The sequence below is a fragment of the Cellulomonas cellasea genome, from assembly GCF_006538745.1.
GTDB classification, from domain to species: Bacteria; Actinomycetota; Actinomycetes; order Actinomycetales; family Cellulomonadaceae; genus Cellulomonas_A; species Cellulomonas_A cellasea.
Map to the genome: position 1 here is coordinate 1 of NZ_BJLR01000032.1, position 40,566 is coordinate 40,566.

General features: G+C 74.6%; 27 protein-coding genes. 15 read left to right on the forward strand and 12 right to left on the reverse strand.

Going from position 1 to position 40,566, the window contains the following annotated elements:
• Positions 1-435 precede the first annotated feature (435 nt).
• The 6 genes from CCE01nite_RS16985 to CCE01nite_RS17010 all read right to left on the reverse strand — a co-directional run bounded on the left by CCE01nite_RS16985 (position 436) and on the right by CCE01nite_RS17010 (position 8,153).
• Positions 436-1,824 (reverse strand): GNAT family N-acetyltransferase, encoded by a 1,389-nt coding sequence (locus CCE01nite_RS16985; protein ID WP_034629024.1) that lies wholly within the window; start codon positions 1,822-1,824, stop codon positions 436-438.
• Entirely contained in the window at positions 1,817-4,261 is a 2,445-nt protein-coding gene (gene ligA / locus CCE01nite_RS16990) for an NAD-dependent DNA ligase LigA (protein ID WP_169744014.1), read from the reverse strand. The genes CCE01nite_RS16985 and ligA overlap by 8 nt, the downstream gene beginning before the upstream one ends.
• 73 nt (positions 4,262-4,334) lie before the next feature.
• Positions 4,335-4,709: a hypothetical protein gene (locus CCE01nite_RS16995; protein WP_141372731.1), complete on the reverse strand. Its 375-nt coding sequence runs from the start codon at positions 4,707-4,709 to the stop codon at positions 4,335-4,337.
• A gap of 8 nt (positions 4,710-4,717) precedes the next feature.
• Positions 4,718-5,746 carry a uroporphyrinogen decarboxylase/cobalamine-independent methonine synthase family protein gene (locus CCE01nite_RS17000; protein WP_034629013.1) on the reverse strand — a complete coding sequence of 343 codons (1,029 nt, stop codon included), beginning with the start codon at positions 5,744-5,746 and terminating at the stop codon, positions 4,718-4,720.
• The gene (gene mnmA, locus CCE01nite_RS17005; protein WP_141372732.1) at positions 5,743-6,930 is read right to left on the reverse strand and encodes a tRNA 2-thiouridine(34) synthase MnmA; all 1,188 of its coding nucleotides are present in this window, start codon (positions 6,928-6,930) and stop codon (positions 5,743-5,745) included. The genes CCE01nite_RS17000 and mnmA overlap by 4 nt, the downstream gene beginning before the upstream one ends.
• Positions 6,930-8,153 carry a cysteine desulfurase family protein gene (locus CCE01nite_RS17010; RefSeq protein WP_084142640.1) on the reverse strand — a complete coding sequence of 408 codons (1,224 nt, stop codon included), beginning with the start codon at positions 8,151-8,153 and terminating at the stop codon, positions 6,930-6,932. The genes mnmA and CCE01nite_RS17010 overlap by 1 nt, the downstream gene beginning before the upstream one ends.
• 38 nt (positions 8,154-8,191) lie before the next feature.
• On the opposite strand from CCE01nite_RS17010, the gene CCE01nite_RS17015 reads away from it, so the two are divergent.
• Both CCE01nite_RS17015 and CCE01nite_RS21860 read left to right on the forward strand, forming a co-directional pair.
• Positions 8,192-9,181: a phosphotransferase family protein gene (locus tag CCE01nite_RS17015; protein WP_034629035.1), complete on the forward strand. Its 990-nt coding sequence runs from the start codon at positions 8,192-8,194 to the stop codon at positions 9,179-9,181.
• A 301-nt stretch (positions 9,182-9,482) separates the two neighbouring features.
• A complete protein-coding gene (locus CCE01nite_RS21860; protein ID WP_211254546.1) occupies positions 9,483-11,144 on the forward strand; it encodes a glucuronyl esterase domain-containing protein in 1,662 nt (553 codons plus the stop codon).
• Between the two features lie 73 nt (positions 11,145-11,217).
• Here CCE01nite_RS21860 and CCE01nite_RS17025 read toward each other — a convergent pair whose 3' ends face one another.
• Positions 11,218-12,225: an electron transfer flavoprotein subunit alpha/FixB family protein gene (locus CCE01nite_RS17025; protein WP_034629039.1), complete on the reverse strand. Its 1,008-nt coding sequence runs from the start codon at positions 12,223-12,225 to the stop codon at positions 11,218-11,220.
• Positions 12,226-12,253: 28 nt separating this feature from the next.
• Positions 12,254-13,042 carry an electron transfer flavoprotein subunit beta/FixA family protein gene (locus CCE01nite_RS17030; protein ID WP_034629041.1) on the reverse strand — a complete coding sequence of 263 codons (789 nt, stop codon included), beginning with the start codon at positions 13,040-13,042 and terminating at the stop codon, positions 12,254-12,256.
• Positions 13,043-13,114: 72 nt separating this feature from the next.
• Here CCE01nite_RS17030 and glgX point away from each other — a divergent pair, with 72 nt between their 5' ends.
• The gene (gene glgX / locus CCE01nite_RS17035; protein WP_052104040.1) at positions 13,115-15,370 is read left to right on the forward strand and encodes a glycogen debranching protein GlgX; all 2,256 of its coding nucleotides are present in this window, start codon (positions 13,115-13,117) and stop codon (positions 15,368-15,370) included.
• Positions 15,371-15,503: 133 nt separating this feature from the next.
• Complete coding sequence (locus CCE01nite_RS17040; RefSeq protein WP_052104043.1) at positions 15,504-16,313, forward strand: metal-dependent hydrolase; 810 nt, start codon at positions 15,504-15,506, stop codon at positions 16,311-16,313.
• A gap of 67 nt (positions 16,314-16,380) precedes the next feature.
• Here the strand turns inward: CCE01nite_RS17040 and CCE01nite_RS17045 are convergent, their stop codons facing one another.
• Positions 16,381-17,019, reverse strand: a complete 639-nt coding sequence (locus tag CCE01nite_RS17045; RefSeq protein WP_141372733.1) for a hypothetical protein — start codon at positions 17,017-17,019, stop codon at positions 16,381-16,383.
• A 110-nt stretch (positions 17,020-17,129) separates the two neighbouring features.
• On the opposite strand from CCE01nite_RS17045, the gene CCE01nite_RS17050 reads away from it, so the two are divergent.
• Positions 17,130-18,803 carry an FAD-binding dehydrogenase gene (locus CCE01nite_RS17050; protein WP_141372734.1) on the forward strand — a complete coding sequence of 558 codons (1,674 nt, stop codon included), beginning with the start codon at positions 17,130-17,132 and terminating at the stop codon, positions 18,801-18,803.
• A gap of 120 nt (positions 18,804-18,923) precedes the next feature.
• Here the strand turns inward: CCE01nite_RS17050 and glgP are convergent, their stop codons facing one another.
• Positions 18,924-21,512, reverse strand: a complete 2,589-nt coding sequence (gene glgP / locus CCE01nite_RS17055) for an alpha-glucan family phosphorylase (protein WP_141372735.1) — start codon at positions 21,510-21,512, stop codon at positions 18,924-18,926.
• A gap of 503 nt (positions 21,513-22,015) precedes the next feature.
• Between glgP and CCE01nite_RS17060 the strand changes: the two genes are divergently transcribed.
• The 4 genes from CCE01nite_RS17060 to CCE01nite_RS22230 are packed head-to-tail and all read left to right on the forward strand — an operon-like array spanning position 22,016 to position 27,253.
• Complete coding sequence (locus CCE01nite_RS17060; protein WP_084142794.1) at positions 22,016-24,013, forward strand: alpha-1,4-glucan--maltose-1-phosphate maltosyltransferase; 1,998 nt, start codon at positions 22,016-22,018, stop codon at positions 24,011-24,013.
• Positions 24,010-25,809 carry a maltose alpha-D-glucosyltransferase gene (gene treS / locus CCE01nite_RS17065; protein WP_034631867.1) on the forward strand — a complete coding sequence of 600 codons (1,800 nt, stop codon included), beginning with the start codon at positions 24,010-24,012 and terminating at the stop codon, positions 25,807-25,809. Before CCE01nite_RS17060 ends, treS begins: the two co-directional genes overlap by 4 nt.
• 2 nt (positions 25,810-25,811) lie before the next feature.
• Complete coding sequence (locus tag CCE01nite_RS17070; RefSeq protein WP_246056661.1) at positions 25,812-26,816, forward strand: maltokinase N-terminal cap-like domain-containing protein; 1,005 nt, start codon at positions 25,812-25,814, stop codon at positions 26,814-26,816.
• Complete coding sequence (locus tag CCE01nite_RS22230; protein WP_246056662.1) at positions 26,744-27,253, forward strand: hypothetical protein; 510 nt, start codon at positions 26,744-26,746, stop codon at positions 27,251-27,253. Before CCE01nite_RS17070 ends, CCE01nite_RS22230 begins: the two co-directional genes overlap by 73 nt.
• 28 nt (positions 27,254-27,281) lie before the next feature.
• Here the strand turns inward: CCE01nite_RS22230 and CCE01nite_RS17075 are convergent, their stop codons facing one another.
• Positions 27,282-28,538 carry an ROK family transcriptional regulator gene (locus CCE01nite_RS17075; RefSeq protein ID WP_246056664.1) on the reverse strand — a complete coding sequence of 419 codons (1,257 nt, stop codon included), beginning with the start codon at positions 28,536-28,538 and terminating at the stop codon, positions 27,282-27,284.
• A gap of 234 nt (positions 28,539-28,772) precedes the next feature.
• Here CCE01nite_RS17075 and CCE01nite_RS17080 point away from each other — a divergent pair, with 234 nt between their 5' ends.
• The 3 genes from CCE01nite_RS17080 to CCE01nite_RS17090 all read left to right on the forward strand — a co-directional run bounded on the left by CCE01nite_RS17080 (position 28,773) and on the right by CCE01nite_RS17090 (position 31,943).
• Positions 28,773-30,101: an ABC transporter substrate-binding protein gene (locus CCE01nite_RS17080; protein ID WP_034631859.1), complete on the forward strand. Its 1,329-nt coding sequence runs from the start codon at positions 28,773-28,775 to the stop codon at positions 30,099-30,101.
• Between the two features lie 64 nt (positions 30,102-30,165).
• Positions 30,166-31,125 (forward strand): carbohydrate ABC transporter permease, encoded by a 960-nt coding sequence (locus CCE01nite_RS17085; RefSeq protein ID WP_141372737.1) that lies wholly within the window; start codon positions 30,166-30,168, stop codon positions 31,123-31,125.
• Entirely contained in the window at positions 31,122-31,943 is an 822-nt protein-coding gene (locus CCE01nite_RS17090; RefSeq protein WP_034631839.1) for a carbohydrate ABC transporter permease, read from the forward strand. Before CCE01nite_RS17085 ends, CCE01nite_RS17090 begins: the two co-directional genes overlap by 4 nt.
• A gap of 105 nt (positions 31,944-32,048) precedes the next feature.
• Here the strand turns inward: CCE01nite_RS17090 and CCE01nite_RS17095 are convergent, their stop codons facing one another.
• Positions 32,049-34,247, reverse strand: a complete 2,199-nt coding sequence (locus CCE01nite_RS17095; protein ID WP_052104259.1) for an alpha-galactosidase — start codon at positions 34,245-34,247, stop codon at positions 32,049-32,051.
• 286 nt (positions 34,248-34,533) lie between these two features.
• On the opposite strand from CCE01nite_RS17095, the gene CCE01nite_RS17100 reads away from it, so the two are divergent.
• From CCE01nite_RS17100 to glgB, 3 genes are all read left to right on the forward strand, one after another.
• Positions 34,534-37,056, forward strand: coding sequence for a glycoside hydrolase family 2 protein (locus CCE01nite_RS17100; protein WP_034631836.1), 2,523 nt, complete (start codon positions 34,534-34,536; stop codon positions 37,054-37,056).
• A 60-nt stretch (positions 37,057-37,116) separates the two neighbouring features.
• Positions 37,117-37,977, forward strand: a complete 861-nt coding sequence (locus CCE01nite_RS17105) for a LacI family DNA-binding transcriptional regulator (RefSeq protein ID WP_034631832.1) — start codon at positions 37,117-37,119, stop codon at positions 37,975-37,977.
• Positions 37,978-38,113: 136 nt separating this feature from the next.
• On the forward strand, positions 38,114-40,297 hold the full coding sequence (glgB, locus tag CCE01nite_RS17110; RefSeq protein ID WP_034631828.1) for a 1,4-alpha-glucan branching protein GlgB: 2,184 nt from the start codon (positions 38,114-38,116) through the stop codon (positions 40,295-40,297).
• Positions 40,298-40,566 lie beyond the last annotated feature (269 nt).

The following is a 40,566-nucleotide window of genomic DNA, read 5'->3' on the forward strand; positions in this document are numbered from 1 at the left end:
CGGCGAGCCGGCGGGAGCCCGGGGGCGCGACCGGCACCGGCACGTGCTCGGCGGCACCGGTCGGCGTGGCGTCCGTCATCGCTGCTGCTCCCGTGTCTCGGTGGGGCCGGTCCGTCCCGTCGGGCCGGTCGACCCGGAGGGCTGGTCCGGCCGGTCGGGCCGGTCGGGCCGGTCGGGCCGGTCGGGCCGCTCGGGCTGGTCGGGCCGGTCGGGCCGGTCGGGCTGGTCGGGCTCGTCGGGCTGGTCGGCGGAGTCCGGCTGGTGGGCCGGCCGGACTCCGCGCAGCGGGTCCGGGTGGTCGGCCGGGTGGTCGGCCGGGTCCCGCTGGTCGGCGCACAGCCTAGGGGCACCGCGACGGGGAACCGGGCGCGCCGGACGTGCAGGCCCGGGTTCCGGTGGTCCGGCGTGCCTGCGGCCGTGCGACGACCGGGCGGTTCAGCAGCCGCCCGTGGGCGTGGCGGGGGCTGCGCCGGTCGACGGTCGTTCGCAGTACTCGTAGACCTCCGCGGCCTGGAACCCGGCACCGAGGTAGAGCGCGCGGGCGCCGACGTTGTGCTCCTCGACCTGCAGGAACGCTCGCGTCGCCCCCCGGTCGGCCGCGTCGCGCAGCGCGAGCTCGGTGAGCCGGCGGCCGAGACCGCGGCGGCGACCGCGCTCGGCGACCATGAGGCACGACAGCCCGACCCACTCCCCGGCCGGTGCCGCGCGGATCACGCCGACCACCCCGTGCTCGTCAGACGCCGTGGCGTAGCGCGCAGCGGCGCCGCCGACGACCCGGCGGGCGAGGTCGAGGTCGACTCCGCCGCCCGCCTTGACCGCGAGCCAGCCCCGCAGCCAGTCGTCGTCGGGTGCGTCGGCGAAGGTGACGACGGGCTCGCCCGGCCGACGAGCCGCCGGTCCCGGCCGCGCGGCAGCGGTGCCGTCGTCGGTCCGCGCCGCCGCACCGTCGTCCTCCCGCGGGGGCGCCGCCACGGGCCGCACCAGCACGGACGTGCGGGAGACGGTCGTGTACCCGCGGGCCGCGAGCCTGCTCGCGAGGTCGGCCGGACGGCTCGCGGGGCACACCCGGAACACCGAGGGCAGCCCCGCCGTCGCGTACCGCTCCTCGACCGCGGCGATCGCGGCGTCGACGTCCGCCGGCTCCCCCCGCGCGACGACGCTGTTGGCCCGGCGCGTGAACCCGCCGGACAGCCCGAGCCGCCACGGTCCGACGTCGGCCGCCTCGACCGGGCGCCACGTCGACGTCTCGACCTCGGCGCCGGGCGCCTGCGGTGCGTCCCACACGTGCACGCGGACGTGCACGCCCTCGTGCTGCCAGTCGCGCGCGGGCACCGGGACGAAGCCGAGGCGCCGGTAGAGCCGCTGGGCCGACCGCATGGCGTCGAACGTCGAGAGGACGACGCGGCGGTGCCCGGACGTGACGGCGTGGTCGAGCGCCGCGCGCATGAGCGCCTCGGCGACCCCGCGCCGGCGCGCCTCCGGGGCGACGGCGAGCATCCGGATCTCGGCCTCGCCCGGCTCTGCGACCTCCGCGTAGGACGTGCCGGCCGGGGCGAGCGTCACGGTGCCGACGACGACTCCGTCGGTGTCGGTGCCCGCATCGGTGTCCTCGTCCCCGTCGGCCGGCTCGACGCCGGGCGCCGCCGGCACGAGGGCCACGAGCAGCACCGCCTCGCCAGCCCGGCGCTCCGCGTCCCGGAGCTCGACGGTGTAGTCGTCGTCCGGGCTCAGCAGGCGGTCCGCGTGGTAAGCCTCGGCCGTGAGCGCGCCCACGTCGCGCAGCTCGTGCACGCCGGTCGCGACGCGGACCCGCACGTCACCCACGCGGCAGCTCCTCGGCGTCGTCCGGCTCGTCGCCCGCGCCGTCGTGCGTGGCGCCCGCACCGTCGGCAGCGTGAGCGTCACCGCCCGCCACTGCAGCACCCGACCCGCCGTCGTCGGACCGGGCGTCGTCCGCCCCGGCGCCGTCCTCCGCCGTGTCGATCGCAGCAGCGTCCCCCGCCACGGCGGAGCCGTCGGCCCCGTCCTCGGATGCGTCCTCCGCCGGCGTGTCCCCCACCCCCGCGGGCCCGTGCTCGAGCAGCGCCACGAAGCCCGCCTCGTCCAGGATCCGCAGCCCGAGCTCGCGCGCCTTGGCCTCCTTCGACCCGGCGTTCTCCCCCACCACGACGTAGTCGGTCTTCTTCGACACGCTGCCCGACGCCTTCCCGCCGCGCGCGATGATCGCCTCCTTCGCGCCGTCCCGGCTCAGCCCCTCGAGGCTTCCGGTCACGACGACCGTGAGGCCGGTCAGCGTGCGCGGCACGGACGCGTCGCGCTCGTCGGCGAGCCGGACGCCGGCGTCGCGCCACTTCCGGACGATCTCGCGATGCCAGCGCTCGTCGTCGGACGCCGCGTCGGGCTGGTCGAACCACGCCCGGACCGCGGCGGCGATCGTCGGCCCGACCCCCTCGGTCGAGGCCAGCTCCTCCTCGCTCGCCGCCTCGATCGCGTCGAGCGAGCCGAACTCGGTCGCGAGCGCCCGGGCGGCGGTCGGCCCGACGTGGCGGATCGACAGCGCGACGAGCACGCGCCACAGCGCGGTGTCCTTCGCCTTCTCGAGGTTCGCGAGCAGGTTCTCCCCGACGGCGTTGAGGTCGCCTGCCTCGCGCTGGCGGCCCTTGACCTTGGACCTCGTCGAGAGCACGAACTGCGGGACGCGGCGCAGCGCGTCGGCGTCGAGCGCGAACAGGTCGCCCTCGTCGGTCAGGACGCCCGCGTCGAGCAGGCTCGCGGCGGCCTCCCAGCCGAGCGCCTCGATGTCGAAGGCCCCGCGCGAGGCGACGTGGAACACGCGCTCGCGCAGCTGCGACGGGCACGAGCGGCTGTTGGGGCAGCGCAGGTCGACGTCGCCCTCCTTGGCCGGCGCGAGCGCGGTGCCGCATGAGGGGCAGTGCGTCGGCATCTCGAACGCGCGCTCGGTGCCGTCGCGCAGGTCGACGACGGGTCCGACGATCTCCGGGATGACGTCCCCGGCCTTGCGGAGCACGACCGTGTCGCCGATGAGCACGCCCTTGCGCGCGACCTCGCTCGCGTTATGGAGCGTGGCCATCGCGACGGTCGAGCCGGAGACGAGCACGGGCTCCATGACGCCGTACGGGGTGACGCGCCCGGTGCGGCCGACGTTGACCCGGATGTCGAGGAGCTTCGTGTTGACCTCCTCGGGCGGGTACTTGTACGCGATGGCCCAGCGCGGGGCGCGACTCGTCGACCCGAGCCGGCGCTGCAGGGCGATCTCGTCGACCTTGAGCACGATGCCGTCGATCTCGTGCTCGACGTCGTGCCGGTGCTCGCCGTAGTGGTCGATCATCTGCTGCGCCTCGGGCAGCCCCGGGACCACGCGCGTGTGCCCGGACACGGGGACGCCCCATCCCGCGAGCAGGTCGTACACCTGCGACTGGCGTTCGAGGCCCACGCCGCCGGAGCCGGGGCCCCACCGCAGCGCCCCGATGCCGTGCGCGTACACCCGCAGGTCGCGGGACGCGGTCACGCGCGGGTCCTTCTGCCGCAGCGAGCCTGCGGCGGCGTTGCGGGGGTTGGCGAACGGCGCCTTGCCCGCGGCGACCTGTGCGGCGTTGAGGTCCGCGAACGCCTCGACGGGGAAGAACACCTCGCCGCGCACCTCGATGAGCTCGGGGTGCGTCGCCGGGTCCCCCGCGAGGACCTGCGGGACGGTGCTGATGGTCCGGACGTTGAGCGTGACGTCCTCGCCGGTCCGTCCGTCGCCGCGCGTGGCCGCGCGCACGAGCCGGCCGTTCTCGTAGAGCAGGGCGATCGCGAGCCCGTCGATCTTGAGCTCGCACAGGTAGTGCAGGCCGCCGTCGGGGACCGTCTCGAGGTCGCGGTGCACGCGCTCGGCCCACGCCGCGACGTCCTCGGCGGAGAACGCGTTGTCGAGCGAGAGCATGCGCTCGACGTGGTCGACCGCGGTGAACTCGGTCGAGAAGGTGCCGCCGACCTTCTGGGTGGGCGAGTCGGGCGTGCGCAGGTCCGGGTGGGCGTCCTCGAGCGCTTCGAGCCGGCGGAGCGTCTCGTCGTACTCGGCGTCGCTGATCGTCGGCGCGTCGCGCACGTAGTAGGCGAACTGTGCGTCGCGCACCCGGTCGGCGAGCTCGGTCCACTCGCGCTGCACCTCGGGCGGCGCGGCGTCGCGGGCCGCGCCCGGGGCTGCGGCGTCCTGCGACGCGGGGAGGTCGGCGGCGGGCGGGGTCGCGGTGCTCACCGGCACATCATCGCAACGCCCACCCACGCACCGCGCTCCCGGCGCGCGCGTCCGCAGACGCGCGCGAGCGGGCTCAGCCCCGCCGGCCCGCCACGAGCACCGCCGCGACGAGCCCGATGCCCCCGAGCGCCGCGACCGCCGCCCCGCCGAACACCGCGGTCGACGAGCGCTGCACGACGACCTCGCGCGCCTGGCCGTCGACGGTCCACGTGCAGATCGCCTGCGGCGGGAACGCGGTGTACCGGATGTCGGTGCCGTCGGCGGCAGCGTCGTACGCGGCGAGGCACGGCTCGTCGAGCACGGCCCCGGCGCGCAGCGTCCCGACCCCGAGCGAGATCCACAGCACGGCGAGCGTGAGGATCCCCACGAGCGCGACGCCCGAGCCGACGAGCAGCAGCAGCGCGCGACGGCGTGGCTCGAGGCGGGGGCTCGCGCCGGGTGCGCTCATGTCGGGGGTCATCCTTCGGCTCGCTCGGCGACGATCAGGGCGGCACGCACCGTACCGGCGAGCGCACCGCGGGCGTCGTCGGGGGTCGCGCCGGCACCGGCGGGCGGCGCGAGCACGACGACGTCGCGCAGCCGCTCGGCGGGCAGCCCGATGCGCCGCCACGGCTCGAGCAGCACGGCGGCCTGACCGGCGACGTCGGGTCCCGCGCACTGCGAGGACGCCTGCGGCGGGAGCTCGGCCCACAGCGCGGTGCCGCGCTCGACGAACTCGGCGACCCGCTCCCAGGCCCGCTCGTCGAAGCCGCCGACCGCGAGCGCGACGGCGTCGGCCCCGGAGTCGGCGACCGAGGCGATCGAGGACCAGGCCGACCCGCCGTGCACGACGACGCGCTCCGCCCCCGCGGCGCCGGCCCCGCGCAGCGCTCCGGTCACCGCGCGCAGCCGCTCGGCCGCGACCGGGGCGCGCACGGGCCGCAGCGCGGAGTAGCCGGAGAAGCTGGGCAGCACGCCCGCGACGACCTGCGCGAGCAGCGGCTCGTGCAGCACGACGGAGAGCGCCGCCCCGGGCACCGCGCGCCGGACCGCGGCCAGGTGCTCGACGAGCCCGGCCCCGAGCGACTCCGCGAGCTCGCTCACCGCGCCGGCGTCCGCCAGCACGCGGTCGCCGCGCGCGAGGTAGAGCGACGCCGCGAGCGTGAGCGGCCCGACGACGGGCACCACGAGCGGCCCGGTGTACCCGTGCGCGGCGACGGCGAGCACGTCGAGGCCCTCGCGCACGAGCGCCCGCGCCCGCGACTCGTCGTGGCCCGGTCGATCGGCGAGCTTCCAGCCGTGCACGCCGAGCTCGACGGGCATGTCGACGAGCAGCGCCGCGGCCTGCGCGGTGGCGTCCGCCCACGGACCGCGCGCCGGCAGTCGCACGAGGAACGGCAGCCCGTCGAGCCCCTCGGGGGTGTCCGCGAGGTCGCCGACGACGACGCTCTGCGCGTCGAGCAGGTCCTCGCCGGGCCAGACCGGGTGCCCGCTGACGCCCGTCACGCGCGGTGCGCCGGGGTCGTCGCCGCGTCGGGCGTCGGCGCCTCGGGAACCGTGACCGCGGGAACCGGCACCGCGGACGTCCGCACCGCGGGCGTGGTGGACGCCACCGTGGCCTGGCCGAGCACGCGCGTGCCGTCGTACAGCACGAGCGACTGGCCGGGCGCGACGCCGTGCAGCGAGCGCTGCGGGCCGTCGACGGTCACGTCGACCTCGACCGCCCCGCCGTCGAGCACCCGGGCGCGCGCCGCGACGGGCACGCCGTGCGCGCGCACCTGCACGGCGCACCCGAACCACCCGGGGCCGGGCTCGGTGAACCAGACGGCCTGCTCCCCCGCGATGCCCGCGACCTCGAGCGCCTCGACGGGCCCGACGACGACGCGCCGGTTCACCGGCTCGACCGCGAGCACGTACCGGGGCCGCCCGTCGGGCGCGGGCCGTCCGATCGCGAGGCCCTTGCGCTGCCCGACGGTGTACGCGTACGCCCCGTCGTGCGCGCCCAGGACCGTGCCGTCGGCGTCGACGATGTCGCCGGGCTGCGAGCCGAGCCGGTCGCGCAGGAACCCCTGCGTGTCCCCGTCGGCGACGAAGCAGATGTCGTACGAGTCGGGCTTGGCCGAGACCGAGAGCCCACGCGCGGCGGCCTCGGCCCGCACCTCGTCCTTGGACGTGACCTCGCCGAGCGGGAACATCGCGCGGGCGAGCCGGTCGGGGCCCATCACGGCGAGCACGTACGACTGGTCCTTGGCGGCGTCGCGGGAGCGGTGCAGCTCGCGCGTGCCGTCGGGGCGGGTCACGACGCTCGCGTAGTGGCCCGTGCAGACCGCGTCGAAGCCGAGCGCGAGCGCCTTGTCGAGCAGCGCCTCGAACTTGATGTGCTCGTTGCAGCGCACGCACGGGTTGGGCGTGCGGCCCGCGGCGTACTCGCTGAGGAAGTCGGCGACGACGGTGTCCTCGAACCGCTCGGACAGGTCCCACACGTAGTACGGGATGCCGAGCACGTCGGCGGCGCGCCGCGCGTCGCCGGCGTCCTCGATCGAGCAGCAGCCGCGCGAGCCGGTGCGGAACTGGTCGCGCGTGCGCGAGAGCGCCATGTGGACGGCGACGACGTCGTGCCCGGCGTCGACCGCGCGTGCCGCGGCGACGGCCGAGTCGACGCCCCCGGACAGGGCCGCGAGGACGCGCATCAGCGGGCCCCGCTCGGCTGGCGGTGCCCACGGTCGGCGCGGTCGGACCGGCCCGCGAGGCCCGCGGCTCGCGCCCGGTCGACGACCCCGGGCAGCGCGGTCAGCAGCGCGTCGACGTCGGCCCGCCTCGAGGTGTGGCCGAGCGAGAACCGCAGCGCGCCGCGCGCGTCGTCCTCGTCGACCCCCATCGCGAGCAGCACGTGGCTCGGTCGCGGGACGCCCGCCTGGCACGCCGACCCCGTCGAGCACGCGACGCCGGCCGAGTCGAGCAGGTACAGCAGCGAGTCGCCCTCGCAGCCGGGGAAGGTGAAATGTGCGTTGGCGGGCAGCCGCCGGGCGGCGTCCTCGGGGCCGCGCAGCACCGCGCCCGGGACGGCCGCGCGCACGCCCGCGACGAGCGCGTCCCGCAGCTCGGTGAGCCGCTGCGCGGTGGCCTCGCGGGCCGCGACCGCGGAGTCGACGGCGACCGCGAACGACGCGATCGCGGGCGCGTCCAGCGTCCCCGAGCGGACCCCGCGCTCCTGCCCGCCGCCGTGCAGGACGGGCGTGAGCTCGAGCCCGCGGCGGGCGAGCAGCGCCCCGACGCCGCCGGGGCCGCCGACCTTGTGCCCGCTGACGGTGAGCGCGTCGAGCCCCGACGCCGCGAAGTCGACCGGCACCTGGCCCACGGCCTGGACCGCGTCGGCGTGCACCGGGATGCCGTGGCGGCGCGCGAGCGAGACGACGTCGTGCAACGGCTGCAGCGCTCCCACCTCGTTGTTCGCCCACATCACGGAGATCAGCGCGACCTGCTCGGCGTGCTCGTCGAGCTCGGCCCGCAGCGCGTCGAGGTCGAGCACCCCGTCCGCGTCGACCGGCAGGAGCACGATCTCGGCACCCGCGTGCTCGGCCATCCAGAAGGCGGGGTCGAGCACCGCGTGGTGCTCGACCGCGGAAACGAGGATGCGCCGGCGCGAGGGGTCGTGCGTGCGCCGCCCCCAGAACAGCCCCTTGACCGCGAGGTTGTCCGCCTCGGTGCCCCCACCGGTCACGACGACCTCGCTCGGGCGCGCGCCGAGGGCGGCCGCGAGGCGCTCGCGCCCCTCCTCGACGGTGCGCCGCGCCGCCCGTCCGGCGGCGTGCAGCGACGACGGGTTGCCGGTCCGGACCAGGTGCTCGGTGAGGACGGCGACCGCCTCGGGGAGCATCGGCGTGGTCGCCGCATGGTCCAGATAGACACTCACCTGCACGAGTGTACGAACCGCGCTGGCAGGATGTGTGCGTGAGTCCCGACGCCGTCTACCCCTCGCCGCTCGCCTTCAGCGGTCAGCGCCTCGACTGGCGCGACCTGCCGCGGGCCGTGCGCGCGCGCATCGCGGAGCTCGCGGGGTCCCAGGTGAGCGCCGAGACGAGCGCGACGACGGGGTTCAGCCCGGGTTTCGCGGCGGTCCTCGAGCTCGCGGACGGGCGCGGGGTGTTCGTCAAGGCGGTCTCCCCGGAGCAGAACCCGACGTCGCCCGAGTTCGCCCGCGCCGAGATCCGTGCGGCGGCGGCGCTCCCGCCCGAGGTCCCCGCGCCGCGGCTGCTGTGGTTCGACGAGGACGGCGACTGGGTCCTGCTGGGCTTCGAGGTCTCGCACGGGCGCCCGCCGCTGCTGCCGTGGGACCCGGAGGAGCTCGCGCTCGTGCTCGACGCGCTCGTGCCGCTGGCCCACGCCCAGCCGCTGCCCGGCCACCGGCTGCCGCGCACGGACGACCTGCTCGCGCCCGACTTCACCGGCTGGCGCTCGCTCGCCCGGTGGCCGCAGGACGAGCTCGAGGGCGCGGCACGCCTGGCCGGCGACCTCGGCCGGTGGGCGCACGAGCACCTCGACGACCTGGTGCGGTGGGAGCAGGACGCGCTGCGGGTGTGCGCGGGCGACGCGCTCGTGCACGGGGACCTGCGGGCCGACAACATCATGATCGACCGGGACCGGAACCGGGTCGCGCTCATCGACTGGCCGCACGCGAGCGTCGGGGCCCCGTGGCTGGACCTGGCCTTCATGCTCCCGAGCATCGCGATGCAGGGCGGCGGAGACCCGCAGGAGATCTTCTGGTCGCACCCGGTCTCCGAGGGCGTCAGCCCCGCGGACCTGCGCGCCGGTCTGGCCGGGCTCGCGGGCTTCTTCGCGTACGGGTCGCTGCAGCCGGCGCCCCTGGGGATCCCGAACCTGCGCCGGTTCCAGCGGGCGCAGGGCGCGCAGGCGCTCGCGTGGCTGCGGGACCTCGCCTGACCTGCTCGGCGCGAAACTTTCGCATGTGAGCGCGCTCATCGCCGCCCCAGCTCGACACGCCAGGACCGCCGGGTAGCCGACGCCGCGTCCGCCCGGGACTGACGAGATCACCCGATGCCGCGCGATGGCCCCTCGTCCGATCTCCACCGGTGAAGATCGCACCAAAGGGTTTCAGCACCTCGACACGCCTCCGCGGCGCCCGGACGCTCGGGTCGACCGGGAAGGATCCCGGGAAGAAGGGCGATAGTTTCGCGGTCTCCTCGATGGCGAGGCGTCGCCTCCACCTGGAGGGAGAGCCCTGGTGACCAGATCGGGCCGCTCGAAGAACCGCTCGACGGTCGTCGTCCTGGCGGTGGTCGCGCTCGCGGCCGCCGCGGCGGTCGCCGACATCCCCCGCGCCGGGACCGCCCACGCGGCGCCGTTCGCGTCCGCCGTCGAGAACGAGGGCGCCGGCTGCGCGGTGCCGGCCCTCCCCGACGCCGGCTCGCTGCCGACGAACGCGAGGCTCCCCGACCCCTTCCAGCGGCTCGACGGCACCCGCATCGCCTCGCGCGCCGACTGGCGGTGCCAGCGCGAGCTGACCCGGCGGCTCGCCGAGAGGTTCGTCTACGGCGAGAAGCCCGCGAAGCCGACCGTCTCCGGGACCGTCTCGCGGACCGGCATCACCGTGAACACGTCTCACCAGGGCCGCAGCTCGAGCTTCTCCGCGAAGGTCGACCTCCCGAGCGGCACCGGCCCGTTCCCCGCCGTGATCGTCTACGGCAGCTTCGGCGGCGACACCGCCACGATCAAGGCCTCCGGCGCCGCCGTGATCAGCTACGACCCCTACGCCGTCGGCAAGGAGGGCACCGGGCGCGCGAACAAGCAGGGAGCGTTCTACACGCTCTACGGCTCGTCGAGCAGCACGGGCCTCCTGATGTCCTGGGCGTGGGGCGTGAGCCGGATCATCGACGTGATCGAGCAGTCGGGCGGCACGATCCTGAAGGCCGACGCGACCGGCGTCACCGGCTGCTCGCGGTTCGGCAAGGGTGCCTTCGTCGCGGGAGCGTTCGATCAGCGCATCGCGCTCACGATGCCCATCGAGTCGGGCAGCGCAGGCGTGCCGATCTTCCGCGGCATCCCCGGCGAGGGCGCCCAGAGCCTGAGCAGCGCCTACGGCGAGCAGCCCTGGCTCGGCGACGCGTTCGGCACGTTCACGGGCGGCCCGGCCCGGCTGCCGATCGACACCCACCAGGTCGTCGGGCTCGTCGCCCCGCGCGGGCTGCTGATCATGGACAACCCGCACATCGCCAACCTGGGCCCGCGGTCCGCGAGCGTCGCTGCGCTCGGCGGCGCGGAGGTCTACCGGGCGCTCGGCGCGGGCGAGAACATCACCTACTGGTCCGACGTGCAGGACGGCAGCCACTGCGCCAACCGCGCCGAGTGGCGCACGCCGCTGCAGCAGAGCATCCAGAAGTTCCTGCTCGGCACGGGCAGCGCACCGGGCGCGATGCGCATCTCGAGCCGCGCGCAGGGCAACCTCGCGGAGTGGCGCACCTGGCAGACGCCGACCCTCCCCGCGGGCCCCGAGCCGACGCCCACGGTGACCGCGACGCCGACCCCCACGGTCACCCCAGAGCCGACGCCCACCCCGACGCCCACCTCCGAGCCGACCCCGACCACGGACCCGGGGGCCGTCTGCACCGCGACCACGTCCGTCCAGCAGTGGAACGGCGGGTTCGTGGTGAGCGTGCGCGTGACCGCCGGCTCGGCGGCCATCCGCGGCTGGGACGTCGGCCTGACGCTCCCGGGCGGCGCGGCGATCACGAACGTCTGGAACGCCGAGCGCAGCGCGGCCTCGGGGGCGGTCCGGCTGAGCAACGTCGCGTGGAACGGCGCCCTCGCCGCCGGGCAGGCGACCGAGCTCGGCTTCCAGGCCACGGGCACCGGGAGCGGGATCAGCGCGACCTGCACGGCCCGCTGACCGACGACGACGGGCCGGTGCGACGGGGTCACCCCCACCGCACCGGCCCGTGCGTGCGTCGCGCGCCGGGCGGTCAGCCCTGGAGCCGCCGCAGCTCGGCCGCGGTCTGCGGCAGCACGGTGAAGAGGTCGCCCACGATGCCGTAGTCCGCGATCTCGAAGATCGGCGACTCGGGGTCGGAGTTCACGGCGACGATCGTGCCCGACGACTGCATCCCGCCGCGGTGGTGCACCGCGCCCGAGACGCCCGCGCCGATGTAGAGCTTGGGGGCGATCGTGACGCCGGTCTGGCCGATCTGGGCGTCGTGCCCGATCCAGCCCTCGTCGGTCGCGACGCGCGTGGCGCCGACCGCTCCGCCGAGCACGTCGGCGAGCTCCTCGACCGCGGAGAAGTCGCCGTTGGTGCCGCGGCCGCCGACCACGACGACCTGCGCCTCGCCGAGCGCCGGGCGGTCGGACGCGACGCGCTCCGTGTGCTCGACGACGCTCGCCCGGCCGGCCGCCTCGCTCACGGCGACGATCAGCCGCTCGATCGCGGGGACCGTCGCGGCGTCCGCGGGGACGGGCTGCACCGAGTTGGCCTTGAGCGCGACGACCGCGAGCGCGGTGCGGATCGCGCAGCGCGTGGTCCACGTGCCCGCGAACACCGTCTTGGCGGCCACGACGCGGCCCTGGTCGTCGACCTCGGCGCCCGAGGCGTCGACGACGACCCCGGCGCGCGCCGCGACACCGACGCGCGCGGCGACCTCCTTGTTCTCGAACGACGAGGTCAGCAGCAGCGCCGCGGCGCCGGTGCCGGCCGCGAGCGCCGTGAGGCCCTCCGCGACGACCGGGCTGAGCCGCGCGTCGGCGGACCCGAGGTCGAGCACGTGCACGGCCTCGACGCCGTGCTCGCCGAGCTGGGCGAGCGTGGCGTCGTCGGGCCCGGCGGCCGCGGGGGTGCCGGCCGCGGCGACCCACGCGCCGTGCACCGGGCCGAGGCTGCGGGCGATGGTCAGGAGCTCCAGGACGGTCGTGCGCAGGGCGCCGGTCGACGCGTGGTCGAGCAGCACGAGCACGGGGCCGGTCAGGGTCGTCGTCATGATGGTGCGGTCCTCCGGGACTCGGTGCTCAGACCAGCTTGTTCTCGACGAGCCACGCGGCGAGCCGCAGGCCCGCCTCGCCGTCGTCGTTGACGAGCACGCGGTTCTCGCGCGGCGGGCGCGGCGCGGCCTCGACGACCTCGGTCCACGCGGCGTCGCCGCCGACCGACGCGGGGTCGACGCCCAGGTCGGCGAGCGTCAGGACGTCGACGGGCTTCTTGCGGGCGGCCATGATGCCCTTGAAGTTCGGATAGCGCGGGTCGTTCGCCTGGTCGGTGACCGAGACGAGCGCCGGGAGCGGCGCGGTGAGCACCTCGCTCGCGTGGTCGAGCTCGCGGCGCACCGTGACGGCGCCGTCGGCGACGGTGAGCTCGGCGGCGAGCGTGAGCTGCGGCAGGTCGAGCTCCGCGGCGAGTGCGCTCGGCAGCAGCGACGTCAGGCCGTCGAGCCCCGCCATGCCCGTGACCACGAGGTCGACGGGCGCGTCCGCGCCGATTCGGCGGATCGCGGCCGCGAGCACCGTCGCGGTCCCGAAGACGTCCGACCCGGCGACCGCGTCGTCGAGCACGTGAACGGCCTGCTCGGCACCCATCTGCAGGCCCTTGCGGACCGCGTCGACCGCGTCGTCCGGTCCGACCGTGAGCGCGACCACCTCCCCGCCGTGCTCCTCGACGAGCGCGAGCGCCGCCTCGAGGGCGTTCTCGTCGAGCTCGTTCAGCGTCCCGTCCCCCTGGTCACGGACGACGCGACCGTCGGGTCCGAGCGCCCGCTCCGACTGGATGTCCGGCACGTGCTTGACGCACACCACGATTCTCACGCGCGGAACGTTACCCGCACCGGCCGAGGTCACCCACCGGGTGTCCAGTGCCGGAAACGTCGGGGGTTCACAATGGGCGCCGTGCACCACGCCGAACCGCCCCTGGACCCCGCCGCCCGCCGCCGCCGGCCCGTGCCCCCGCTCGGCGTCCACGTCGTCGACGGGGGCGTGAGCGTCGCCGTGCGCGCGCCGCACGCGCACGCCGTCGACCTGTGCCTGCTCGACCCGGCGCCGGGCGGCGCCGACACCCCGTGGGCGGAGCGCCGGGTCCGCCTCGACGGGCCCGAGCACGGCGTGTTCTGGGCCTACGTCGACGGCGTCGCGCCCGGTCAGCGGTACGGGTTCCGGGCGCACGGCGCGTGGGACCCCGTCGGCGGCCACCGCTACAACCCCGCGAAGCTGCTCGTCGACCCGTACGCGCGCGGGCTCGTCGGCGACGTCGCGCACCGGCCCGAGACGTACGGGCACGTGGTCGGCGACGACCTGGTGGGCGACCCCTACGGTCCGGCGGACCCGCGCGACTCCGCGGCGCACGTGCCGCACGCGGTCGTCGTCGACACCGGCGCGGTGCGCGCGCTGTCCCCCGACCCCGCGGCCAACCGCCCGCACGTGCCGTGGCCCGAGACGGTCGTCTACGAGGCGCACGTGCGCGGGCTCACGCAGCGGCTGCCCACGGTGCCGCCCGAGCTGCGCGGCACGTACGCGGGCCTCGCGCACCCCGCGACGCTCGACCACCTGCTCTCGCTCGGCGTCACGGCGGTCGAGCTGCTCCCGGTGCACGCGTCCGCGTCGGAACCGCACCTGCTCGACAAGGGGCTGACCAACTACTGGGGCTACAACACCCTCGGGTTCTTCGCGCCGCACGCCGCGTACGCGACGCAGGCCGCGCGCGACGCCGGCCCGGCCGCGGTGCTCGCCGAGGTCCGCTCCGCCGTGCACGCGCTGCACGAGGCCGGGCTCGAGGTCCTGCTCGACGTGGTGTACAACCACACGTGCGAGGGCGGGCTGCCCGGGCAGCACCTGAGCTGGCGCGGGCTCGACAACGCGCGCTGCTACCTGCACGACGGCGGCTCCCCCGCGGCGCTCGCGGACATGACCGGGACCGGGAACTCGCTCGACTTCCGCCGCCCCGAGGTCGTCCAGCTCGCGCTCGACTCGCTGCGGTACTGGGCCGACGAGATCGGTGTCGACGGCTACCGGTTCGACCTCGCGGTGACACTCGGGCGCGGTCGCGACGGCTTCGACCCCGACCACCCGTTCCTCGTCGCGCTCACGACGGACCCGAGCCTGCGCGGGCTCAAGCTCGTCGCGGAGCCGTGGGACGTCGGCCCCGGCGGCTGGCGCACCGGGCACTTCCCCGCGCCCATGGCCGAGTGGAACGACCGGTTCCGCGACGCGGTGCGCTCCTTCTGGCTCGCCGACCCGGCCCGCGCGGCGCACGGCCTGCCCGGGCACCGGGTCCGTGCGCTCGCGACGCGCCTCGCCGGCTCGGTGGACCTGTTCGGGCACGGCGACCCGCCGCTCGCACGCGGGCCGGTCGCGTCCGTCAACTACGTCACGGCGCACGACGGCTTCACGATGGCCGACCTCGTCGCCTACGAGCACAAGCACAACGCCGCGAACGGCGAGAACAACCGGGACGGGTCGAACGACAACCGCTCGTGGAACCACGGCATCGAGGGCCCGCTGCGCGCGGACTCGGTCGGCGCCGACATCCTGCCGCTGCGCCGCCGCTCGATCCGCAACCTGTTCGCGACCCTCGTGCTCGCCGCGGGGACGCCCATGATCACCGCGGGCGACGAGCTCGGGCGCACGCAGCTGGGCAACAACAACGCGTACTGCCAGGACGGCGAGCTGTCCTGGGTCTCGTGGGACCTCGCCCCCTGGCGGCAGGACCTGCTCGCGACCGCGCGACACCTGCTGCGCCTGCGCCGGGAGAACGCGGCGCTGCGCACGACGCGGTTCTACACGGGCGCACCCGTCACCGACGGCGGCCCGCCGGACCTCGCCTGGTACGGGCCCGACGGCGTCGAGCTCGACCACGCGCGGTGGCACGACCCGTCGATCCGCACGCTCCAGATGGTCCGGGCCGCGGCCGACGGGGGCCGCAGCGTCCTGCTCGCGGTCAACGGCGCGCTCGACGCGGTCGAGGTCGCGCTCGCCGCCGCGCCGGGCACCGGCTGGGAGCTCGCGTGGGACTCGACGTGGGAGCGACCCGACGAGCTGAGCGCCGCCGCGATCAATGGTGGCCTGCACCCGGCGCACGGCGAGCGCGTGCTCCTCGAGGCGCTCAGCATGCGGGTGTACCTCGCGCGCAGCCCGCACTGACGGGGGCTCCCGCACACCGCTGACCAGCGCCTTTTATCACGATTCGCCTGGTCCCGCGCCGTAGTAGGTTCCGGCGCCGGACGGGCCGTGGTGCCCGTCCCGCGACGACGGCACGACGGGAGACCACCGCACGATGATGGGCGCGAACCACGCGGCGACCGGGGCCGCGGCCTGGTTCGCGGTCGCCGGGTCCGGGCCGTTGATGCTCGGCTGGTACCCCGTGCACTCGAGCGGGCTGCTGATCGGCGCGGCCGTGTGCGCCGGGGCGGCGATGCTGCCCGACGCCGACCACCACGCGGGGACGATCAGCCACTCGCTGCCCCCGCTCTCGCGCCTCGTGACGCGCGGGGTCGCGCACGTCTCGGGCGGGCACCGGCACGGCACGCACTCGCTGCTCGGGATCCTGGTGTTCGCGGCCCTCGGCGCGCTGCTCGGCGCCGTGCGGGTACCGAGCGCGATCGGGCACCTCGCGGTCGGCGCGGGCGTGATCTCGCTGCTGCTGGTCGCCTACGCCGCGAAGGCGCTGCGCATGACGAGCGACGCCACGTGGCTGCGCTCGTGGCTGCTCGCCACCGGGGTCGCCGCCGCGATCACGGTCTTCGCCCCCGAGGACCCGACGTGGCTCGCGGTGTGCGTCGGGCTCGGCGCCGCGGTGCACGTGCTCGGCGACGCGCTCACGACCGGCGGCGTCCCGCTGCTCTGGCCGTGGACCCCCGACCCGCCGCGGTGGTGGGCCCGCAACCGGGTGCTGCGGCGCGTGTGGCAGAGCAACGGCTGGGGCGGGGTGCCCGTGCTCGGCCGGACCGGCTCGGTGCGCGAGTGGCTGCTCGCGGTGCCGGTGAGCCTGTACGCGTCCTACGGGCTCGTCGTGGCGTTCGTCGGGATGCTCGAGTCGGCGTCGCGGTGGCTGCCCGCGCGCGTGCTCGCGGAGCTCACGGGCTGACCGGGGCGCGGTCGCGTCGTGACCGAGGGGCCTGCGCCCCCTCCACCCGGCCGCCCCGGCGCCCGGGTCAGGCCGTCGGGACGCCTGCGCCGCGGGCCTCCTCGGCGCCGCCGTCCTCGTCGTCGGAGAGGGGGACCAGCGAGAGCGCGACCGTGAGCGCACCGAGGACCGCAGCGGCACGGGTGTGGGCGAACCGCACCCCCGCGGCGGCGCGCGCCTCACCGCGCCGGAAGAGCCAGCGCTCGGCGGCGACCGTCCCGACGACGGAGGCGGCGCCGGCGACGGCGAGAACGCCGAGTGCGACGAGGCGGCGGCGGGACGCGCCGGACAGCGACGGGTCCGCACCGGCGGCGTCGTCGGCACCGGGGCCGTCCGCACCCGGGAGGCCGTCCGCGCCGGGGGCGCCGTCCGCGCCGGGGAGGCCCTCCCCGCCCAGGCCGTCCCCGCCGGGCAGGCCGTCCGTGCTCACGGACCGCTCGGACGACGCGGCGGCGTCGTCGGCGTCGGCCGCGGCAGCCCGGCGCGCCGCGCGCTCGGCGAGCAGCTGCGGGACCTCGACGGCGAAGGACGCCGCGGCGATGCCGGCCTTCGCCCAGCCGCGCGCGGTGCGGGAGGAGATGACGTCGGGGGTCGCGTAGTAGGCGGTGGTGGCCAGGCCGGAGGCGAGGGCGGTCAGGACGCGGGACGCTGTGCGGGTCGTCGTCATGGCTCCCATCGTCGGGGGCCGTCGCGCCGCGCACATCCACCGCGCGCCCGACCCGGTGCCGCGCAGGCATACGCCTCAGGAGCGACCTGCGCCGCGGGTAGGGTGCCCGCATGACGGACAACGCCGACGTCGTGGTCATCGGTGCGGGCCTCGCCGGGCTCGTGGCCACCGCCGAGCTCACGCGCGCCGGGCGCCGGGTGCTCCTGCTCGACACGGAGCCGTCGTCGGGCATCGGCGGGCAGGCGTGGTGGTCGTTCGGCGGGCTGTTCCTCGTCGGTTCCCCCGAGCAGCGCCGCCTCGGCGTGCACGACTCCGCGGAGCTCGCGCTCGCCGACTGGCTCGGCTCCGCGGGGTTCGCGGCCGACACCGGCCCGGGCGGCCCCGACCACCACGGCCGCGCGTGGGCTGAGCGCTTCGTCGACTTCGCGGCCGGCGAGATGCGGCCCTGGCTGCACGGGCTCGGGGTCCGGTGGTTCCCCCTCGTGCAGTGGGCCGAGCGCGGCGGCGGCCTCGCGGGCGGCCACGGCAACTCCGTCCCGCGCTTCCACGTCACGTGGGGCACCGGGCCGGGGATCGTCGAGCCGTTCGCCCGGGCGCTCCTCGACGCGCACCGCGCCGGCCTCGTCGACGTGCGCACGCGCCACCGCGCGACGGGTCTCGTGGAGCGCGACGGGCGCGTCGTCGGCGTGCGCGGCGACGTCCTCGCACGGCACGCGGTCGAGCGGGCGGTGCCGAGCTCGCGCGAGGTCGTCGGCGGCTTCGAGGTGTCCGCGAGCGCGGTCGTCGTCGCGACGGGCGGCATCGGCGCGAACCACGACCTCGTCCGCGCGACGTGGCCGGCGACCGCGGGCCGGCTCCCGGAGCGGATGCTCTCGGGCGTCCCGGACTCGGTCGACGGCTCGGGGATCGTCGCCGCACGGGACGCGGGCGCCGCCGTCGTGCACACCGGCCGCATGTGGCACTACCCCGAGGGCATCACCAACCACTCCCCGGTGTGGGGACGGCACGGCATCCGCATCCTCGCGGGCCCGAGCTCGCTGTGGCTCGACGCCGACGGTCACCGGCTGCCCGCCCCGCTGTTCCCGGGCTTCGACTCCCTCGGGGCGCTCCAGCACATCGCCGGCCGCGGCGACGACCACTCGTGGTTCGTCCTCGACAAGACGATCCTGGGCTCCGAGTTCGCGCTGTCCGGCTCGGAGCAGAACCCCGACCTGACCGGTAAGGACGTGCGCCTGCTGCTCCAGCGGGTGCTCCCGGGCGCGGTCGGGCCGGTCGAGGCGTTCGCCGAGGAGTCCCCCGAGTTCCTGTGGGCCGAGACCCCCACCGCGCTCGCGGCCCGCATGAACGCCCTGACCGGCACGCGCCGCATCGACCCCGACGCGCTCGAGCGCACGATCCGCGAGCGTGACCAGCAAGTCGCGACCGGGCTCGGCAAGGACCACCAGGTCGTCGCGACCGCGATGGCGCGCCGGTACGTCGTCGACCGCGTGATCCGCGTCGCGAAGCCCCACGCGATGCTCGACCCGGCGCACGGGCCGCTGCTCGCGGTGCGCCTCTCGGTGCTCACCCGCAAGACCCTCGGCGGGGTGCTCACGGACGCCTCGGCGCGCGCCCTGCGCCCCGACGGCACCGTGCTGCCCGGGCTGTGGGCGGTCGGCGAGGCGGCGGGCTTCGGCGGCGGCGGCGTGCACGGCCACCGCGCGCTCGAGGGCACGTTCCTCGGCGGCTGCCTGCACACGGGCCGGGTCGCCGGGCGCGCGCTGGCCGCCGAGCTCGGGGACTGACCCTTCGCCCGAGCAGTCAGCCCGTCCGGCCACGCCTACGCACGTCACCCGGCCGCCGCGGACAGCCGTAGGGCCCGCCGCCGGGATGCGGCAACGGGCCCTACGGGACGAGCGGTGCGGTCAGGACGCGGCGTTGGCGACGAGCCCCACGTCGGCGATCGAGCTCAGGCCCTTGTGCTTCGGGACGACCCGCACGGTGTACCCGAACGGCCCCGACGCGTCGAGGCGGACGTCGCCCGAGAACGCGTGGCGCCCGGCCTCGAACGTCTCCGACGGCTCGAGCGCGGCGACGGTGAACGAGCCGAGCTCGTCGGCCTCGGACACCTTGCCGTGCACGACCTGCACCTCGACGTCCTGCGGGCTCAGCTCGCCGAGCGAGATGTACGCCTTGACGTGCAGCGTGTCGCCGACCTTCGCGACCTCGCCAACGCCCCCGGACTCGACGTGGTCGACGCGGACCTGCGCCCAGCCCGTGCGGACCTTGCTCTTCCACGCGGCGAGCTCGCGTGCGCCGTCGAAGTCGGCCGAGCCGTTGAGCGAGCGGCCGCCGGCCGCGGCGGGGACGTACAGGTGCTGCACGTAGTCGGCGACCATGCGCGTGGCCTGGACTTTCGGGCCGAGCGTCGCGAGCGTGTGGCGCACCATGCTCAGCCAGTGCACCGGCAGGCCCGAGTCGTCACGGTCGTAGAAGCGCGCGGCGACCTGGTTCTCGATGAGGTCGTAGAGCGCGGACGCCTCGAGGTCGTCACGGCGGTCGGGGTCCTCGACGCCGTCGGCCGTCGGGATCGCCCAGCCGTTCTCGCCGTCGAACCACTCGTCCCACCAGCCGTCGAGGATCGAGAGGTTGAGGCCGCCGTTGAGCGCGGCCTTCATGCCCGACGTCCCGCACGCCTCGAGCGGGCGCAGCGGGTTGTTGAGCCACACGTCGCAGCCGGGGTAGAGCGTCTTGGCCATCGCGATGTCGTAGTTCGGCAGGAACACGATGCGGTGCCGGACGTCGGCCTCGTCGGTGAACCGGACGAGCTGCTGGATGAGCCGCTTGCCCTGGTCGTCGGCCGGGTGCGACTTGCCCGCGATGACGAGCTGCACGGGCTTGTCGGGGTCGAGCAGCAGCGAGCGCAGGCGCTCGGGGTCGCGCAGCATGAGCGTCAGGCGCTTGTACGTCGGGACGCGGCGCGCGAACCCGATCGTCAGCACGTCGGGCGACAGCACGTCGTCGACCCAGCCGAGCTCGGCGGGGCTGGCCCCGCGCTGCTTCCACGACGCCCGCAGGCGCGAGCGCGCGTCCTCGACGAGCTGGGCGCGCAGCGTGCGGCGCAGCTCCCACAGGTCCCGGTCGCTCACGCCGTCCTCGCGCAGCCAGCCGTTGCCGGTCGCGATCTCGTCGGCGCTGAGGGCCCGTGCGGCCACGTCGACGAGCCGGCGGTCGACCCACGTCGGGGCGTGCACGCCGTTCGTGATCGAGCTGATCGGCACCTCGGCGTCGTCGAAGCCCGGCCACAGCCCGCTGAACATCCCGCGGGAGACGGCGCCGTGCAGCAGCGAGACGCCGTTCGCGCGCCCGCCGAGCCGCAGGCCCATGAGCGCCATGTTGAACAGCAGCGGGTCGCCGCCCTCGTGGTCCTCGGCGCCGAGCGCGAGCACGCGCTCGACCGGGAGCCCCTCGACCGCCCGGTCGCCGCCGAAGTACTGCGCGACGAGCTTGGCCTCGAACCGGTCGATGCCGGCGGGCACGGGCGTGTGCGTCGTGAAGACGGTCGCGGCGCGCACGGCCTCGAGCGCCTCGTCGAAGCCGAGGCCCTTCTCGGTCACGAGCTCGCGGATCCGCTCGACGCCGAGGAAGCCGGCGTGGCCCTCGTTCATGTGGAAGACCTCGGGCTCCGGCGCGCCGGTCAGGCGCGACCACAGCCGCAGGGCCCGCACGCCGCCGACGCCGAGCAGGAGCTCCTGCTGGAGGCGGTACTCGCCGCCGCCGCCGTACAGGCGGTCGGTCACGCGGCGCGCGGCGTCGTCGTTCTCGGGGACGTTCGAGTCGAGCATGAGCAGCGGGACGCGGCCGACGGCGGCGCTCCACACGTGCGCGTGCAGCACGCGCCCGCCGGGCAGGTCGACCGTCACGACGGCGGGCGTGCCGTCCTCCTCGCGCACGAGCGTGAGCGGGAGACCGTCGGGGTCGAGCACCGGGTAGGTCTCGACCTGCCAGCCGTCGCGCGTGAGCGACTGCTTGAAGTACCCGGCGCCGTACAGGAGCCCGACGCCGACGATCGGCACCCCGAGGTCCGAGGCGCTCTTGAGGTGGTCGCCCGCGAGGATCCCGAGGCCGCCGGAGTACTGCGGGAGGACCGACGTGATGCCGAACTCGGGAGAGAAGTAGGCGATCGACGTGGGCAGGCTGCCGCGCGCGTCGTCGCTCTGCTGCTGGTACCAGCGCGGGGCGCTGAGGTAGTGGTGCAGGTCCTCGACGGTCTCGCGCACCCGCTGGACGAACGCCTCGTCGCCCGCGAGCGCGGCGAGCCGTTCCGGGGCGAGGGCGCCGAGCAGCGCCACCGGGTCGCGCCCGACCTGGGTGAACAGGTCGCGGTCGATCTCGGCGAACAGGTCGCGCGTGGGCGCGTGCCACGACCATCGGAGGTTGTGGGCGAGCTCGTCCAGGTCACCGAGCTCGACCGGCAGGAGGGTACGGACCGTGAATCGTCGGATGGCTCTCACCTGCCCGAGCGTACGCAGGTCGCAGGCCCGGCACACCCCACCCACGTCACGGGCGTGTGAACGGGTGAGCGCCCCGGTGCCGGGACACGCGCCAGCGGATGCCCGCACCGGGAAGGAGTGGATAGGTTCGTCGTGTGACGCAGACACCTCCCCCGACCGGCCCGGACGCTGCCGCAGCGACCCCTCGGCCAGCGCGCACCCGGACGCCTCGCGCCGCGCCCCCGCGCACGCCGGACCCCTCGCCGGCCGCACCTGCGGCAGCCCCGGCCGCGGCGCCGAGGAGGCGGACCGCAGCGCCCGCCGCCCCGTCGCCCGCGTCCGCGGCACCCGCGGCTCCGGCCCCCGCTCGCCGGCGGACCGCCGCGGCCGCCGCGTCCCCCACGGCCGCCGCGACCCCCCAGGCACGCGCCACCGCCCCGGCACGCGCCACCGCCCCGGCGCCGACCCGCCGCCGGGCCGGCGCGAGCGTCCCCACGCCCCCGCCGGCGCCGACGGGTCCGCCCATCGGCCGCATCCCGGTCGTCGACGTCTCGCCCGTCGTCGAGGCCGGCCGGTGGCCCGCGAAGGCCGCGGTCGGCGAGGCGGTGCCCGTCCGGGCGACGGTGTTCCGCGAGGGGCACGACGCGGTCGCCGCGACCGCGGTGCTCGTCGGGCCGGACGGCCGAGACCGCGCGAGCGCGCGCATGGTGGACATCGCCCCGGGCCTCGACCGCTTCGAGGCCCGTCTCGTGCCCGACGAGCCCGGTCGCTGGGGCCTGCGCGTCGAGGGCTGGTCCGACCCGTACGGGACGTGGCGCCACGACGCCGAGATCAAGGTGGCTGCGGGCGTCGACACCGAGCTCATGCTGACCGAGGGCGCGCTGCTGCTCGAGCGCGCCGCGGCCCGCACCGGCGCGGAGAAGGTCCCGGCGAAGGCCGCGCGCGTGCTGACCGACGCCGTGACGGCGCTGCGCGACACCGCCCGCCCGCCCGCGGCCCGGCTCGCCGCCGGAGTCTCCCCCGAGGTCCGCGCGGTGCTCGACGCGTACCCGGTGCGCGAGCTCCTGAGTCCCTCGCCGGTGTACCCGCTCGTCGTCGACCGCCCGCTCGCCCTCGCCGGCTCCTGGTACGAGCTGTTCCCGCGCTCGCACGGCGCGGTGCACGACCCGGCGACGGACACGTGGACGTCGGGGACGCTGCGCACGGCCGCCGAGGAGCTGCCGCGCATCGCCGGGATGGGCTTCGACGTCGTCTACCTGACGCCGATCCACCCGATCGGCACGACGCACCGCAAGGGCCGCAACAACTCGCTCACGACCGTCCCGGGCGACCCGGGCTCGCCGTACGCGATCGGCTCGAAGGACGGCGGGCACGACGCGATCGAGCCGAGCCTCGGGACGTTCGAGGACTTCGACGCGTTCGTCGCGCGGGCGAAGGGCCTCGGCATGGAGGTCGCGCTCGACGTCGCGCTGCAGTGCTCGCCCGACCACCCGTGGGTCGCCGAGCACCCCGAGTGGTTCACGACGCGCGCCGACGGCTCGATCGCGTACGCCGAGAACCCCCCGAAGAAGTACCAGGACATCTACCCGCTGAACTTCGACAACGACCCCCAGGGCATCGCCGCGGAGATCCGGCGCGTGCTGCAGGTCTGGATCGACCACGGGGTCACGCTGTTCCGGGTCGACAACCCGCACACCAAGCCGCTGCCGTTCTGGGAGTGGCTGCTCGCGGACGTCCGCGCCGCGCACCCCGACGTGATCTTCCTGTCGGAGGCCTTCACGCGGCCCGCGATGATGCTCAACCTCGCGCGCATCGGGTTCCACCAGTCGTACACGTACTTCACGTGGCGCAACACCAAGGACGAGCTCGAGGAGTACCTCGCGGAGGTCTCGGGCGAGCAGGGCTCGTGGATGCGGCCGAGCTTCTGGCCGACGACGCACGACATCCTGCCGCCGTACCTGCAGCACGGCGGGGTCGCGGGCTTCGCGGTCCGTGCGGTGCTCGCGGCGCTCGGCGCCCCGACGTGGGGCATCTACTCGGGTTACGAGCTCGTCGAGAACGTGCCCCGGCCCGGCGTCGAGGAGCAGATCGACAACGAGAAGTACGAGTTCCGGCCGCGCGACTGGTCCGTCGCGGACGGCCTCGGGATCGCCACGCTCCTGCAGCGGCTCAACGAGATCCGGCGCGCGCACCCCGCCCTCCAGCAGCTCCGGAACCTGACCGTCCACCCCACGAACGACGACGCGCTCGTGTGCTTCTCTCGCCACCTCGACGCCGAGCACTCGCCGACCGGGCGCGCAGACACCATCATCGTCGTCGTGAACCTCGACCCCCACAGCACCCGGGAGGGTCTCGTGCACCTCGACCTGCGCGCGCTCGGCCTCACGCCGAGCGCCGAGGAGCCCCACCAGTTCGTCGCCCACGACGTGCTCTCCGACGAGACGTACGCGTGGGGCGAGCAGGTCTGGGTCCGGCTCGACCCGTACGTCCGCTGCGCGCACGTGGTGCAGGTGGGCGCGTGACCGCCGGGTCCCACGTCGGCCGCGCCCCCGCGCCGACGACCGGTCAGATCGCGATCACCGCGCTCCCCCCGCGCCGCCAGCCGGCCGTCCCCGCGTCCGCGGTCGCCGAGTCCGGCTCGCGCCCGGGGCTCTCGGACGACCCGGACTGGTACAAGACCGCGGTCTTCTACGAGGTGATGATCCGCTCGTTCTCGGACTCGACGGGCGTCGGCAGCGGCGACCTGCGCGGGCTGATCGCGCGGCTCGACTACCTGCAGTGGCTCGGCGTCGACTGCCTGTGGCTGCCGCCGTTCTACCCCTCGCCCATGCGCGACGGCGGGTACGACGTGTCGGACTACACCGCCATCGCCCCGCAGTACGGCTCGATCGCGGACTTCCACGAGCTCGTCGACGAGGCCCACGCGCGCGGCATGCGCATCGTGGTCGACCTCGTGATGAACCACACGAGCGACGCGCACCCGTGGTTCCAGGCGTCGCGCGCCGACCCGAAGGGCCCCTACGGCGACTTCTACGTCTGGAGCGACGACAACACGCGCTACCCGGACGCGCGCATCATCTTCGTCGACACCGAGACGTCGAACTGGACGTTCGACCCCGTGCGCCGGCAGTACTTCTGGCACCGGTTCTTCTCCCACCAGCCGGACCTCAACTTCGAGAACCCGCGCGTCGTGGAGTCGATGCTCGACGTCGCGCGGTTCTGGCTCCAGCTCGGGGTCGACGGCTTCCGGCTCGACGCCGTGCCGTACCTGTTCGAGGCCGAGGGCACGAACTGCGAGAACCTGCCCGAGACGCACGCGTTCCTGCGGCTCCTGCGCCGCACGATCGACGCCGAGTTCCCGGGGCGCATCATCCTGGCCGAGGCGAACCAGTGGCCCGAGGACGTCGTGCACTACTTCGGCACCGAGGAGGAGCCGGAGTGCCACATGTGCTTCCACTTCCCCGTGATGCCGCGCATCTTCTACTCGATCCGCGACCAGCGGGCGAACCAGATCGTCGAGATCCTCGCGGACACCCCGGCGATCCCGAAGGGCGCGCAGTGGAGCACGTTCCTGCGCAACCACGACGAGCTGACCCTCGAGATGGTCTCGACCGAGGAGCGCGCGTCGATGTACGGGTGGTACGCGCCCGACTCGCGCATGCGCGCCAACGTCGGGATCCGGCGCCGCCTGTCGCCGCTGCTCGACAACTCCCGCAAGGAGATCGAGCTCGCGCACGCGCTGCTGCTCTCGCTCCCGGGCAGCCCCTGCCTGTACTACGGCGACGAGATCGGGATGGGCGACAACATCTGGCTGCACGACCGTGACGCGGTCCGCACCCCGATGCAGTGGACCCCGGACCGGAACTCGGGCTTCTCGACGGCCGACCCCGGGCAGCTCTACCTGCCCGTGAACCAGTCGCTCGTGAGCCACTACGGCCACGTGAACGTCGAGGCGCAGCTCGCGCAGCCGACGTCGCTGCTGCACTGGATCCACGGCATGCTCACGGTCCGCCGTCAGCACCCGGCGCTCGGCAAGGGCGAGTTCGAGGTCGTGCCGAGCTCGAGCGAGGCGGTCCTGACGTTCCTGCGCACGAGCGCGGAGGAGACGCTGCTCGTCGTGGCGAACATGGCGGCGACCCCCCGGTCGACGACCGTGACGCTCGACGGGTACGCCGGCGCGGAGCTGCGCGACGTCTTCGGCGGCGCGCAGTTCCCCGACGTGACGGCCGACGGCACCGTGCAGATCACGCTCGGCTCGCGCGAGTTCTACTGGCTGACGCTCGCGCCGGGTGGCTCGGCGGGGACGGCAGGAGGATGACGATGGCGGTCACGGACCACGAGCCCACCGACGACGAGGTCGTGCGGCTCCTCGCCGACTGGCTGCCTGACCGCCGGTGGTTCCCGGTCAAGGGCGCGGACGCGAGGCTCACGGCGGTCGGCGGGCTCACGCTCGCCGACCCGCGCGGGGAGGCGCGCGTGCGCATCCTGCTCGTGCGCGCCGAGGCGCCGGGGGTCGACACCGTGCTCCAGGTGCCGGTGACGATGCGCCCGGACCGCACCGCTGCCGACGACGGCCCCACCCCCGGTGGTGCCCGCCCCGGGCAGGCAGGGCCGGCGTGGATCGGCTCGGTCGGCTCACCGCCGATGCACGTGCGCGACGGCGTCGGGGACCCGGCGTTCCTGCGGGCGTGGATGTCCGCCGCCGAGGGGCCGCGTCCGCCGGTCGACGCCGAGCACGCCCGCGTGCTCACCGGCGAGCAGTCCAACACCTCGGTGATCATCCCTGCGAGCGACCCGGCGGGCGCGCCGGACGAGGGGCCGGCGGCCTCGGCGGAGTCGCGCCCCCCGGGCGCCGGCGACGCGACGCACGGTGCCGCGATCCTCAAGGTCTTCCGCGCGCTGGCCCCCGGCGACAACCCCGACGTCGACGTCCCCCGGGCACTCGCGCGCGGCGGCTGGGTGCACGTGCCCCGGCCGCTCGGCTGGCTCGAGGCGCAGTGGCCCGAGGACGGCTCGCTCGTGCACGGGCACCTCGCGGTGCTCAGCGAGTTCGTCGACGGCGCGCAGGACGGCTTCGAGCTCGCGTGCGCGATGGCCGAGCGGGGCGAGTCGTTCGCCGACCTGGCGCGCGACCTCGGCTCGGTCGTCGCGGGGATGCACGCCGCGCTGGCGTCCGCCCTGCCGACCACCGACCCCGGGCGTGCCGACGAGCGCGCGGCGGCGACCGCGGACGCGGTGCGCGCGCGCTACCGGTGGGCCTCGGGCCGGAGCTCGCGCAGTACGCCGACGGCGTCGAGGCGCTCGCCGCCCGCACCGCCCGGCTGACCGACCTGCCGGCGCCGCAGCGCATCCACGGCGACCTGCACCTGGGCCAGGCGCTGCGCGCGCACGACGAGTGGTTCGTCACCGACTTCGAGGGTGAGCCGCTCGCGCCCGTCGCGGCGCGCACACGCCCGGACCTCGCCCTGCGCGACGTCGCGGGCATGCTCCGCTCGTTCGACTACGCGACCGCCGTCGGCCGGGGGCTCGAGACCGCCGGGACCGGCGACGACTCCTGGGCCGACGACGCGCGCGCCGCGCTGCTCGCGGGGTACGTCGAGGCGTCGTCGGGGTCCGCGGGCGGCGGGGCGGCGCCGCACACCGAGGACGTGCTGCGGGCGCTCGAGCTCGACAAGGCGCTGTACGAGGCGGTGTACGAGGCCCGCAACCGGCCCGCGTGGCTGTCGATCCCGCTGCGGGCGGTCGCGCGGCTCGTGGGCTGAGGGCCCGGACGGGGTCCGGCGGCACCGCTCAGGCGAGCGTCGCCAGCTCCTGCGCCGACACCTCACCAGCGACCTCGGGGGGCAGCCGGACGCCCGAGTGCCGCGGCGCGAGCTCGCTCTGCAGCACGAGCGCCGCGGCTCCGACGGCGGCCGCCTCGGGCGCGTTCGTCGAGATCGTGACCCGCACGGGGTGGCTCGCGCGTGCGAAGAACGAGCGGCTCAGCTGCTCCTGCACCGCGGGCAGGTAGAGCGACCCCGCGAGCGCGAACGCGGGCCCGGTCAGCACGACGAGCTCGAGGTCCATCACGTTGGCCAGGGTCTGGGCCGCGACGCCGAGGTAGCGGGCCGACCTCGCGAGGATCTCGGCCGCGACGGGGTCCCCGCTCAGCGCGGCGCGGGCGACCGCCGCGAACTGCGCGGACACGGGCCGGTCGGCGCCGCCGAGGTCGAGGCCGCGCGCCTGTGCCTGCGCGACGACGGCCGCCGGCCCCGCCAGGGCTTCGACGCACCCCCGGCTCCCGCACCAGCACTCCGGGCCGTCGATGTCCACGCAGATGTGCCCGACCTCGCCCGCGTTGGAGCTCGCGCCGCGGTACACGGTGCCGTTGACAAGGATGCCCGCGCCGATGCCGGTGCCCATGTAGAACGCGGCGAACGCGGACGTGGTCTCAATGCCGCCGGCCCAGTACTCGCCGATCGCGGCGGCGGTCGCGTCGTTGTCGAGCAGGACCGGCACGCCGACGGCGTCCTCGAGCGCGTCGCCGAGCGGGAAGTCGGCCCAGCGCCGCATGTTGGGCGGGGTCAGCACCATGCCGACCGACGCGGTGATGGGCCCGGGCGAGACGACGCCGAGCCCGAGCACGCGCGTGCGGTCGATGCCGACGCGCGTGATCATGCCGTCGATCTCGGCGGCGATGCGCGCGACCACCTCGCGGGGGTCGTCGGCGCCGGCGCCGGGCTTGCGCCAGCGCGCGACGACCGCTCCCCCGAGGTTCGCGAGCACGTAGGTGATGCCCGCGTGGTCGAGGTGCACGCCGACGGCGAACCGCGCGGACGGGTCGAGCTGGAGCAGCATGCGCGGCTTGCCGCCGGTCGACTCGGCGCGCCCGGCCTCGACGACGAGCCCGTCGTTCATGAGGCGGCGCACGACGGTCGAGATCGTCGCGCCGGTCAGGCCCGTGGCCCGCGTGAGCTCGACGCGGCTGATCGTGCCCGCGGCGCGGATCACGTCGAGGATCGCCGCGCGGCTGCTCGTGTGCGCCATCCCGAGGTTGGCACTGCTCACGCTGGCTCTCCTGTCTGGTGCTGGGCGGTCGCCCCGGCCGTCGGCGCGCCCCTGCCCGCGTCCCCAATGTAACGATCGGGCGTCGGGGTGAGACCGGGACGACACGCGGATTGACTTACTTTGTTCGGCTGCCTAAGAATGCCACACAGAGCGGGGTCGACCGACGCCCCCGCCGGGCAAGGACCGCCCACCCCCGCCGGCACGCCGAGGTGCCGGGCCGAGAGAGGATCAACGATGTTCCCTCACGCACGACGCACGCGACTGCTGGCCGTCGCCGCGATCGCCAGCACCGTCGCTCTGACCGCCGCCTGCTCGGGCGGCGGTGAGTCCGCGGAGACCAACGAGGACGGCACCCCCTCCGGCGACCTCCTGGTCCTCACGTGGCGCACCGACCTCCTCGAGGACGGCACGTTCGACGAGTACGCCGAGCGGTTCAACGAGGAGTACCCCGACGTCACCGTCGAGTTCGAGGGCCTGACGGACTACGAGGGCGAGGTCCGCACCCGCATGAACACCGAGGACTACGGCGACGTCCTCGGCGTCGTCGGAACCGTCACCCCCGACCAGTTCCCCGACTTCTTCGAGCCCCTCGGCGACGTCGAGGAGCTCGAGCAGGAGTACCGCTTCCTGCGCGACAAGGCGTTCGAGGGCAAGGCCTACGGCATCCCGGTCGTCGGCAACACCCAGGGCATCGTCTACAACACGACCGTCTGGGAGGAGGCCGGCGTCACCGAGCCGCCGACCACGCCCGCGGAGTTCGTCGACGCGCTCAAGGCCATCAAGGCGAACGACCCCGAGGTCGTCCCGCTCTACACGAACTACAAGGACGGCTGGCCGCTCACGCAGTGGGAGGGCCACCGCGGCGAGATCACCGCGAACCCCAACTACGTCAACGAGATGGCGCAGTCCGACGCACCGTGGACCGAGGGCACCGACCACTACGTGATCGACTCGCTCCTGTGGGACGTCGTCAACCAGGGCCTGACGGAGAAGGACCCCACCACGACGAACTGGGAGGAGTCCAAGAGCCTCCTCGCGAACGGCAAGATCGGCTCGATGGTGCTCGGCTCGTGGGCCATCCAGCAGATGCAGCAGGCCGCTGAGGACGCCGGCACCGGCGCGGACACGATCGGCTACCTCCCGTTCCCGCACCAGGTCGACGGGAAGTTCTACGCGCAGGTCGGTGGCGACTACAACCTCGCGATCAACAAGAACTCGGACAACAAGGTCGCGGCCCGCGCCTGGATCGACTGGTTCAACACCGAGTCCGGCTACGCCGAGGCCAACGGCGGCCTGTCGCCGCTCAAGGAGGGCCCGACGCCCGAGACCCTCAAGGACTTCGAGGCACTCGGCGTCGAGTACCTCGAGCTCACGCCGGCCCCCGCCGGCAAGGAGAGCCTGTTCGCGGACATCGACTCGGAGTCCGAGGTCGGCACCAACACGCCCGACTACCGCCAGCGGATCGTCGACGCCGCGCGCGGCGCCTCGGGCGAGACCAAGGACGAGATCTTCGAGGACCTGAACTCGAAGTGGGCGGCCGGTCGCGCCGCCGTCGGGGGCTGACGGACCGGCTCGGTCCAGGACGAGGAGGTCGGTGACCCGTGGTGACAGGGCAGGAGAGCGTGCGATGGCCGGCGTGAGCGACGTGGTCCGGGCGGAAGCCGCCGGGACGAGGAACGAGGCCGGCCTGCTGCCTGCCACCGCGAGGAAGCCGCGCGGCGGGTGGGGCTGGCGAGGGACACCGTACGTGTTCCTCGCCGTCCCGCTCGTCCTGCTGGTGGTGTTCACCTACCTGCCGGTGGTGAACATGTTCTGGTACTCCCTGACGTCCTGGGACGGGCTCGACAAGACCAAGGAGTTCGTCGGGCTCGACAACTACGTCGCGGTGTTCACGCGGCCCGAGCTGTTCCGGGTCTTCTACGTGAGCCTGTACTACTTCGCGGCGTCGTTCGTGCAGATGGCGCTCGCGCTGTACTTCGCGACGGTGCTCAGCTTCAGCACGAGGTTCCGGAACCTGTTCAAGGGGATCCTGTTCTTCCCCTACCTGATCAACGGCGTCGCGATCGCCCTGATCTTCGTGTTCTTCTTCAAGCCGGACGGGACGCTCGACTCGATCCTGGCGCTGTTCGGCGCGGAGAACCTGCAGCAGCAGTGGCTCGGCAACCCGGACATCAACAACATCTCGCTCGCGAGCACGTCGGTGTGGCGGTACATGGGCCTGAACTTTGTGCTGTTCCTCGGCGCGATCCAGTCGATCCCCGGCCAGCTGTACGAGGCGGCGGAGCTCGACGGGGCCAGCCGGTTCCAGCAGTTCCGGTACATCATCGCGCCGAGCATCAAGCCGATCATCGGCCTGTCGTTCATCCTGGCGATCTCCGGGAGCCTCGCGGTCTTCGAGATCCCGTTCATCATGACCGGCGGCGCGAACGGGACCGCGACGTTCGTCATCCAGACCGTCGACATGGCGTTCGAGAGCCTCAAGGTCGGTCTCGGCTCCGCGATGGCGGTCATCCTGCTCGTCATCGTGCTGGTCGTGACGTGGGTCCAGCGCAAGGTCGTCCCCGAGGAGAAGGTGAACCTGACGTGAGCTACGTCGCCAAGACCACCAAGTACGCGACGCTCGTCCTCGCGTGCCTCGTGACGCTGCTGCCCATCTCGGTGATCGTCATGGCGTCCCTCAAGACGAACCAGGAGTTCTACAACACGGGCCCGTTCGACGCCCCGGGGAACTGGCTCAACCTCGAGAACTACGTGACGGCGTTCACGCGCGGCAAGATGGTGCAGGGCTTCGCCAACACCGCGTTCATCCTGCTGTTCTCGGTGGTCGGCACCATCCTGATCGGGACCATGGCGGCCTACGCGATCGACCGGTTCGAGTTCCGGCTCAAGAAGACCGTGATCGCGCTGTTCCTGCTCGCGACCCTCGTGCCGGGCGTCACGACGCAGGTCGCGACGTTCCAGATCGTCAACAACCTCGGGCTGTACAACACCCGGTGGGCCGCGATCGCGCTGTTCATGGGCACCGACATCGTGTCGATCTACATCTTCGTGCAGTTCCTGCGCGGCATCCCCAAGGAGCTCGACGAGGCCGCCACGCTCGACGGCGCCAACCACCTGACGATCTACCGGACGATCATCCTGCCGCTGCTCAAGCCGGCGATCGCGACGGTCGTCATCATCAAGGGCATCGCGGTGTACAACGAGTTCTACACGCCGTTCCTGTACATGCCGGGGCGCGATCTCGGGGTCATCTCGACGTCGCTGTTCCGGTTCAAGGGACCGTTCGGGGGGCAGTGGGAGGTCATCGCGGCGGGCGTGATCATCGTGCTGATCCCGACGCTGCTGGCGTTCCTCGCGCTGCAGAAGTACATCTACAACGGCTTCACGTCGGGCGCGACGAAGTAGCGACGGCTCCGCGGTCCTCGACCGCTGCCGCACGGGCAGCCGACCGGGCGACGACGGAGGCCGGGCACGCCCGAAGTGCCCGGCCTCCGTCGTCCCCGCAGTGGCTCAGCCCACGCGCGTCGCCCGGACCAGCACGAGCCGCTCGGAGAAGAGCACGGGCGCCTCGACGCCCACGTCCTCCAGCACCCGCCCGGGCAGCGTGACGCCCTCCGGCGTCCACCACGGCAGGTGCAGGTACCCGCTCGCGACACCGTCGACGACGTGCGCCGGTGCCTGCGGGCGCACGAGGTACAGCGCGTCGGGGTCGAGCCCAGGCAGCGGCAGGCGGCCCGTCGGGCTCTGCGTCGACGTCGCGGTCGCGACGACGGCGAACAACGCGTCCGAGCCGTCCTGCGCGACGACCCCGTGCACCCCGTAGGCCGGGTCGGCGACGTCCGCGTGCACCGACGTGCCGGTGTGCAGCAGCCCGCGCAGCTCCTTGTACAGCGCGATCCACTCCGCGAGCTGCGCCCGCTGCGCGTCGTCGGCCTCGCGCAGGTCCCACTCGATGCCGAGGTGCCCGAACAGCGCGGTCCCCGCCCGGAACTCCAGCGGGTGCCGCCGCCCGGTGCTGTGCGCGGCGCCCGAGCCGACGTGCGCGCCGAGGATCTCGTAGGGCACGAGCAGGTTCGTCCACCGCTGGATCTGCTGGCGCTCGAGGGCGTCGATGCAGTCCGAGGTCCAGACCCGGTCGGTCCGCTCGAGGATCTCGAGGTCGACGCGCCCGCCGCCCGACGAGCAGGACTCGATCTCGACCGCGGGGTGCCGCCGGCGCAGCTCGTCGAGCAGCCGGTAGACGGCGAGCGTCTGCGCGTGCACCCCGGCGGTGCGCCGCGGCCCGTGACCGGCGTCGACGAGGTCGCGGTTGTGGTCCCACTTGAGGTACGCGATCGGGTACTCGGTGAGCAGCGCGTCGAGCCGCTCGAGGATGTAGGCGGACGCCCCGGGCTCGGCGAGGTCGAGCACCTGCTGGTGGCGCGCAGCGCGCGGCAGCCGGTCGGACGCCTGCAGCATCCACTCGGGGTGCGCGCGGGCGAGGTCGGAGTCCGGGTTGACCATCTCGGGCTCGACCCACAGCCCGAACTCCATCCCGAGCCCGCGCACGTGGTCGACGAGCGGTCCCAGGCCGTCGGGCCACACGTCGGCCGAGACGTACCAGTCGCCGAGGCTCGTGGTGTCGTCGCGGCGCCCGCCGAACCAGCCGTCGTCGAGCACGAACCGCTCGACGCCGACGGCCGCGGCCGCGTCGGCGAGGTCGGTGAGCCGGCCGAGGTCGTGCTCGAAGTACACGGCCTCCCAGGTGTTCGCGACGACCGGGCGCGGGGAGCGCGGGTGGTGCGCGCGTGCCCGGAACCAGCGGTGGAACCGCGCGGAGACGTCGTCGAGCCCGCGCCCGTACGCGCCGACGACCCAGGGGCTCGTGTAGCTCTCCCCCGCGCCGAGCCGGACCTCCCCGGGCAGCAGCAGCTCGCCGCCCCCGAGCAGGCCCGGGTTGTAGTGGCTGCGCTCGGCGAGCGTCCGGTGGTTGCCCGACCACGCGGTGTGCAGCCCCCACACCTCGCCGCGGCGGTTGCCGAAGCCGGGCGTCCCCGCGGCGAGCAGGAACGCGGCGTCGTAGCCGGTGCGCCCGCGGCGGTTCTCGCGCAGCCGGGTGCCGTGCGTGAAGTCGGTGCGCTGCGGGCTGCGCTCGCGCAGGTGCCGGCCGGTGAAGTCGAGCAGCTCGGTCGCGCGCGCCGGGACGGGCAGCGTCAGCAGCAGCCCGTCGAGCGTGAACGTGCCGTCCCCGGTGCTCGTCACCCGGGCGCGCTCGCGCACGAGCCCCGAGGCGGTGAGCTCCAGCACGAGCCGGAGCCCGAGCCCGGCGGACGCGTCGTCCGCGTCGACCACGAGCACGCTCGAGCCCGTCGCGTCCGCCGGCGTGGCGAGCGCCGCGCGCCGGACCGCGAAGGCGGTCGAGAAGTCGGCGCCGTCCCGGTGGCCGGTGAGCCCGGGCGTCCCGAGGAAGCCCGCGGACTGCTCGGGCAGCACCGCGATCTGGACCTCGCCGTCAACCGGGAACCCGAGCGGCACCGGGCGGGACGCGAGCGCGAGCGCGCCGAGCGAGGCGTCGGAGAGCGCGCCCAGGTCGGCGCCCCAGTGCAGCACGCGGGGCAGCGTCCCGCCGGTGAGGTCGACGACGAGGCTCACCCCGGCGGCGCGCAGGTGCACGACCCGGTCGTGCGGGTCGTGCGCGCCCTCGGGCGGGCCGGTGGGCGGGAACGTCAGGGACAGGGCCTCGGCGGCATTCACGGGACAACCAGCTCCTTCGCGGGTCTGTGGTCGGTCGGTGCTCGGGTCGTGCTCGGGTCGACGGTCGTGCCCGACTGCGGGCTGCCCGGGGCTGCCGGGCTGATCGACGGTCGGTTGACTTACTTTGTTCAGTTGCCTAAGAATTGCCCCACCAGGGTACCTGCCTCGACGACGCCGCTCACGCGGCCACGTCGTCCGACGGGCGCACGCGACGATGCGTGCACCGCGCGCGGGACCTCCGAGACCCAGGAGCGGGCCGACGATGATCACGCAGGATCTGCACGAGGGCTGGACGCTGCGCGCGGCAGGCGGCCCCGTCCCCGACGCGATCGCCGGCCGGACGATCCCCGCGACCGTCCCCGGGAGCGCGCACACCGACCTCCTGGCCGCAGGCCTGATCCCGGACCCGTACCTCGACCGCAACGAGGCCGAGCTCGTCTGGGCGCACCGGGCCGACTGGCAGTACGACCTGACCCTCACGACGCAGGAGCCGACGCCCGACGAGCGCGTGGACCTGGTCTTCGAGGGCCTCGACACGGTCGCCACCGTCTCGCTCGACGGCGCCGTCGTCGCCCGCACCGCGAACCAGCACCGCTCCTACCGCGTCGACGTGCGCGAGGGCCTGACCTCGGGCGAGCACGCGCTCTCGGTGCACTTCCGCTCGGCGCTCGAGCATGCCGAGGCCGAGCGCGAGCGCCTCGGCGCACGGCCCGCCGCGTACGACCACCCGTTCAACATGGTCCGCAAGATGGCGTGCAGCTTCGGCTGGGACTGGGGCCCCGACCTGCAGACCGCCGGGATCTGGAAGCCCGTGCGGCTCGAGCGCTGGCGCACCGCACGCCTCGCCCAGGTCCGCCCGCTCGTGACCGTGGACGCGACGGGGACCGGCCACGTCGACGTGCACGTCGACATCGAGCGCTCGGGCCTCACGAGGTCCGACGACGCGACGCTCGTCCTGCGCGCGACCGTGCGCGACGCCGAGGCGACCCTGACCCTCGACGCGGGTGCGACGTCCGCGGTCGTCCGGCTCGAGGTGCCCGACGCCCCGCTGTGGTGGCCCGCCGGGCACGGCGCGCAGCCGCTCAGCGACCTCGACGTGACGCTCGACGTCGCCGACGCCGGCGGGGCCCCGGGCGGCGCGCCGCTCGACAGCTGGCACCGACGCATCGGCTTCCGCACGGTCGAGCTCGACACGTCGACCGACGAGCACGGCACCGCCTTCACCTTCCGGATCAACGGCCGCCCGGTCTTCGCCAAGGGCGCCAACTGGATCCCCGACGACCACTTCCTCACGCGCATCACCCGCGAGCGCCTCGCCCGCCGCGTCGACCAGGCCCTCGGGGCGCACCTCAACATGCTCCGCGTCTGGGGCGGCGGGATCTACGAGACCGAGGACTTCTACGACGTCTGCGACGAGAAGGGCATCCTCGTCTGGCAGGACTTCCTCCTCGCGTGCTCCGCGTACCCCGAGGAGGACCCGCACTGGTCCGAGCTCGAGGCCGAGGCCCGCGAGAACGTCGCGCGCCTCACCCCGCACCCCTCGCTCGTGCTGTGGAACGGCGGCAACGAGAACCTCTGGGGCTTCATGGACTGGGGCTGGCAGGAGAAGCTCGAGGGCCGCACGTGGGGCCACCGCTACGCCACCGAGCTCTTCCCGCGGGTGGTCGCCGAGCTCGAACCGACGCGGCCCTACTCCGACGGCAGCCCGTACTCCCCCGGCTTCGCGCTCGACGTCGTGCACCCCAACGACCCCGACCACGGCACGCACCACGAGTGGGAGGTCTGGAACCGGGTCGACTACACCGCCTACCGGGCGGACGTGCCGCGGTTCTGCTCGGAGTTCGGCTTCCAGGGACCTCCGGCGTGGTCGACGCTGCAGCGCGCGGTGCGCAACCCCGACGGCACGCCGCTCACCAAGGCCGACCCCGTCTTCCTGCTGCACCAGAAGGCCGAGGACGGCAACGGCAAGCTCGACCGCGGCCTCGCGCCCCACCTCGGGGTTCCGGAGGACTTCGCCGACTGGCACTGGGCCACCCAGCTCAACCAGGCCCGCGCCGTCGCGTACGCGATCGAGCACTACCGCTCGTGGTGGCCCCGGACCGCGGGGGCGATCGTCTGGCAGCTCAACGACTGCTGGCCGGTGACGTCGTGGGCCGCGGTCGACGGCGACGAGCGACCCAAACCGCTCTGGTACGCGCTCCGCAACGCGAACGCCCCGCGGCTGCTCACGGTCCAGCAGCGCGACGGGCACGAGGCGCTCGTGGCCGTCAACGACACCGCCGACCTGTGGCGCGCGACGATGCACGTCTCGCGCCAGCGTCTCGACGGCACCCCGCTCGCGGAGGCGACGATGGACGTGCGCGTCGGCGCCCGCTCGGTGACCGCGCTGCCCCTCCCCGCCGACATCGCGACGCCCGACGACCCCACCGCCGAGGTCCTGGTGGCGCGGCTCGACGGGGTCCTGACGGTGCACACATGGGTCGAGGACGTCGACCTCGCGCTCGACCCGGCTCCGCTCGAGGCCACCGTGACGGGCGTCGAGGGCGGCTACCGGGTCGACGTCGTGGCGCGCTCGCTCGCCCGCGACGTGACGATCCTCGCCGACCGCGTCGACCCGGCGGCGACCGTCGACGAGGCCCTGATCACCGTGCCGGCCGGCGGACGCGCGTCGTTCCGCGTGCGGACGAGCGCCCCGCTCAGCGCCGCGGACCTGACCGCACCGGCGGTGCTCCGGACGGCGAACGACCTGGCACCCCTGCGCGCGGCCGTCGAGACCCCGGCCTGACCGGCGTCGACCCGGAGGGGCGGCGGGGCGGTGCGCACCGGCAGGTCTAGGCTGGCGGACGTGAAGAGCAGGGCGGACGCCGTCGGACTCGTGCTGGCGCGCCCCGCCCGCATGCTCGGTCTCGAGCCCTTCTTCATGGAGCTCATCGCCGGGATCGAGGAGACGCTCGCCGCCGACTCGCGCTCGCTCCTGCTGCACGTGGTCCCCGACCACGAGGCCGAGATCCGCGCGTACCGGCGCTGGGGCCAGGGCGAGATGGTCGACGCGGTCGTCGTGGTCAACCTCGTCGACGACGACCCGCGCCTGCCCGTGCTCGTCGAGCTCGGGATCCCGACGGTCGTGGTCGGCGGCCCCCGCGGTGACCTGCCGTTCTCCAACGTCTGGATCGACAACGCGCAGGTCACGCGCGACGCCGTCCGGCACCTCGTCGCGCTGGGGCACCGCGACATCGCCCGGGTCAGCGGCCCGCACGCGCTCGCGCACACCCAGGACCGCACGCACGCCTTCGTCGGCGAGTGCGAGCGGCTCGGCGTGCACGGCACGGTGCTCGAGGGCGACTACACCGAGGCGTCGGGCACACGGGCGACGCGCGCGCTGCTCGGCCGCCGGGGCGCCCCGTCCGCGATCGTCTACGACAACGACGTGATGGCCGTCGCCGGGCTCGGCGTGGCCGGCGAGATGGGGGTCCCCGTCCCCGAGCGGCTGTCGCTCGTCGCCTGGGACGACTCGGCCCTGTGCCGGCTCGCGCACCCGCCGCTGTCCGCGATGAGCCTGGACGTGCACGCGATGGGCACCCAGGTGGCCGACTGCGTGCTCAACGTCGTCGCCGGCGGGCCCGTCACCTCCTACGAGGCGAAGCTCCCGCGCCTCGTGACGCGCGGCACGACCGCGGCCTTCGCCCCGGCACCCGCAGCGGACTGAGCGCCGGGCGGTGCGGGGCTCCCACGGACCCGCGCGGCGACCGACTTCCCTGCCGATCGGGCCCTGACCAGCGACGCGACCGCGGCGGGACGCCGTGTCCCATGCGGGCCGAGCCCGCTGGTGGTTGGGTAGGGACATGAGCCGATCGGACGACCTCCCCAGCGTTCCCGTGTCCTCGGACGTCCTCTCCGCCGTCGCGCACGGCACGTCCCACGACCCGCACGCGGTGCTCGGCGCTCACGTCGGCGACGGCGGCGTGACCGTCCGCGCCCTGCGTCCGCTCGCCGACGCGGTGGTCGTCGTCACCGACCGCGGTGAGTTCCCCGCGCAGCACGAGCAGGACGGCGTCTGGGTCGCCGTGCTCCCGGGCGACCAGGTGCCCGACTACCGCCTCGACGTCACCTACGGCGACGTCACCACGCGGCACGACGACCCGTACCGGTTCATCCCGACGGTCGGCGAGCTCGACCGCCACCTCATCCGCGAGGGCCGCCACGAGCAGCTCTGGACCGTGCTCGGCGCGAACACCCGGACCTACCCCGGCGTGCTCGGCGAGGTGCACGGCACGTCCTTCGCGGTGTGGGCGCCCAACGCTGTCGCCGTCCGCGTCGTCGGCGACTTCAACCACTGGCACGGTGCGACGCACGCGCTCCGCTCGCTCGGCGAGAGCGGCGTCTGGGAGATCTTCGTGCCCGGGATCGGCGCGGGAGCCCGGTACAAGTTCGAGATCCTCGGCCGCGACGGCTCGTGGCGCCAGAAGGCCGACCCGCTCGCGAAGGGCACCGAGATCCCGCCGGCGACGGCGTCGGTCGTCGTCGAGTCCGCGTTCGAGTGGAACGACACCGACTGGCTCACCGCCCGCACCGAGCGCGATCCGCACACCGCCCCGATGAGCGTCTACGAGGTGCACCTCGGCTCCTGGCGCCAGGGCCTCTCCTACCGGGACCTCGCTGCCCAGCTCACCGACTACGTCCTCGAGCTCGGGTTCACGCACATCGAGCTGCTGCCCGTCTCGGAGCACCCGTTCGGCGGCTCGTGGGGCTACCAGGTGTCCAGCTACTACGCGCCGACGTCCCGCTTCGGGCACCCCGACGACTTCCGGTACCTCGTCGACACCCTGCACCGCGCCGGCATCGGCGTGCTGCTCGACTGGGTCCCGGCGCATTTCCCGAAGGACGAGTGGGCCCTCGCCCGGTTCGACGGCACCCCGCTCTACGAGCACCCCGACCCCCTGCGCGGCGAGCAGCCCGACTGGGGCACCTACGTGTTCGACTTCGGCCGCCCCGAGGTCCGCAACTTCCTCGTCGCGAACGCCACGTACTGGCTCGAGGAGTTCCACGTCGACGGCCTGCGGGTCGACGCCGTCGCGTCGATGCTCTACCTCGACTACTCACGCCAGGCCGGCCAGTGGCGACCGAACGTGCACGGCGGACGCGAGAACCTCGAGGCCATCTCGTTCCTGCAGGAGGCCAACGCGACCGCCTACCGTCGCAACCCCGGCACGATGATGATCGCCGAGGAGTCGACCGCGTGGCCGGGCGTCACCGCGCCGACGAACGCGGACGGCCTCGGCTTCGGCCTCAAGTGGAACATGGGCTGGATGAACGACACCCTCCGCTACCTCGCGGAGGCGCCGATCAACCGCCGGTACCACCACCACGAGATCACCTTCTCGATGGTCTACGCGTACTCCGAGCGCTTCATCCTGCCGATCAGCCACGACGAGGTCGTGCACGGCAAGGGGTCGCTGCTGCGCAAGATGCCCGGCGACGAGTGGCAGCAGCTCGCCGGCGTCCGCGGCCTGCTCGCGTACCAGTGGTCCCACCCCGGCAAGCAGCTGCTGTTCATGGGCAGCGAGTTCGCGCAGACGGCGGAGTGGGCCGAGGGACGCAGCCTCGACTGGCACGAGCTCGACCACGGGGGGCACCGCGGCGTGCACAGCCTCGTGCGCGACCTCAACGCGCTGTACAAGGAGCACTCCCCGCTCTGGCAGCTCGACCACTCCCCGGCCGGGTTCGAGTGGCTCACGTCCGACGACGCGGACCACAACCTCCTGGCGTTCCTGCGCCGTGACTCCGCCGGCGGTGCGGTCGCCGTGGTGATCAACTTCGCCGGCACACCCCACGAGGACTACCGCCTGCCGCTGCCCTCGGGCGGCCGCTGGCGCGAGGCGCTCAACACCGACGCCGAGGTGTACGGCGGTTCTGGCGTGGGCAACCTCGGCTCCGTCCAGGCAGAAGCCGTCCCGCTGCACGGCCGGGCGTTCTCCGCGACGCTCCGGGTCCCGCCGCTCGGGGCGCTCTACCTCGTCCCCGAGTGACCTGAACCGCCCCACGACGCACTCGAGGCGCCGGTCCCCAGGGACCGGCGCCTTCGTCGTCTCGTTCGATGGCTCGACCAGGCCAATGGGAGGCGGGGACCGGTCGGCCCATGCAACGCCTCGGCGCCCCGGCCCCACACGGGCGCGAAGCGCTGGCCTGCGAAGCGCTGGCCTGAAGCGCACGAGCCCCGGCTGGCCTCCGCAGCGCACGGAGCACCGGAGGGAAGCCGCGAGAGGCATCACCGATACCGTGCACAAAGCCCCTGGAC

Coding starts and splice junctions, on each gene's coding strand:
- CCE01nite_RS16995 (WP_141372731.1), bottom strand. CDS start 4,709: ATGAGCGCACCCGGCGCGAGCCCCCGCCTCGAGCCACGCCGTCGCGCG.
- mnmA (WP_141372732.1), bottom strand. CDS start 6,930: ATGCGCGTCCTCGCGGCCCTGTCCGGGGGCGTCGACTCGGCCGTCGCC.
- CCE01nite_RS17025 (WP_034629039.1), bottom strand. CDS start 12,225: ATGACGACGACCCTGACCGGCCCCGTGCTCGTGCTGCTCGACCACGCG.
- glgX (WP_052104040.1), top strand. CDS start 13,115: ATGGGCGCCGTGCACCACGCCGAACCGCCCCTGGACCCCGCCGCCCGC.
- CCE01nite_RS17040 (WP_052104043.1), top strand. CDS start 15,504: ATGATGGGCGCGAACCACGCGGCGACCGGGGCCGCGGCCTGGTTCGCG.
- CCE01nite_RS17045 (WP_141372733.1), bottom strand. CDS start 17,019: ATGACGACGACCCGCACAGCGTCCCGCGTCCTGACCGCCCTCGCCTCC.
- CCE01nite_RS17050 (WP_141372734.1), top strand. CDS start 17,130: ATGACGGACAACGCCGACGTCGTGGTCATCGGTGCGGGCCTCGCCGGG.
- CCE01nite_RS17070 (WP_246056661.1), top strand. CDS start 25,812: ATGGCGGTCACGGACCACGAGCCCACCGACGACGAGGTCGTGCGGCTC.
- CCE01nite_RS17080 (WP_034631859.1), top strand. CDS start 28,773: ATGTTCCCTCACGCACGACGCACGCGACTGCTGGCCGTCGCCGCGATC.
- CCE01nite_RS17085 (WP_141372737.1), top strand. CDS start 30,166: ATGGCCGGCGTGAGCGACGTGGTCCGGGCGGAAGCCGCCGGGACGAGG.
- CCE01nite_RS17100 (WP_034631836.1), top strand. CDS start 34,534: ATGATCACGCAGGATCTGCACGAGGGCTGGACGCTGCGCGCGGCAGGC.
- glgB (WP_034631828.1), top strand. CDS start 38,114: ATGAGCCGATCGGACGACCTCCCCAGCGTTCCCGTGTCCTCGGACGTC.